This window comes from Nocardia elegans NBRC 108235, assembly GCF_001612845.1.
Classification (GTDB): domain Bacteria; phylum Actinomycetota; class Actinomycetes; order Mycobacteriales; family Mycobacteriaceae; genus Nocardia; species Nocardia nova.
In genome coordinates this window covers 1-53189 of record NZ_BDBF01000055.1, presented here as the reverse complement: position 1 = coordinate 53189, position 53189 = coordinate 1, and the positions used below count along the sequence as shown (strand labels likewise).

General features: G+C 68.0%; 64 protein-coding genes. 26 read left to right on the top strand and 38 right to left on the bottom strand.

Annotated elements, in window-relative coordinates; all coding sequences use genetic code 11:
• A partial coding sequence (locus NE2_RS29965; protein WP_167356796.1) for an ATP-binding domain-containing protein occupies positions 1-534 on the top strand: 534 nt, incomplete at its 5' end.
• Between the two features lie 19 nt (positions 535-553).
• Here the strand turns inward: NE2_RS29965 and NE2_RS29960 are convergent.
• A complete protein-coding gene (locus NE2_RS29960; RefSeq protein ID WP_063031522.1) occupies positions 554-1258 on the bottom strand; it encodes a TetR/AcrR family transcriptional regulator in 705 nt (234 codons plus the stop codon).
• Between the two features lie 132 nt (positions 1259-1390).
• Between NE2_RS29960 and NE2_RS29955 the strand changes: the two genes are divergently transcribed.
• Both NE2_RS29955 and NE2_RS29950 read left to right on the top strand, forming a co-directional pair.
• Positions 1391-2962, top strand: coding sequence for a succinic semialdehyde dehydrogenase (locus NE2_RS29955; protein WP_063031520.1), 1572 nt, complete (start codon positions 1391-1393; stop codon positions 2960-2962).
• 83 nt (positions 2963-3045) lie between these two features.
• Positions 3046-3873 (top strand): SDR family NAD(P)-dependent oxidoreductase, encoded by an 828-nt coding sequence (locus NE2_RS29950; protein ID WP_063031518.1) that lies wholly within the window; start codon positions 3046-3048, stop codon positions 3871-3873.
• Between the two features lie 12 nt (positions 3874-3885).
• Here the strand turns inward: NE2_RS29950 and NE2_RS29945 are convergent, their stop codons facing one another.
• A complete protein-coding gene (locus NE2_RS29945; protein ID WP_218018689.1) occupies positions 3886-4401 on the bottom strand; it encodes an NUDIX domain-containing protein in 516 nt (171 codons plus the stop codon).
• Between the two features lie 83 nt (positions 4402-4484).
• Here NE2_RS29945 and NE2_RS29940 point away from each other — a divergent pair, with 83 nt between their 5' ends.
• From NE2_RS29940 to NE2_RS29930, 3 genes are all read left to right on the top strand, one after another.
• Entirely contained in the window at positions 4485-5660 is a 1176-nt protein-coding gene (locus NE2_RS29940) for an SPFH domain-containing protein (protein ID WP_063031514.1), read from the top strand.
• A 522-nt stretch (positions 5661-6182) separates the two neighbouring features.
• Positions 6183-7367, top strand: a complete 1185-nt coding sequence (locus NE2_RS29935; RefSeq protein ID WP_063909521.1) for a TFIIB-type zinc ribbon-containing protein — start codon at positions 6183-6185, stop codon at positions 7365-7367.
• A gap of 1 nt (position 7368) precedes the next feature.
• Positions 7369-7875 carry a hypothetical protein gene (locus tag NE2_RS29930; RefSeq protein WP_063031513.1) on the top strand — a complete coding sequence of 169 codons (507 nt, stop codon included), beginning with the start codon at positions 7369-7371 and terminating at the stop codon, positions 7873-7875.
• Here the strand turns inward: NE2_RS29930 and NE2_RS29925 are convergent.
• Both NE2_RS29925 and NE2_RS29920 read right to left on the bottom strand, forming a co-directional pair.
• Positions 7872-8699 carry a putative protein N(5)-glutamine methyltransferase gene (locus NE2_RS29925; protein WP_084494422.1) on the bottom strand — a complete coding sequence of 276 codons (828 nt, stop codon included), beginning with the start codon at positions 8697-8699 and terminating at the stop codon, positions 7872-7874. The genes NE2_RS29930 and NE2_RS29925 overlap by 4 nt on opposite strands.
• 50 nt (positions 8700-8749) lie before the next feature.
• Complete coding sequence (locus tag NE2_RS29920; RefSeq protein WP_063031511.1) at positions 8750-9622, bottom strand: YdcF family protein; 873 nt, start codon at positions 9620-9622, stop codon at positions 8750-8752.
• A gap of 180 nt (positions 9623-9802) precedes the next feature.
• Between NE2_RS29920 and NE2_RS29915 the strand changes: the two genes are divergently transcribed.
• On the top strand, positions 9803-10651 hold the full coding sequence (locus NE2_RS29915) for a bifunctional 5,10-methylenetetrahydrofolate dehydrogenase/5,10-methenyltetrahydrofolate cyclohydrolase (protein WP_063031509.1): 849 nt from the start codon (positions 9803-9805) through the stop codon (positions 10649-10651).
• Here the strand turns inward: NE2_RS29915 and NE2_RS29910 are convergent, their stop codons facing one another.
• On the bottom strand, positions 10652-11392 hold the full coding sequence (locus NE2_RS29910) for a L,D-transpeptidase (RefSeq protein ID WP_063031507.1): 741 nt from the start codon (positions 11390-11392) through the stop codon (positions 10652-10654). It lies immediately after the preceding gene.
• A 141-nt stretch (positions 11393-11533) separates the two neighbouring features.
• On the bottom strand, positions 11534-12190 hold the full coding sequence (locus NE2_RS29905) for a cyclodeaminase/cyclohydrolase family protein (RefSeq protein ID WP_030517653.1): 657 nt from the start codon (positions 12188-12190) through the stop codon (positions 11534-11536).
• Positions 12191-12422: 232 nt separating this feature from the next.
• Between NE2_RS29905 and NE2_RS29900 the strand changes: the two genes are divergently transcribed.
• Complete coding sequence (locus NE2_RS29900) at positions 12423-13460, top strand: LLM class F420-dependent oxidoreductase (protein ID WP_063031505.1); 1038 nt, start codon at positions 12423-12425, stop codon at positions 13458-13460.
• A 72-nt stretch (positions 13461-13532) separates the two neighbouring features.
• Here the strand turns inward: NE2_RS29900 and NE2_RS29895 are convergent, their stop codons facing one another.
• Positions 13533-13871: an STAS domain-containing protein gene (locus NE2_RS29895; RefSeq protein ID WP_030517651.1), complete on the bottom strand. Its 339-nt coding sequence runs from the start codon at positions 13869-13871 to the stop codon at positions 13533-13535.
• A 266-nt stretch (positions 13872-14137) separates the two neighbouring features.
• On the opposite strand from NE2_RS29895, the gene NE2_RS29890 reads away from it, so the two are divergent.
• Both NE2_RS29890 and NE2_RS29885 read left to right on the top strand, forming a co-directional pair.
• Positions 14138-14551: a phage holin family protein gene (locus NE2_RS29890; protein ID WP_063031504.1), complete on the top strand. Its 414-nt coding sequence runs from the start codon at positions 14138-14140 to the stop codon at positions 14549-14551.
• The gene (locus NE2_RS29885; RefSeq protein ID WP_063031502.1) at positions 14548-14811 is read left to right on the top strand and encodes a DUF3618 domain-containing protein; all 264 of its coding nucleotides are present in this window, start codon (positions 14548-14550) and stop codon (positions 14809-14811) included. The genes NE2_RS29890 and NE2_RS29885 overlap by 4 nt, the downstream gene beginning before the upstream one ends.
• A 4-nt stretch (positions 14812-14815) precedes the next feature.
• Here the strand turns inward: NE2_RS29885 and NE2_RS29880 are convergent, their stop codons facing one another.
• The 4 genes from NE2_RS29880 to NE2_RS29865 all read right to left on the bottom strand — a co-directional run bounded on the left by NE2_RS29880 (position 14816) and on the right by NE2_RS29865 (position 18605).
• Positions 14816-15154 (bottom strand): hypothetical protein, encoded by a 339-nt coding sequence (locus NE2_RS29880; protein WP_063031500.1) that lies wholly within the window; start codon positions 15152-15154, stop codon positions 14816-14818.
• Between the two features lie 480 nt (positions 15155-15634).
• Entirely contained in the window at positions 15635-16381 is a 747-nt protein-coding gene (locus tag NE2_RS29875) for an SDR family NAD(P)-dependent oxidoreductase (RefSeq protein WP_030518322.1), read from the bottom strand.
• Positions 16378-17400, bottom strand: coding sequence for a phosphotransferase family protein (locus NE2_RS29870; RefSeq protein WP_063031498.1), 1023 nt, complete (start codon positions 17398-17400; stop codon positions 16378-16380). Before NE2_RS29870 ends, NE2_RS29875 begins: the two co-directional genes overlap by 4 nt.
• Positions 17397-18605, bottom strand: coding sequence for an acyl-CoA dehydrogenase family protein (locus tag NE2_RS29865; RefSeq protein ID WP_063031496.1), 1209 nt, complete (start codon positions 18603-18605; stop codon positions 17397-17399). Before NE2_RS29865 ends, NE2_RS29870 begins: the two co-directional genes overlap by 4 nt.
• A 131-nt stretch (positions 18606-18736) precedes the next feature.
• Between NE2_RS29865 and NE2_RS29860 the strand changes: the two genes are divergently transcribed.
• The gene (locus NE2_RS29860) at positions 18737-19630 is read left to right on the top strand and encodes a TetR-type transcription factor C-terminal domain-containing protein (protein WP_063031536.1); all 894 of its coding nucleotides are present in this window, start codon (positions 18737-18739) and stop codon (positions 19628-19630) included.
• A 63-nt stretch (positions 19631-19693) separates the two neighbouring features.
• Here the strand turns inward: NE2_RS29860 and NE2_RS29855 are convergent, their stop codons facing one another.
• The 6 genes from NE2_RS29855 to NE2_RS29830 all read right to left on the bottom strand — a co-directional run bounded on the left by NE2_RS29855 (position 19694) and on the right by NE2_RS29830 (position 24997).
• On the bottom strand, positions 19694-22006 hold the full coding sequence (locus NE2_RS29855; protein WP_373862291.1) for a SpoIIE family protein phosphatase: 2313 nt from the start codon (positions 22004-22006) through the stop codon (positions 19694-19696).
• Positions 21996-22628, bottom strand: a complete 633-nt coding sequence (locus tag NE2_RS29850) for a SpoIIE family protein phosphatase (protein ID WP_030518327.1) — start codon at positions 22626-22628, stop codon at positions 21996-21998. The genes NE2_RS29855 and NE2_RS29850 overlap by 11 nt, the downstream gene beginning before the upstream one ends.
• A complete protein-coding gene (locus NE2_RS29845; protein ID WP_372464269.1) occupies positions 22621-23037 on the bottom strand; it encodes an ATP-binding protein in 417 nt (138 codons plus the stop codon). The genes NE2_RS29850 and NE2_RS29845 overlap by 8 nt, the downstream gene beginning before the upstream one ends.
• Positions 23037-23411 carry an STAS domain-containing protein gene (locus NE2_RS29840; protein ID WP_030518329.1) on the bottom strand — a complete coding sequence of 125 codons (375 nt, stop codon included), beginning with the start codon at positions 23409-23411 and terminating at the stop codon, positions 23037-23039. Before NE2_RS29840 ends, NE2_RS29845 begins: the two co-directional genes overlap by 1 nt.
• A 12-nt stretch (positions 23412-23423) precedes the next feature.
• A complete protein-coding gene (locus NE2_RS29835) occupies positions 23424-24317 on the bottom strand; it encodes an STAS domain-containing protein (RefSeq protein ID WP_030518330.1) in 894 nt (297 codons plus the stop codon).
• Positions 24318-24469: 152 nt separating this feature from the next.
• Positions 24470-24997 carry a MarR family winged helix-turn-helix transcriptional regulator gene (locus NE2_RS29830; protein WP_063015808.1) on the bottom strand — a complete coding sequence of 176 codons (528 nt, stop codon included), beginning with the start codon at positions 24995-24997 and terminating at the stop codon, positions 24470-24472.
• A gap of 251 nt (positions 24998-25248) precedes the next feature.
• Here NE2_RS29830 and NE2_RS29825 point away from each other — a divergent pair, with 251 nt between their 5' ends.
• The gene (locus NE2_RS29825) at positions 25249-26925 is read left to right on the top strand and encodes a fumarate hydratase (RefSeq protein ID WP_030518332.1); all 1677 of its coding nucleotides are present in this window, start codon (positions 25249-25251) and stop codon (positions 26923-26925) included.
• A 145-nt stretch (positions 26926-27070) separates the two neighbouring features.
• Here NE2_RS29825 and NE2_RS29820 read toward each other — a convergent pair whose 3' ends face one another.
• Positions 27071-27340, bottom strand: a complete 270-nt coding sequence (locus tag NE2_RS29820; protein ID WP_233429918.1) for a tautomerase family protein — start codon at positions 27338-27340, stop codon at positions 27071-27073.
• A 180-nt stretch (positions 27341-27520) separates the two neighbouring features.
• Between NE2_RS29820 and NE2_RS29815 the strand changes: the two genes are divergently transcribed.
• A complete protein-coding gene (locus tag NE2_RS29815; protein WP_084494420.1) occupies positions 27521-28114 on the top strand; it encodes a TetR/AcrR family transcriptional regulator in 594 nt (197 codons plus the stop codon).
• Between the two features lie 51 nt (positions 28115-28165).
• Here the strand turns inward: NE2_RS29815 and NE2_RS29810 are convergent, their stop codons facing one another.
• Both NE2_RS29810 and NE2_RS29805 read right to left on the bottom strand, forming a co-directional pair.
• On the bottom strand, positions 28166-28471 hold the full coding sequence (locus NE2_RS29810; RefSeq protein ID WP_063031494.1) for a putative quinol monooxygenase: 306 nt from the start codon (positions 28469-28471) through the stop codon (positions 28166-28168).
• 57 nt (positions 28472-28528) lie between these two features.
• Positions 28529-29323, bottom strand: a complete 795-nt coding sequence (locus NE2_RS29805; protein ID WP_063031530.1) for a helix-turn-helix domain-containing protein — start codon at positions 29321-29323, stop codon at positions 28529-28531.
• An 87-nt stretch (positions 29324-29410) separates the two neighbouring features.
• Here NE2_RS29805 and NE2_RS29800 point away from each other — a divergent pair, with 87 nt between their 5' ends.
• Both NE2_RS29800 and NE2_RS29795 read left to right on the top strand, forming a co-directional pair.
• Entirely contained in the window at positions 29411-29776 is a 366-nt protein-coding gene (locus tag NE2_RS29800; protein ID WP_063031492.1) for a nuclear transport factor 2 family protein, read from the top strand.
• A gap of 69 nt (positions 29777-29845) precedes the next feature.
• Positions 29846-30373, top strand: coding sequence for an HIT family protein (locus NE2_RS29795; protein ID WP_063909520.1), 528 nt, complete (start codon positions 29846-29848; stop codon positions 30371-30373).
• Here NE2_RS29795 and NE2_RS29790 read toward each other — a convergent pair.
• Positions 30353-31579 carry an FAD-dependent monooxygenase gene (locus NE2_RS29790; protein ID WP_063031490.1) on the bottom strand — a complete coding sequence of 409 codons (1227 nt, stop codon included), beginning with the start codon at positions 31577-31579 and terminating at the stop codon, positions 30353-30355. The two genes, NE2_RS29795 and NE2_RS29790, sit on opposite strands and share 21 nt — an antisense overlap.
• A gap of 418 nt (positions 31580-31997) precedes the next feature.
• Here NE2_RS29790 and NE2_RS29785 point away from each other — a divergent pair, with 418 nt between their 5' ends.
• On the top strand, positions 31998-32396 hold the full coding sequence (locus tag NE2_RS29785) for a PPOX class F420-dependent oxidoreductase (protein WP_063031488.1): 399 nt from the start codon (positions 31998-32000) through the stop codon (positions 32394-32396).
• A 223-nt stretch (positions 32397-32619) separates the two neighbouring features.
• Positions 32620-32883, top strand: coding sequence for a hypothetical protein (locus tag NE2_RS29780; protein WP_063031486.1), 264 nt, complete (start codon positions 32620-32622; stop codon positions 32881-32883).
• A gap of 80 nt (positions 32884-32963) precedes the next feature.
• Here NE2_RS29780 and NE2_RS29775 read toward each other — a convergent pair whose 3' ends face one another.
• Positions 32964-34175: an FAD-dependent monooxygenase gene (locus NE2_RS29775; RefSeq protein WP_063031484.1), complete on the bottom strand. Its 1212-nt coding sequence runs from the start codon at positions 34173-34175 to the stop codon at positions 32964-32966.
• A 93-nt stretch (positions 34176-34268) separates the two neighbouring features.
• Between NE2_RS29775 and NE2_RS29770 the strand changes: the two genes are divergently transcribed.
• Positions 34269-35030 carry a TetR family transcriptional regulator gene (locus tag NE2_RS29770; protein WP_063031482.1) on the top strand — a complete coding sequence of 254 codons (762 nt, stop codon included), beginning with the start codon at positions 34269-34271 and terminating at the stop codon, positions 35028-35030.
• A gap of 111 nt (positions 35031-35141) precedes the next feature.
• On the opposite strand, the gene NE2_RS29765 is transcribed toward NE2_RS29770, so the two are convergent.
• From NE2_RS29765 to NE2_RS29755, 3 genes are all read right to left on the bottom strand, one after another.
• Positions 35142-35447 (bottom strand): winged helix-turn-helix transcriptional regulator, encoded by a 306-nt coding sequence (locus tag NE2_RS29765; protein ID WP_233429917.1) that lies wholly within the window; start codon positions 35445-35447, stop codon positions 35142-35144.
• Positions 35448-35482: 35 nt separating this feature from the next.
• Positions 35483-35866, bottom strand: coding sequence for a hypothetical protein (locus tag NE2_RS29760; RefSeq protein WP_063031480.1), 384 nt, complete (start codon positions 35864-35866; stop codon positions 35483-35485).
• Between the two features lie 118 nt (positions 35867-35984).
• Positions 35985-36740 carry a class I SAM-dependent methyltransferase gene (locus NE2_RS29755; protein ID WP_063031478.1) on the bottom strand — a complete coding sequence of 252 codons (756 nt, stop codon included), beginning with the start codon at positions 36738-36740 and terminating at the stop codon, positions 35985-35987.
• Positions 36741-36977: 237 nt separating this feature from the next.
• Here NE2_RS29755 and NE2_RS29750 point away from each other — a divergent pair, with 237 nt between their 5' ends.
• Positions 36978-37865 carry an LLM class flavin-dependent oxidoreductase gene (locus tag NE2_RS29750; RefSeq protein WP_063031476.1) on the top strand — a complete coding sequence of 296 codons (888 nt, stop codon included), beginning with the start codon at positions 36978-36980 and terminating at the stop codon, positions 37863-37865.
• Between the two features lie 138 nt (positions 37866-38003).
• Here NE2_RS29750 and sigJ read toward each other — a convergent pair whose 3' ends face one another.
• The 9 genes from sigJ to NE2_RS29705 all read right to left on the bottom strand — a co-directional run bounded on the left by sigJ (position 38004) and on the right by NE2_RS29705 (position 45768).
• Positions 38004-38927: an RNA polymerase sigma factor SigJ gene (gene sigJ, locus NE2_RS29745; protein WP_063031474.1), complete on the bottom strand. Its 924-nt coding sequence runs from the start codon at positions 38925-38927 to the stop codon at positions 38004-38006.
• Positions 38924-40105, bottom strand: a complete 1182-nt coding sequence (locus NE2_RS29740; protein WP_063031526.1) for an NAD(P)/FAD-dependent oxidoreductase — start codon at positions 40103-40105, stop codon at positions 38924-38926. The genes sigJ and NE2_RS29740 overlap by 4 nt, the downstream gene beginning before the upstream one ends.
• Before the next feature lie 95 nt (positions 40106-40200).
• Complete coding sequence (locus NE2_RS29735; RefSeq protein WP_084494419.1) at positions 40201-41136, bottom strand: alpha/beta fold hydrolase; 936 nt, start codon at positions 41134-41136, stop codon at positions 40201-40203.
• 48 nt (positions 41137-41184) lie between these two features.
• Complete coding sequence (locus tag NE2_RS29730) at positions 41185-41727, bottom strand: YceI family protein (RefSeq protein WP_063031470.1); 543 nt, start codon at positions 41725-41727, stop codon at positions 41185-41187.
• A gap of 611 nt (positions 41728-42338) precedes the next feature.
• Complete coding sequence (locus NE2_RS29725) at positions 42339-43070, bottom strand: dienelactone hydrolase family protein (protein WP_063031468.1); 732 nt, start codon at positions 43068-43070, stop codon at positions 42339-42341.
• Between the two features lie 203 nt (positions 43071-43273).
• Positions 43274-43987 (bottom strand): cation efflux transmembrane domain-containing protein, encoded by a 714-nt coding sequence (locus NE2_RS29720; protein WP_063031467.1) that lies wholly within the window; start codon positions 43985-43987, stop codon positions 43274-43276.
• Positions 43987-44322, bottom strand: a complete 336-nt coding sequence (locus tag NE2_RS29715; RefSeq protein WP_063031465.1) for an ArsR/SmtB family transcription factor — start codon at positions 44320-44322, stop codon at positions 43987-43989. Before NE2_RS29715 ends, NE2_RS29720 begins: the two co-directional genes overlap by 1 nt.
• Positions 44323-44689: 367 nt before the next feature.
• A complete protein-coding gene (locus NE2_RS29710) occupies positions 44690-44902 on the bottom strand; it encodes a DUF397 domain-containing protein (protein WP_063015787.1) in 213 nt (70 codons plus the stop codon).
• Positions 44899-45768, bottom strand: coding sequence for a helix-turn-helix domain-containing protein (locus NE2_RS29705; protein WP_063031462.1), 870 nt, complete (start codon positions 45766-45768; stop codon positions 44899-44901). The genes NE2_RS29710 and NE2_RS29705 overlap by 4 nt, the downstream gene beginning before the upstream one ends.
• Positions 45769-46099: 331 nt before the next feature.
• Here NE2_RS29705 and NE2_RS29700 point away from each other — a divergent pair, with 331 nt between their 5' ends.
• From NE2_RS29700 to NE2_RS29690, 4 genes are all read left to right on the top strand, one after another.
• Entirely contained in the window at positions 46100-46453 is a 354-nt protein-coding gene (locus NE2_RS29700; protein ID WP_030518355.1) for a hypothetical protein, read from the top strand.
• A 3-nt stretch (positions 46454-46456) separates the two neighbouring features.
• Positions 46457-46804, top strand: coding sequence for a hypothetical protein (locus tag NE2_RS29695; RefSeq protein ID WP_063031459.1), 348 nt, complete (start codon positions 46457-46459; stop codon positions 46802-46804).
• Positions 46797-47009: a hypothetical protein gene (locus NE2_RS36045; protein ID WP_146165162.1), complete on the top strand. Its 213-nt coding sequence runs from the start codon at positions 46797-46799 to the stop codon at positions 47007-47009. Before NE2_RS29695 ends, NE2_RS36045 begins: the two co-directional genes overlap by 8 nt.
• Positions 47010-47162: 153 nt before the next feature.
• The gene (locus NE2_RS29690; RefSeq protein WP_063031456.1) at positions 47163-48314 is read left to right on the top strand and encodes a serine hydrolase domain-containing protein; all 1152 of its coding nucleotides are present in this window, start codon (positions 47163-47165) and stop codon (positions 48312-48314) included.
• Positions 48315-48346: 32 nt separating this feature from the next.
• Here the strand turns inward: NE2_RS29690 and NE2_RS29685 are convergent, their stop codons facing one another.
• Positions 48347-48739 carry a hypothetical protein gene (locus NE2_RS29685; RefSeq protein ID WP_063031454.1) on the bottom strand — a complete coding sequence of 131 codons (393 nt, stop codon included), beginning with the start codon at positions 48737-48739 and terminating at the stop codon, positions 48347-48349.
• A 95-nt stretch (positions 48740-48834) separates the two neighbouring features.
• Here NE2_RS29685 and NE2_RS29680 point away from each other — a divergent pair, with 95 nt between their 5' ends.
• The gene (locus NE2_RS29680; protein WP_084494418.1) at positions 48835-49293 is read left to right on the top strand and encodes a MarR family transcriptional regulator; all 459 of its coding nucleotides are present in this window, start codon (positions 48835-48837) and stop codon (positions 49291-49293) included.
• Between the two features lie 15 nt (positions 49294-49308).
• Here NE2_RS29680 and NE2_RS29675 read toward each other — a convergent pair whose 3' ends face one another.
• Both NE2_RS29675 and NE2_RS29670 read right to left on the bottom strand, forming a co-directional pair.
• Positions 49309-49776 carry a YybH family protein gene (locus NE2_RS29675; protein WP_063031452.1) on the bottom strand — a complete coding sequence of 156 codons (468 nt, stop codon included), beginning with the start codon at positions 49774-49776 and terminating at the stop codon, positions 49309-49311.
• A 10-nt stretch (positions 49777-49786) separates the two neighbouring features.
• Positions 49787-50371: an NADPH-dependent FMN reductase gene (locus NE2_RS29670; RefSeq protein ID WP_063031450.1), complete on the bottom strand. Its 585-nt coding sequence runs from the start codon at positions 50369-50371 to the stop codon at positions 49787-49789.
• Positions 50372-50529: 158 nt separating this feature from the next.
• Between NE2_RS29670 and NE2_RS29665 the strand changes: the two genes are divergently transcribed.
• Together NE2_RS29665 and NE2_RS29660 are read left to right on the top strand one after the other, a co-directional pair.
• Positions 50530-51018 (top strand): M15 family metallopeptidase, encoded by a 489-nt coding sequence (locus NE2_RS29665; RefSeq protein ID WP_063031448.1) that lies wholly within the window; start codon positions 50530-50532, stop codon positions 51016-51018.
• Between the two features lie 219 nt (positions 51019-51237).
• The gene (locus NE2_RS29660; RefSeq protein WP_146165161.1) at positions 51238-51480 is read left to right on the top strand and encodes a hypothetical protein; all 243 of its coding nucleotides are present in this window, start codon (positions 51238-51240) and stop codon (positions 51478-51480) included.
• A gap of 43 nt (positions 51481-51523) precedes the next feature.
• Here NE2_RS29660 and NE2_RS29655 read toward each other — a convergent pair.
• A partial coding sequence (locus NE2_RS29655) for an SbcC/MukB-like Walker B domain-containing protein (RefSeq protein WP_267888199.1) occupies positions 51524-53189 on the bottom strand: 1666 nt, incomplete at its 5' end.

Genomic DNA, 53189 nt, shown 5'->3' with positions numbered 1-53189 from the left:
GGCGACGCCGCGGCCGCGCTGCAGGCGATGGAATCGCACCGCCTGCTGTGCGCGCACCGGCAGGGGCCGTTCGGTGTCGAACGATGGGACCGGATGGCCGGCGGCTGGGTCGCCGCGGCCGGAATCGGGACGGAATCCGCTGCCGGACAATGGTTTCCCGGCCAACCCCTGCTGGTGACCGCCAACGACCACGAGGCCCGCATCTACAACGGCGACACCGGTGTCATCGTGCGGTCCGCCGACGGTGGCCTGCGCGCCGCGCTGCAGCGCGGCAGCGAACCGTATCTGGTGCATCCCACCCAATTCCCGGGCGTGACCACGGTGTACGCGATGACCATCCACCGCAGCCAGGGCAGTCAGTACGGTGCGGTGACGATCGTGCTGCCGGGCCCGGAGTCGACGCTGCTGACCCGTGAACTGCTCTATACCGCGATCACTCGCGCCCGGCAGCGGGTGCGCATCATCGGTACGGCGGAGGCACTGGAGGCCGGGATCTCGCGGCGGGTGCTGCGGGCGAGCGGGTTGCGCGGCTGATCCGGGTCTCCTGCCGGTGTCAGCCCTGCACGGGGAGGAAGATCCCCGGAATCGTCAGGGCGAGTTCGACATCCTCGCGCCGCCCCAGGGTGACCAGAACCGTGCGAATCATCGTCAGCCGGGCCTCGGCGACCGCATCGGGATCCGGGTCCGCGCCCGGCGCGGTGGCCAGCGACACCTGATAGACCACGAATGCGCAGACCTGCAGCGCGGTGTCGAGGTCCAGCGGCGCCGGCAGTTGCCGGCCCAGCACCGCGAACTTCTCCCGCACCAGCGCGCGGATGTCGTCGAAGGCCTGCTCCCGGTACGCCGAGACCGGTGAGGCCGGATCGTGCAGTTCCGCGAACACCGGCCGCAGCATCGGCCCGTGCCCGCGGGCCCAGTCCAGGTACGCGTCGATGATGCCGATGCCGAGCGCCACCGGCTCGTCGGACTCTTCCAACGCCTTGCGGATGCCACCCACGAGGCCCTCGTTGGATTGCGTGAGTACCACATCGAGCGGGGCGGTGGCGTTGGCGAAATAGCGGTAGAAGGTGGGCCGCGAGATTCCGGCCTGGTCGATGATCCGCGCGACACTCAGTCCGCGCGAACCGAAGTCGGTGAACACCGCGGCGGTGGCGGTGACGATGCGGGAGCGGACCTCGTCGGCCTGCGCGCGCGTCTGTGGCGGCCGGCCCCGGCGAGCGGCGCCGTTGTGAGTGGTGACCACCCCGTCCTGCGGCATCCCGTGGTACCTCCCTGATCGGTCGTCCGGACTTGACATGGCCCGGCATCGCCCCATTAATCTAACATCGGTGTTAATATAACACTGGTGTTCAACAAATTGTTGGGCATCTGCCGACCGAGAGGGCCGACAATGACGACCGCCCCAGACCTCGCCGCCGCCCCGGCCCTGCCGCAGGACCTGGTGAACCGCCTGCTCGCGCACGCCACCGCGGGTGGCGCCCCCTCGGTGGCGGTCTTCGCCCCGGCCACCGGCGCGAAGATCGCCGATCTGCCGCAGTCGTCCACCGCCGATATCGACGCCGCCTTCGCGACCGCCCGCAGCGCCCAGCAGCAGTGGGCGCGGGTTCCGGTGCGCGAACGCGCCGCGGTGCTGCGCCGGTTCCACGACCTGGTCCTGGCCGAACAGGACACCATCCTCGACATCGTCCAGACCGAGGCCGGCAAGTCCCGCGTGCACGCCTTCGACGAGGTGGGTGACGTGGCGGTCAACGCCCGCTACTACGCCGCCGCGGCCGAACGGCTGCTGGCCTCGCGCACCCCGCGCGGTGTGCTGCCGGTGCTGACCAAGGTCGAGGTCCGCAACCGGCCCAAGGGCGTGGTCGCGGTGATCTCGCCGTGGAACTACCCGCTGGCCCTGGCCGCCTCCGACGCGCTGCCCGCGCTGATGGCCGGTAACGCGGTCGTCGCGCGACCGGACAACCAGACCGCGCTCACCGCCCTGTGGGCGATCGACGCCGCCGAACGCGCCGGACTGCCCGCGGGCCTGTGGCAGGCGGTGCTCGGCCGCGGCTCGGTGATCGGCGGCGAGGTGATCGCGCGCGCGGACTACGTCGACTACACCGGTTCCAGTGCCACCGGCCGCACCATCGCGCGGCAGGCGGGGGAGCGGCTGATCGGCTACTCGCTCGAACTGGGCGGCAAGAACCCGCTGCTGGTGCTCGCCGACGCCGATGTGAGCGCGGCCGCCAAGATCGCGGTGCGCGCCTGTTTCGCCTCGGCCGGGCAGCTGTGCGAATCCATCGAGCGCATCTATGTGCACGACCGTGTCTACGACCGGTTCGTCAGCGAATTCACCTCCGCCACAAAGTCTTTGCGGCTGGGCTCGGCGCTGGACTACTCCTACGAGATGGGGTCGCTGACCTTCGCGCGCCAGCTCGACACGGTCACCGAACACGTGCAGGACGCCGTCGCCAAGGGCGCGACCGTGCTGGCCGGCGGCCGCGCGCGCCCGGACCTCGGCCCGTACTTCTACGAGCCGACGGTGCTGGCCGGGGTGCGCCCGGGTATGACGGTCTACCGCGAGGAGACCTTCGGCCCGGTCGTCTCGATCTACCGCGTGCACAGCGACGACGAGGCCGTCGACCAGGCCAATGACACCGCTTACGGCCTCAATGCCAGTGTGTGGAGCCGCGATACCGGACGCGCGCGCGAGATCGCGGCCCGCATTCACGCCGGATCGGTCAACGTGAACGAGGGCTTCATCGCCGCGTGGGGCAGTGTCGCGGCCCCCTCCGGCGGGCTCGGCATCTCGGGCAGCGGCCGCCGCCACGGTCCCGAGGGGCTGCTCAAATACGTCGACACCCAGACCATCGCGGTCCAGCGCGCGCTGCCGCTCGCGCCGCTGCCGGGCATGTCGGAAGCACTGTGGGCGAAGACCATGACGCTCTACTTCGGCGTGATGAAGGCGTTGCGGCAGAAATGATCTCGCCCGCTCGGGCGCAGAGGACGTCGGGCACAGGGGACTTCGGGCACGAGGGACTCGGGTACGCAGGAAGAGGAACGGATATGGATACGGTCGCGGGCAAGCGGGTACTGATCACCGGCGCGGCGATGGGCCTGGGCAAATCCTTCGCCCAGCGCGCGGTGCGCGAACAGGCCGCCGACGTGGTGCTGTGGGATGTCAACGAGACCGCGCTGAAGCAAACCGCGGCCGAACTGTCCTCCGGATCGGTGAGCCGGGTGCACCACTACGTGGTCGACGTCTCCGACCAGCAGTCGATCATCGACGCCGCGGCGGCGGTGCGCTCGGAAGTCGGCGATATCGACGTGCTGGTCAACAACGCCGGCATCGTGCGCGGCAACGGCTACTTCTGGGAAACCGAGAACCGCGCCGACATCGACAAGACGATGGCGATCAATTCGCTGGCGCCGATGTACATCGCGCTGGAATTCCTGCCCGCGATGGTGCAGCGCAAAACCCCGGCGCGGGTGTTGAACATCGCCTCCTCGGCGGCGCTGGTGTCCAATCCGCGCATGAGTGTCTACGCCGCGTCCAAGTGGGCGGCGCTGGGCTGGTCGGATTCGGTGCGCCTGGAACTCGAGCAGTCCGGCAACGAGCACGTGAAGGTCACCACGGTGTGCCCGACCTACATCAACACCGGAATGTTCGACGGCGCCAAGGGTTTCTGGTTCACGCCGATCCTGGAGCAGGAAGAGGTCGTCGACACCGCGTGGCGGGAGATGAAGAACGGTGCGGCGCTGGTGGTGCTGCCGTGGACCTCGCGGCTCAACCGTGCCATCTCCGGTCTGCTGCCGCTGAAGGTGCGCGACTTCTACCTGAACAAGGTGGGCGTCTACCACTCGATGGACGAATTCACCGGTCGCAAGCCCTGAGACGCGGCCGATTCACGAGGCTTCGTCGCGCCGGTCACGCCACGGCAGCGTGACCGGCTCCGGCGGAATCCGCCCCGCCAGCAGCTCGCCGAGGAGCCCGGCGAGACCCAGCGGATACACCTGCTGGTCGGTGCTCGCGAGCTCGCCGACACTCCACCAGCGGAATTCGTCGATGGCGGTGCTTTCGTAGCTCAGCAGCCCGCTCGTGTCCGGATCCGTGCCGCTGGTGGGCAGCCGGTAGAAGAAATAGTCCTCACGGAACAAACCCGACAGCCATCCCGGGATGTCCAGATGCCCGGCGGCCACCGCCACCTGCGGCCCGAGATCGGCTGCGCTGATTCGCAATCCGGTCTCCTCACCCAGTTCCCGCGCCGCCGCCTCGGCCGGCGATTCCGCCGCGTCGATGCCGCCGCCAGGCGTGATCCAGTACAGCGGATCCAGCGTGCCGCGATAGGCGATGAGCAGAATCCGGTCGTCGGCGTCCGCGAGGATCACCCGTCCCGACCTGCGCGCGTATCGCTGCTCCACAACGCCCATGCTAGCGGCCGAAGCGAATCCGTTTGTGCCATACTCTGCGCGGCGGAATGCGCCGAGGGAGGACGGAAGTACGCATGGGCCTGATGGACAAGATCCGTGGCGAATTCGTCGACATCATCGAATGGCTCGACGATACGAATTCCACGCTGGCGTGGCGGTTCCCGCGTTACGACAACGAGATCAAGAACGGCGCCGAACTGATCGTGCGGGAGGGCCAGCAGGCCGTCTTCGTCTACCGGGGGCAGCTCGCCGACCGCTACGAGCCCGGCCATTACGCGCTGACCACGGAGAACATGCCGATCATGTCCACCTTGCAGGGGTGGAAGCACGGGTTCAACAGCCCGTTCCGGTCGGAGGTGTACTTCGTCAACACCAGGCCCGTCACCGATTTCCGCTGGGGCACACCGCAACCGGTCACCGTCCGTGATCCCGACTTCCGCATGGTGCAGGTCCGCGCCAACGGCACCACCATCGTGAAGGTGGTCGACCCGGCCGTCTTCCTGCGCCAGGTGATCGGCACCGAGAGCGTGGTCGACATGGAGCAGATCACCGATCTGCTGCGGCGGACCGTCGCGCTCGCCTTCTCCGACATGGTGCTCGCCACCGGACTCGGCGCGATCGATCTGCAGGGGCGTCAGGTCGAATTGTCCGACAAGCTGCGCGAATTCGTGGCCCAGCGGGTGGCGTCGTTCGGACTGGGTGTCGACGCGGTCACCATGACGATCTCGCTGCCGGAGGAGATCCAGCGGGCGATGACCCGCGGTGTGGCCCGCGGTGTCGAGGCCAGCGGTTTCGCCGACAACGTGCGCGATCCGAACCGGTATCAGCAGGTCCAGGCGGCCGACGCGATGCTCGCCGCCGCGCAGAATCCCGGCGGCGGGGCGATGGGCGCGGCGATGCAGGCCGGAATGGGCGTGGCCCTGGGCGGGCAGATGGCGGGCGCGATGCAGGGCGCCTTCGCCCAGCCCGCCGCCAACGGCTCCGCCCAGCCAGGCTATGGACAGCAGCCGCCGCCGCTTCCGGTGCAGCAGCAGTTCCACATCGACCTGGACGGGCAGGCGGCGGGTCCGTTCCCGGTGGATCAGCTGCGCCAGTTCGTCGCCGCCGGGCGCCTCACACCGCAGACGAACGTCTGGACCACCGGCATGTCCGCGTGGGCCGCGGCCTCGACCGTCCCCGCGCTGCAGTCGTTGTTCGGTGGTCCGCCGCCGCTGCCCGGCACCCCGCCCCCGCCGCCTCCCGCCGGCTAGCCCCACCTCAGCTGAACGGGGGGATCGATGAACGACTCACACCCACAACCGAACTCGTCGCCGATACCGCCACCGCTCCGCGACGGCTACGGCGAATCCGACGGCATGACCCCGCCTCCGCTGCGGCCGCCCGCGCCGGGTGGTTATCGCGAGGCGGAAGGGATGACCCCGTCACCGATGCCGCCGCCCATGCCAGGCGGTGGCTACCGCATGCAGGACGGCACGACACCGCCACCTGTGGGCGTCGGCGCGGAATATCCTGCCCCGGTCGCCGGTCGTTCCGGGCCGCCGGTTGTGAATCGCGGGCCGGGAGTTGGCGGCGGCCCGGCGCTCTATCCGCCCGCGAACTACCCGCCGGCGGCCACGACGCCGTTCGGTGCGCCGCCTGCTATGCCACCGCTCGGCTCGACACCTGGTGCAACGGCCCTCGGTCCGCCGTCTGCCACGCCGCTATCCGGCCCGACGCCGCTCGTTCGCGGGAACGACGTACCCGGCGGTTTCGAGGATGGGTCGCCACCTCCTATGGCCCCGCAGGGTTCCGCAGATCCGGCCACGCTGCACCGGACCGAACTGACGCGTACCTACCCCTGTACGGCGTGCGGTGGCCAGCTGGTGTTCGACATCGCCTCGCAGCAGTTGCGGTGTCCCAGTTGCGGTAACTACTCGCCGCTGTCGGCACCGCGGGCACCGGTCGTCGCGCGTGATCTGCGGCAGGCGATGGGGGAGTTGCGCGCGCTGCAGGCCGTGACCGCCGGCCCGCAGGTCACCGGCGATCGCGAGGTGAAGTGTCAGAATTGCGGTGGCACAACCACATTCGTCGGCAGTCTGACCGCGACGCGCTGTCCCTACTGCACCACGCCGATCCAGCGCGACGACGTGCACAACGCTCCGGCCCGGCTGCCGGTGGACGGTGTGGTCCCGTTCCGCATCGACGAGAAGGCGGCGCGCGAACGCGTCGAGAAGTGGGTCGCGGGACGGTGGTTCGCGCCGACCGCGTTCAAGAAGTACAAGCGGCTCGGTTCGCTGGCGAGCGTCTACCACGCCTACTTCACCTACGACGCCGACGTGCACACGTGGTATCGCGGCGAACGCGGCGAGGAGTACACGGAACGGTACTGGGACGACGGGGAACTGAAGAGCCGCACCGAAATTCGCTGGTATCCGGCGATGGGCGAGGTCGGCAACCGCTTCGACGATCTGCCGATCCTCGCCAACGACATCGACGACAGCGCCCGCGTCGCCGAACTCGAACCGTGGCCGGTCGCGGAGGCCACCGGTTATTCGCCCGAGTACGTCGCCGGCCATCTGGCCCGCACCTACGATCGCGACGCCGAGGAGATGTTCCCGGTCGCCCGGACGCGGATGGAACAGGTCATCGAGCAGACGGTGCGCGAGGATATCGGCGGCGACCGCCAGCATATCCACGACCTGCGCTCGACCTGGAACTCGCTGGCGTACAAGCACATTCTGCTGCCGATCTGGCTGTTGACCGTGGTCTACGCGAACACCCCGTTCCGGGTCTACATCAACGGCCTGACCGGTGAGGTCGTCGGGCAGCGGCCGTGGAGCAAGGTCAAACTCGCCGCCTTCGTCACGGTCGTCACCCTGCTGATCATCGGCGCGGTGGTCGCGCTGTCGATGTGGCACGGCGGCGGAACCCACCATCACAGCACCGGCCACACCACCGTCGTCCACCACGGGAGATGACATGTTCGTGCTGCTACTGCTCGTGCTCGCCCTCGTGGTGACCGTGGGCGGGATCGTCGCGATCGGGGCGGTGGCCCTGGCCCATCAGCGCCGCCGCATCGCCGCCGAGAACCAGGTGGTCCCGGGTACGGCCACCCGCGCGCCGACCGCCTGGGCGCGTTCCCACGACCCCGAGGCTCGCCTGCACCGCCGCCTGCGCGATGCGATGACGGCGTTGCGCGCGGTGACGGCCTACGACACGGCGGCAACGGTGACTCTGCGCGCGGATCTGGAACAGTCGGCACTGGCTCTCGACGACCACCTGGTCGCGATCTCGATGCTGCGTCCCGACGCGCGGACGGCACAGCTGGCACAGGCCGAGCGCGCGGTCGCGGCGGTCGAGGCGGGAGTCGCCGACTATGCCACGGCGGCAACACAACCGGATCTTCGCGCACTCGAGGCCGACCTGGCGGGGGTGCGGGAGCGGTTGCGCACGGCCGACGACTTTCGCCGCGGCATCGGCAGCTAGCTCCCGGCGCTCGTCCTGGTTCCGCACACCACCGTCGCGCCGTAGTCGGACGATTCCGCGATCGCGGGGCGCAGTCCGGTGGCCGCGACGATCGCTGTGGCGGTGTCGATCTGGGCGGTGCCGATCTCGACCAGTACCCAGCCGCCGACCGTCAGCCACCGCCCGGCGGCATCGGCCACGCGGCGCAGCACGTCGAGTCCGTCGGCGCCGCCGTCGAGGGCGGTGCGGGGTTCGTGGTCGCGGGCTTCCGGCGGCATCTGTGCGATCATCGCGGTCGGCACATACGGGGTGTTGGCCAGGAGCAGATCCACACGTCCGATCAGTTCGCCGGGCAGGGCGGCGAACAGGTCGCCCTGAAAGACTTGCGCGCCCAGCGGTTCCAGATTGCGTCGCGCGCACGCCACCGCGGCGGTGTCGATGTCGGCTGCGACCAGTTCGACGTCCACTCCGCCGTCGCGCAACGCGGTCGTCGCCGCCAGGCCCAACGCGCCGGAGCCGCAACACATGTCGACCACGGTGCGCCGATCGCCCGGCCGGGCGGCGGTGCGCTCGAGAGCCTCGTCGATCAGGAACGCGGTGCGTTGCCGCGGCACGAAGACGCCGGGGTCGAGCGCCACCCGCACGCCGCGGAAGTCGGCCCAGCCCACCAGGTATTCGAGCGGTATGCCGTCGACGCGCCGTGCGACGAGCGCGGAGAGCTCGCCGGGGGAGGCGGCGGCCTGCCGGAGCAGGGCCGCTTCCTCCTCGGCGAAGACGCATCCGGCGCGGCGCAGGGCCGCCACGACCGCGTCGGTGTCGGGATCGTCGGCTTCGAGGTCGATCACCTCACCATTGTCGGCACGGCGTCAACCGTATTTTTCCGCGCCCGCGCCGGCTAGCGGGCCGACGGCAGCAGGAAGGTGCGGGTCGCGTCGAGATAGATGCCGCGCTGGGCGGCCTTGCTCGGCGGCGGCAGTTGCGACACCAGCTGATCCAGCGAGGTCATCGCCCCGACCACGCGGGTGCCGGCGACGATGAAATCGGCCACCGCGCGGCGGATGTGATTCGGTGAGGTCACCACGACCGCGCTGGTCGCACCGGCGTCCTGAAGCATCCGGGTGCTGAACAGCGCGTTCTGCACGGTCGAATTGGCGCGGTCCTCGACCAGCACCCGCGAGGCCGGAATGCCGTGGCCGATCAGCCAGCCCGCCATCGCTGCGGCTTCGGGTACTCCGTTCTGCGGGTTGCCGCCGGTCACCACGATCGGCGACATCGGCGCCGCGATCGCCTGCAACCACGCGGCGGTGAGCCGGTTGACCAGTTCCGGGCGCAGGCTGCCGTCGGGCAGCAGCCCGTAGCCGAGCACCACGATGCCGGTCTGCGGGCCTACCAGCGCGGGCAGCGGATTGGGCAGGGTGCCGACGGCCGCGCCGATGGCACCGATGAGATTGCGGGCCCCCTGGGCCATGCCGGGGTCGATGGCCGCAAGCCGGTTGAACGCAGCTTCGCGAGTGAGCAGATCGCCGGTGTAGTCCGACCAGATACCCTGCAGGGCCAGCGCCTGCGCGTCGTCGGGTGTGTCGTCCAGCAGCGAGCGCAGGTCTGCCAGACCCGCGGCGTCGTTGCCGTTGACGAAGTTCTCCTGAGCCGAGTTGTACAGCGGCGCCGGTCCGTCGGCGGCCGTGGCCGTCGTGATGAGTGGTCCGGCCAGCAGCGCGGCCGCCGAGGCCGCGACGAGAAGATGTTTGACATGTCTGGCGATGTTCACTGCAGTCGACACCTTTCCGGGCGAGCGGGATCCCGCGTGGGTGGGGTGGGGCATTGGCACAGCCGTGCCCACCATACGGGCCGAATCGGTGAGGGCCGCGGATTTACCCCCGCTCGAGTCCGCATTCGCTGAGGTAGCCGCGGGCGTCGGCGCTGGTGCGCGGACCGATAAGGTGGCCGGGTGGACACCATTTCGCTGACCGGCAAACAACTCGCCGCCGACCTCAACGCCGAGACGAAGAACCGCGCTGCCGCACTGGCCGAATCCGGGGCCGCCCCGCGCCTGGTGCTGGTGGTGGCCAACGACGATCCGGCCAGCGGGTGGTATGTCAATTCGTTGCAGCGCGCGGCCGGTCGCCTCGGAATCGATTGCGAGACAACTGATCTCGGCGCGCAGGCGAGTGCCGCGGAGATTCGCGAGGCGCTGGCGAAGCTCAGCGAGGACCCGGCGGTGCACGCGGTGATGCTGCAGACGCCGCTGCCCGCGGGCGTGGAACTCAACGACGTCAGCGCGGCCATCGCCGCGGCCAAGGATGTCGACGGCGTCAGCCCGCTGTCGCTGGGACTGCTCGCCGCCGGACTGCCCGGATTCCCGCCCGCCACCTCACAGGCGGTGGTGGAGCTGGCCAAACATCACGAGATCGCGCTGGCGGGTCGGCACGTCGCGGTCGTCGGCCGGTCGAACGTGGTGGGCAAACCTCTGGCACAGCTGCTGCTGGCCGAGAATGCGACGGTGACGGTGTGCCATTCGCGCACCACGGACCTGCCGGCGGTCACCTCGGCCGCCGACATCGTGGTCGCGGCGGCCGGGCGGGCCGGGCTGATCGGTGGCGACCATGTGCGCGAGGGCGCGGTGGTCATCGACGTGGGTACCAACGAGGGTCCCGACGGTGGCATCGTCGGCGATGTGGACGCCGCTTCGGTCGAGGGCCGGGCGGCCGCACTGAGTCCGGTTCCCGGCGGTGTCGGACCCGTCACCACCGCGCTGCTGATGCGGCACGTGGTGGAGGCGGCCGAAGCGGCACGCTGATCACCAGTGGGTGGTCACCGGATCGCCCACACTCACGTTGTCGTAGTACCACTCGGCATCGGCGGGGGCCAGGTTGATGCAGCCGTGGCTGACATTCGAATTACCCTGCTGCCCGACCGACCAGGGCGCCGAATGCACGAAGACGCCGCCCGAGGTGAGCCGTTCGGCGAACTCGCCGGTCAGGTAGTAGCCCTCCGGATCGTCGAGCGGAATACCGATGGTGCGCGAGTCGAAGATGATGGTGCGGTCCTTCTCCATCACGGGGAAGGTGCCCACCGGAGTCTCACGTCCGGGCTTACCCATCGAGGCGGGCATGACCCGTGGCGCCTGCCCGGGAATGAATACGGTGAACGTATGCGCCGACATGTCGGCATCGGCACTGGTCCCGCCGTCGGTCCGGAATTCGGATCGAGCATCGCCAGCGGTCACGGTGAATCGCGCATCGGCCGGCAGGTATCCGGTGGAGTTCCAGACCAGTTCCTTGTCGTTGGCCCAGGCGAACGTCCCGGCCTGGGCGCCGACGTGCACGGATCGTTCGGCGCGGGCGCGATCGGTGACGGGTGCGGTGAACCGGACGGTGACCGGATGAGCGATTCCGACGACGGCGCCGTTGCTCGGTGAAATCGAGGCCACGGATGTGGTCTGCGGTGTCACCAGCACCGCTGCCGCTGTGCCCGTGGTGACTGCGGCCAGTACTGCTATGACTGTCGCCAGGAATACATGACGCATCATATTCCTCATGGCTCCACCCCCTCAGGTGGTGTGTGGATCAGGACCTCGATCCTAGTTCCGGATGATCATGGTCGCCGGAATAGTTTTCGCTTCGTAACGACAGTTACGGTGTGGCAAACCGAGGTTTAGCCGAGGGGTGTGGTAATGCGATCAGCCGACGACGGCAGCGAGAACGTCCGTGTGCAGTGCATCCGCACGAGCGAAGATCTCCTCGATGCGCTGCAGCGCGGGCGCGAACTCCTCGGCCTCGTGGTCGCCGAGCGAGCCGACGTTGATGGCGATATTCAACTGTGAACTGGCGGCCGCGGCCCGTGCGGCGTCGGCGGCGGCGCCGATGTCGGTGACCACGTTCGGATTGCCGATCGGCAGCAGATCCGCGGCCAGCGAGAGCACCTCGTCGGCTTCGGTGACCACCGCGGCGGGCACCCGCGCGGCCTGCAGCAGTGCCGAGGCGATCGCCTCCTTGCGGGCCGCGACCTGCTCGTCGGTGTCCTTGGGCAGCTTGTAGGCGGCGCCGACCGCGGTGAAGGCGGTGGCGTCGGCGTCGGCCAGGGCCAGCGCGCGCTCACGAGCGGCGTCGGCCGCCGCGATGATCCGATCGATCGCCGGGCGGTTGTCGGCGTCCTTGGCGCGGGTGGTGTAGCGGGCCACCATCGCCACCAGGGCGGCTCCCTGGGCGGCGTGCAGCGCCGCGACCGCACCGCCGCCGGGCGCGGGGATCTTGGCGGCGAGATCGTCCAGGTAGCGGCCGATCGTCGACTCTCCGAACGTCGTGGTGTCCGGCGACGATGCGGTGTCCTGAGACATGCTGCGGGGCCTCCCGTTTCGAGGAATCGGCGTGCGGTACGCCGATAACCGTACCGGGCCGCGCGCCCGATCATCGATCGGGCCGCACCGCCCTGTCGCGGACGGCGCGCGGGCGGTGTGCAGGATGGGACCCGAGGCCACCCCGGCCGCGATGGCGGATCGCGGTTTGTGACGGGTGGTGCAGTGCGTTAATCTCACTGCAACTGGTTGCATATGAACGGAGTTGCATACGATGCGAATCGGGTTGGGCATCAACTATGCGGGGGGCTTCAAAGAGGTCGCGGCCGAGGTCGCCGATCTGGAACGGGCCGGCCTGGACATCGTCTTCGTGCCCGAGGCCTACTCCTACGACGCGGTGAGTGGATTGGGATATCTGGCGGCCAAGACCGAGCGGGTGCAGCTGGCCTCGGGCATTCTGCAGCTCTACACCCGCACGCCCACGCTCACCGCGATGACCGCGGCGGGTCTGGACTACGTCTCCGACGGCCGCTATGTCCTCGGTCTGGGCGCCTCGGGACCGCAGGTCATCGAGGGGTTCCACGGTGTGCCCTACGACGCGCCGATCGGCCGCACCCGCGAGGTCGTGGAGATCTGCCGCAAGGTGTGGCGGCGCGAACGCCTGGAATACCAGGGCAGGTACTACACGATCCCGCTGCCCGCCGAACGCGGCACCGGACTGGGCAAGCCGCTGAAGCTGATCAACCACCCGGTGCGCGATCGCATCCCGGTGCTGCTGGCCGCGCTCGGCCCGAAGAACGTGCAGTTGGCCGCCGAACTGGCCGAGGGCTGGCAGCCGATTTTCTTCCTGCCGGAGAAGGCCGGCGACGTGTGGGGTGAGGCGCTGGCCGCCGGAAAGGCGAGACGCGATCCGGAACTCGGCGACCTCGACGTCTATGCCGGACCGGCGCTGGCGATCGGCGACAACGTGGAGCCGCTGCGGGAGTTCGTCAAACCGCATCTGGCGCTCTACATCGGCGGTATGGGCGCCAAGAGCAAGAACTTCTACCACTCGCTGGCCACTCAGTACGGTTACGGCGCCGAGGCCGACCGCATCCAGGAGCTGTATCTGGCCGGTAAGAAGGACGAGGCCGCCAAGGTCGTGCCCGACGATCTGGTGCGCGACATCTCGCTGATCGGTTCGGCGGGCTTCGTCAAGGAGCGGGTGGCGGCGTTCCGGGAGGCCGGGGTCACGGTGCTGAACGTGGTTCCGCTCGCCGCGACCGCGCCGGAACGGGTGAAGCTGATCGAACAGCTGCGCGAGCTGGTCTGACCGGCATGGTCGGCAGTCCGCTTCCGGGCTGCCGGCCCTGGCCGCTCAGTCCCTGTGCACTCGGTCTTCGTCTCAGCCCTGGTGGAGCGCCGCGAGCGCGGCGTCGAGGGTGGGGTGCAGGGCGAATACCTGATCGAGATTGGTCAGTTTGAGCTGTCTGCTGGTGGCCGGTCCCTCGGCGACCAGGACGATGCTCGTCGCGGAGCCGGCCCGCTGATGAGCGGCCACCAGCGCGGCCATACCGGCCGAGGCCAGGAAACTCACCTGCAACAGGTCGATGATCAGCGCCGCGGGTTTACCGCCGAGGGTCGCCTCGATCGCACTCTCCAGTGCGGGAGCGGTCGCCAGGTCGACCTCGCCGGCCACCGTGAGCACGGTCGCATCGTCGTGCACGCTGACCGAGGTGGTCATCGCGTCGGCGAGGGGATACGCGTCTCCGGAAGTGTTGGTCACGGTTGTCAATCTACCTGCTGGGTACCCGAGGCTCTCTCCAGCCGGGCAATTGCTTTCCGGCGCAAGGAGTTAACAGCGCGACGCGCGCGGAATCCCGCGCCTGTGCGCCGGCGGAGGTGTCGTCGCCGATTTCCCGGGTATCGCGAGCACAACCGGAGAGGCGGTTCGCTCGCGGGCGGGGCGAGGTCGCCCGATTCGATCGGCGCCCGGAGGAGTGGTTGGTCATGGCGCATATCGAGAACGGCCGAGCGCCGGAGACGGCGTCGGTGGCCGAATTGGTCGGCACCACCACGGAGCAACTGAGCCGGCTGGTCCGTGAGGAGGCGAAACTCGCCGTTGTCGAGGCCCAGGGCAAGGCCAAACGGCTGGGAGCCGGCGCCGGACTCGTCGGTGCCGCCGCCGTGCTGGGGCTGGCGGTAATCGGCGTGCTGGTCGCGGCGGCGATCATGGGTCTGGCGCTGGTGTTGCCCGCGTGGGCGGCCGCGTTGATCGTGGCCGGCGCGCTGGCCGTGGTCGCCGGCGTCCTCGGTCTCCTCGGGCGGACGAGCATCCGCAAGGGGAGTCCGCCGATACCGGAGGATGCCGCCGCGAATGTCCGGGAAGATGTTGCCGTCATCAAGGAGAGGACTCGGCGATGAACATCCCTTCCGATCCGGAAGCGTTGCGTTACGACCGGGATCTGACGCGCGAGGAACTGGGCCGAACGGTGCAGGCGCTGAGCGACAAGCTCGACGTACCCGGTCGCACCCGCGAGCGGCTGCACCGCGGTGCCCGGTCCGCTCAGGACAATGCGGACCGGGCCGCGCAGGTCGTCAAGCAGATCCCGCTACCGGCGATCGGCGTTACGGCGGCGGGTGCGGTGGCCGCGATCTGGCTGGTGCGGCGCAAGCGGTCGTGAGGAGTCAGTTCGCATCGCCGGCGCCGCGCGGCTCACCGAGAGGCCGGCGCGCGTAGGTGCGCTCGGGCCTGACGGTGATCACATCGGTGACCTGGACGAGTTCGGCGGGCACGATGCCGTCGGGAAAGTGCTCGAGACTGGGCACGATCACCGCTTCGGCATCGTGGGTGATCGCCGCGCCGATCAGGAACTGCACCGGATTGTCGGTGCGATCGCCGAAGGCAGCCGTTTCCGACAGTGTGTAACCCAGACGTCTTGCCAGACAACGGATCTGCGCCGCATCCCACTCCTGGTGCAGATGTGACATCTCCGTGCGCAGAAAGCCGAGGGCTCGAAAACTCATGGCAGTCCTCCTCGCGTCGTCCGCAATCGGAATACCGGCGACCTGGTGCCCGCACGCCGGTTCGTTCCGCCGCTGTACCTCTCGCGGACAGACCCGCGAATAACTAGCAAACTCAGAAGGTATTTCCCGATCGCTGAGGCGGGCAAACCCGTGTCCAGGGGTTGACAGGCGCGCTCGTCCGGTGTTGTTTGCTGGGTGCGACGGGGGATTCGACGACGTCGTCGCGGGTTTTCGGATGATCTTGATGTCTGTCGTGTTCCCGCGGGAGGGGCGATGAGGTCATTTACATCGCCGCATCATGTCCGGCTCCGAGCCGAAGTGAGTACCCGCTTCCGAGGGCGATCGTCGGCGCGTTGCTCGCCGGAATGTCGGGATGCGCGAAGGCGGCCATAGCTAATTCTCGGCGAACTAGCGAGGTGAATCCGGAACGATCCAGCTCGGATTCTGCCGCCGGACCGGAATCCGGCGGCAGCGAGGTCGCTATGCGCGGTAGGCGTCGGTGCCCGCGCGGGACAGAACGATGTTCGGGACCACCGCTCGCGACGACAACCGCAGCAGGGCATCGACCATTTCGACGATGTCGCTGACGGCGAGCATCTGCTCGGGCGGGATGCGGTCGTGGATCCACGCGCTCATATCGGTGTCGACATAGCCGGGGGCGAGGGTGGTCGCGCTGATGCCGTTACCCGACTCCTCGGCGTTGAGGGTGGCGATCAGCGAGATGAGTGCCGCCTTGGCCGCGCCGTAGACGGCGAGTCCGGCTTCGGCGTAGACACCCGTGATCGACGACAGCGCAATCACTTTCGCGCCGCGGTCGGGCGCGGCCGCGGCGGCGGCGCGCAGCATCGGCAACGCGCCCTGGATGAGTTGCAGCGGCGCACGCAGATTGACCGCGAGAGTTTTGTCGAAGCGCCGCATGGACGTGTCGGCGACCGGACCGGCGGTGCCGACCCCCGCGTTGAGAATCAGCGCCGACAGGGTGCCGAATCGGTTCGCATGCTCGGCCAGCACCCGCTCGACGCCGTCGGTGTCGGACATATCGGCGGCCACGGCGACGACGTCGGTGGCGCCGGCCGCCCGCAGCTGCGCGGCGACCTCGTCGAGGCGGGCGGCGTCACGGGCGGTGACGGTGAGCGAATAGCCCTGTTCGGCAAGCCTGTTCGCGATGCCGAGCCCGATTCCGCGGGACGCCCCGCTGATCAGGGCGGACTTCCGATTTCCGGTCACTTCCGGACTCCTTTCAGTGCGCGCAGGCCGGCGGCCATGAATTCCGGTGTCGCCTCGGCCGCGCGTTCGGCGGCGGAGCCGGCGTCCGAGCCCCGCAGCGCGCGGTGGGTGATGCCTTCGCCGATGACGCCGAGCTTGAAATTGGCCAGGGCGAGATAGAAGCCCCAGTCCCCGAGATCTCGGCCCGACGCGAGAGCATAGGCCTGGGCGAGATCGTCGGCGCTGGGCATACGGTCGCTGGTCCACGCGGCCGGCGAACCGAGCACCAGATCGAAGATCGGCGCCCGGTACACGCACATCAACGCCACATCGGTCAGTGGATCGCCGAGGGTGGACAGCTCCCAGTCGACGACGGCGCGGACCCGCCCGGGATCGCGCGCATCGAGAATGGTGTTGTCGATGCGGAAGTCGCCGTGCACGATCGACGCCGCCGACCGGTCGGGCACCGCCTCGGCCAGCGCGGTGTGCAGGGCCGCGACGTCGGGAAGTTCGCGGGTCTTCACCCGTTCCCACTGCGACGCCCACAGATTCACCTGCCGGGTGACGAATCCGTCCGGGCGACCGAACTTCTCGAGTCCGACCGCGTTCGGATCCACGGCGTGCAGTTCGGCCAGTACTCGCACCAGCTCATCGACGGCGGTATCGATCTGGGTGTCGGTGAGGGCGGCGAGATCGTCCTGATCGCGGATGACGGTGCCGTCGACGAATTCCACGACGGTCATGGGCGCGCCGAGTGCAGTGCCGTCGGCGTCGAAGGCGACCGTCTTCGCCACGGGCACAGCCGATTCGCGCAGGGCGTGGGTCACCGTGAACTCGCGGGCCATATCGTGCGCGGACGGGGTGAGGCCCGCGACCGGCGGGCGGCGCACCACCCACCGCGAAGCCTCGTCGGCGGCGGCGAAGGTCAGATTCGAACGGCCGCCACTGATCAGCTCCACACGCAGCTCACCGCGCACGTCGACGCCCTGCTCGCGCAGGAACCGCTCGAGCGCGGCGACATCCATTCCGGGCAGGCTCATTCGGCTGCTCGCAATGCCCGCTTCGCGGCGCCGACCGCACGTTTGGCGATCGCCCACCGGTGGACCTCGGACGGTCCATCGTAGATGCGGAAAGGGCGCACCTCACGCGAGAGCCGCGCCAGCGGGAGATCACCGGACACACCGAGACCGCCGCACATCTGCATACTGCGGTCGACGATCCGGAAAATGGCCTCCGCCGCAAAGGTTTTCGCGATCGAGGTGGCGTTGGCGGCCGGTTCGCCGCGGTCGAGTTCCCAGCACGCGCGGGTGAGCAGTGCGCGGGTGGCGGCGATATCGATCTCGTTGTCGGCGATCATCTTCTGCACCATGCCGAGATCGCCCAGTCGCGAGCCGAAGCCCTCGCGCCGCGCCACGTGCGCTACCGCGACGTCGTGTCCGCGGCGGGCGGCGCCGAGCCAGCGCATCACATGCGTCATGCGGGCCGGGCCGAGGCGAACCTGGGCGTATTCGAAGCCGCGGTCGACCTCGCCGAGGACGGCCTCATCGGGAACCAGAAGATCCTCGAAGAACACCTCGCAGTGCCCGCCGACCATCGAGCGATCCAGTGTGTCGAGATGGCGTCCGACCCGGATGCCGGGAGTCTCGGCCGGCGCCAGGAACATGGTCGCGCCGCCGCGCCGGCCCGGCTCTCCCGAGGTGCGGGCCATGATGATGAAGAAGCCCGCGCCGTCGGCGCCGGTGATGAACCATTTGCGGCCGTTGATCCGCCATCCGCCGTCGGCGCGCACCGCGCGGGTGGCCAGCGCGGACGGATCGGAGCCCGCGCCCGGCGCCGGTTCGGTCATCGCGAAGGCGGAGCGCACGTCGCCGTGCGCGAGGGGCGCGAGGTACTGCTGCTTCTGCTCGGGGTTCGCGATATGCGCGAGCATGTGCACATTGCCCTCGTCGGGCGCGGCGATATTCAGCGCCGTGGGGCCGAACAGCGAATAGCCGGCCTCCTCGAAGACGGGTGCGCGGTTCGACATCCCGAGGCCGTGGCCGCCGTATTCGATCGGCGCGTGCGGCGCGAATACACCCGCCTCGCGGGCGGCTTTCTGTAGTTCGACGCGGAAGGTGTCGCCACCGGCGGCGGTGATGTCGCCGTCGTGCGCATCCTCGAGTGGCAGCACCCGGTCGCGGATGAAGGCACGGGTACGTTCGGCCAGCTCGTGTACCTCGGGCGGCAGGGACAGCTCGATCGCCACGGTCCACTCCTCGATCTCAGTTGCCGAACGATCGCTCGGCAATCACCTGTCATGCAGGCTCGCATGACACAATAAAGCCTGTCAATTCGGTGTTCTACGCCAGCTCGCTGTGTTCAGGTATCCTGAACATCATGGATAGTGCCGAGCAGGATCGACAGGGTGTGGGCAGCCGGGTGCGGCAGGCGAGAACCGCTGCCGGGCTCTCGTTGCGCGCGACAGCGGAACGGATCGGCGTCAGTCCGGCCACGCTCAGCGCCATCGAGAACGACAAGACGGGCGTCTCGATCGCCCGGCTGCGCGCCTTGGCCGCGGCGCTCGACACCACCGTCGCGTGGCTGATCGGCGAATCTCCCGCGCCGCCGCCTCGCCCGCGCGCACGCACGGCCGGCGTTTCCGAAACGGATGCGGCCCGCGCCTGGCGCGAGTTCCCGCCGCTGGACATCGATCCCGTCTTGGCCGCCGCGATCGATTCCTTCGTCGAGACCGGATATCACGGCGCGACCATGCGGTCGATCGCCCACCGCGCCGGGATGAGTGTTCCCGGCGTCTATCACCACTACCGGGACAAGCAAGAACTTCTCGTCCGCGCCCTCGACCTCACCATGGACGAATTGCATTGGCGCACACGGGCGGCGCGCGGCGAGGCGATCGGTGGCCGCGAGCGGCTGATCCGCGTGGTCGAGGCTCTCGCCCTGTTCCACACCCATCGCCGCGAGCTGGCCTTCATCGGCGCCAGCGAGATGCGCAGTCTCACACCGGACAATCGCCGTCGAATCGCCGCCTCCCGCAACGAGATTCAGTATCGCCTCGACGAGGACATCGATACCGCGCTGGCGGAGGCGAACCTGACCGCCGCCCACGCGCGTGTGGCCGGGCGCGCCATCGCCACGATGTGTACGTCACTGCCGCAATGGTTCCGGCTCGAAGGGCCCGCCACTCCCGAGCAGATCGCCACCGAGTACGCGGATTTCGCCCTCGGCCTGCTCGGTATCGAGACGCGGAACGCGATGCGGGCCATAGGGTGATCGGCCACCGAAGGGACGACGCGGGGCGGCTCGGCCACGGTCGGTGCCCGCGGACCGCCCTGCTCAGACCCTGCTCGCCGCCGAGAACGTCACCAGGGGCAATTTCGCGGTCAACCGCACTCGCGTGCCCGACTCGGTCTGCTCGATCTCCACGTCGTCGGCGAGAGCGCGCATCATCGACAGGCCGCGTCCGCGGGTGCCCGGATCCTCGGGCTGCGGCCGCCACGCCCCGGAATCGACGATCTCGAGGCAAACCGCGCCGCGCACATGGGCGGCGGTGAGTATCACGTGGCCGGAGGTGCCCGGGGGATAGGCGTGCTCGATGCTGTTCGTGCAGGCCTCGTTGGCGGCGGCGACCAGATCGGCCGCGAGGTCGTGACCGACGGCGGCCGCGGACAGCCACGACGTCAGCGCGCGGCGCACACCCGAGAGCCGTGCGGGTTCGGCGGGTATGTCCAGGTGCAGTGGCCGCGGCGGCTGGCGGTAGACCACCATCGCGATATCGTCGTCGTAGCCCGCGTCGGGGCGCAGCCGCGACAGCACCGCGTCGGCCACCTCGCGCGGCAGTTGCGATGCGACGCCGGACAATTCGTCGGCGATCTGGTCGAACCGGATGTCGATGTCGATGCCGCGCTGCTCGACCAAGCCGTCGGTGAACAACACCAGCGTCGAGCCGGGTTCGAGCGCGGTCGTCGCCTCGGGCCGGTTCGGGATGTCGAAGGTGGCCAGCGGTACCGCGCGGCCGCCTTCGAGCAGCCGGCCGGTGTGCCCGGGCGCCGCCAGCACGGGCGGCATATGCCCGGCGCTGGAGTACCGAACCAGCCCGCGCACCGGGTCGAGGATGGCGGCGCAGACCGTCGTGCACATGGCGCCGGGGATGCGGGCCGCCACCGCGTCCAGTTCGGCCAGCAACTGAGCGGGCCCGGCGCCGCGCAGCAGCAAAGTCTGTGCGGCGGTGCGCAATTGGCCCATCACCACCGCCGCGGACAGGCCGCGGCCGACGCAGTCGCCGACCACGATTCCCAAAGTACCGTCGCGCAACTGCACCACGTCGTACCAGTCGCCGCCGATCTCGAGCGGGGGCAGCGCCGGTTCGTAGTGCACCGCGAAACCGGGTGGCAGTTCGATCGGACCCAGCATGGCGCGCTGCAGCGTCAGCGAGGTCGAGCGCGCTTGATCGAAGTTGCGAGCGCGCTGCACCGCCAGGCTGAGATGGCCGACGAGCAGTGAGAACAGCGCCCAGTCACCGGAACTGATCGCCCGCGGCGCGGCGAAGCGCACCCACAGTGCGGCGTCGCCGGTTTCGCCCAGCGGCGCCACGATGCCCTCGGAACTCGCCGCGCCCTCGGGGATGGCGAACATGGCGCGATGCGGCCGCATCCGGGTCCGGTCCAGCAGCGCCCGCGCCCGCGCGTCGATCACCTGCCGGGAGACGGCGTCGCCGCCGGCCACCGGGCCCGAGACATACAACTCCGGCGCGGTCTGGCGATTCGCCCACATCGACACCACGGCGGTCTCCGCGCCGATGGCCCGGCGCAGTTCCTCGAGACCCACCGACAGCACCTCGGCGACCGTGGTGGCGGCGCCGACGGCGGTGGCCAGCCGCGAGACCGCCTGGTCGCGGGCCTGTGCGTCGTGCTCGGCGGTCACATCGCGGATGGTGCCCACGAAGAGTCGCTCGTCGTCTTCCGGATTGCGCAACGAGTTGGTGCTGACCGCCAGCCACACTCGCCGCCCGTCGCGGTGGCGTGCCGGCATCACGAAGCGCGCGGCCGCGGTGCCCAGCGCGGGAGGGTCCGCCGCGGAATCGTCGTCGGTCCACGGATGCGGCAGCGGATAGGGGGCGGAGTCGGGACCGTATCCGGTCAGCGCGCCGAAGGCCGAATTGACCTCGGTGATGGTTCCGTCGTCGGCGGCGACGAAGAAGCCGTCCTGCAGCGACTCCACCAGTGCGGTGCGGAAGGCGTCGCGGCCCTCGAGGTCCTCGGCCCGCAACCGCTGCAATTCGTAGCTGCGGGTGCTGTCGAGAAAGCCGCGGGTGGCGACGTCGAGGGCGGCGAGAGTTTGCAGCAGGAATTCCAGCGCCGCCTGCGCGCGCTGGGCGGCATCACCGTCGAGGTGCTGCGCCGCGGGACCGGCGATCAGACCTTGTTCGTCGAGCAACCGGAAGTGGTGCTCGGTCAGATCCAGAATGCTCACGCCCTCGACGAGCGCGCGCCGGCCGAGTTCGTACCCTTCGGCGAGGGTGTTCTGGGTGGGTGAATCCATGTGCAGCCGAAGCGCATTCGCATACGCCTCGCGGAATGCGGCCAGCACCGCGCTCATGGCCACACCCGTGGTGCGCTCGTCGGCCGGCTCGGCCGGCTCACGACGCACCCGCGATCGGACCGCGGTGGCGCGCGGCCAGGACCAGCGCGTCGTCGGTGTCCTTGACGTGATGGCGCAGGATGTCGTCGGCGATATCTGTGGTCGGCCGCGCCAGATCCAGGGTGTCGACGAAATCGCTGACGATGCCGTCGGTCGACATCACCAGCACATCGCCGGGCCGGATCGCCACGGTCTGGGTTTGCAGATTCGGCGGCAGCAGATAGCCGACGATGCCCCCGGTCAGCAGCGCCGTCGCCCGCACCGCGGGTTTGCCGGGCCCGATGGCGACCACCCGGGATTCGACGTTGCCGACCCCGAGCCACTGCAGTTCGTCGTCGCCGGTGAACAGCACCAGCGAGACCGCCGCACCCCGGGTGTCGGCCATCGCGCGATGACACAGCACCATCAGCACGTCGAGCGGTTCGGCGCGATTGTCGGCGAGGACCTGCGCGGCCCGGTCGGCGGCGTCGGCGGCCGCGGCCCCGTGCCCCAGCCCGTCGAGCACAGCGAACAGCACCGAACCGTCGCCGGCGTCGAGTACCACCGACCGATCACCGGAGACGCGCTGTCCCGGCAGTGCGCGGCCCGCCACCGCCCATTCGACAGTGCCGACGGATCCGTCCTCATGCACCGGTGGGTACCCACTTCCACATCTCCACCAGCGTTCCCTGTCCGGGCGCCGACTCCACGATCAATCCGTCCATCAGCCGTCGCGCGCCGGGTAATCCCAGCCCGAGTCCGCGGCCGGTGGAGTAGCCGTCCTCCAGCGCCCGGGGGATGTCCCGGATACCCGGCCCCTGGTCCTGGGCCTGCACGACCAGTGCCCGGCGGCCGTCGCGCTCCTGCACCGCGACCCGGATCTCACCGGTTCCGGCGTAACTCGTGATATTGCGGGCGATTTCGGAGATGGCCGTGGAAATCATGGTGATGTCGGTCAACGTGAAACCCAGCTCGGCAGCCAGCTCCCGCCCTGCCTGTCGCGCGGTCACGATGTCGCCCGACACCTTCACCGCTATCACCACGTTGTCGGAGGCCACGATCACCGACCGCTTCGCCGGCCGTTGGGCAGCTGTCTGTTGAGCCAGGCCAGCCCCTCCTCGAGGTCCAGAGCCGTGTGCATACCTTCGAAGGTCAGACCCAGCTGGACCATCGCGAACGCCACTTCGGGCTGCAGACCGACGATCACCGTCTCCGCACCCCGCAGCTTGGTCATGTGCGCGATGGTACGCAGGGAGCGCGCGGCGAAGGAGTCCATGACGTCGATGGCCGTGACGTCGACGATGATTCCCTGGGCACGGTACTTGCTGACGTAGGTCATCAAGTCGTCCTGCAGGCGTTCGGTATCGGCGTCGGTGAGCGCCGATTGCACGGACGCGATCAGGTAGGTGCCCTGTTTCAGAATGGGTACCGGCATGAGGCGCCTTGACTACCGTCCGTCGCGGTCGGTGAGTCTCGAGATTTCGTAGCCGAGCAGTCGCTCGGCCTCCTCGATACCACCCTGTAGGTCACCGACCGCGTTCATCTTCGTCAGATCGAGGCCGATGGTGACCAGCGCGAGCGCGATCTCCGACGAGAGGCCGGTGATGATGACGTTGGCACCCATCAGATTCGACGCGTCGACGGTCTGTACCAGGTGGTTGGCGACCGTGGAGTCGATCATCGGGACACCGGTGATGTCGATGACGACCACCTTGGCGCGGTTGGCGCGGATCGCGCGCAGGAGCTGTTCGGTGAGCTGCCGGGCGCGCTGGCTGTCCAGTACGCCGATGATCGGCAGAATCAGCAGCTGCTCACGCACCTGCAGCACCGGCGTCGACAGCTCGCGGATGGCTTCCTGCTGCTGGCGGATGACGCGCTCGCGCTCCTGCACGAACGAGATGGCCACGGTGTTGGCGATCCGGTTGGCCGCGGGCTCGTAGGCGTCGAGCACCCGCTTGAGCAGTTCGAAGTCGGACTGGTACTTCTCGAACAGGCTGCGCGCGAGCACATCTCGCAGCAGCAGCACGATGCCGACGACCTCGTCGGTTTCGACGCCTCGCGGGATGATGCGTTCGGACAGGTCGCGGGCGTAGGCCTGCAGCGCCTCGACGCTACCGGTCTGCAGCGCCTCGACGTAGTTGTCGTAGATGGAGGTGGCCTCGGAGAAGATCTCCTCCGGGGTCATCGCGGTCAGCAGTGCGGCATCCCCGATACGGCGTGCCCATTCCTCACGTAGCTCAGTGCGATTCTGGCGCAGATGTTCGACCAGTTGCGGCAGCAGATTCTCGACCGGACCCGCCGGTATCGAATCCGGAGAGAGGCCGATGGACACGTCGGACATGAAAACTCGTGCCCCTTTCCTAAGGGAGGTCGGTTCGTCGGGGTCGCTCGCGCGTGGCTGCCGTCGAGAAGCCGCAGTCGAGCCTAGTCTCACTCGATACCCGCTGGCGAACAATCGAAACATGTCGCGGAGGTGTGTGCTCGGCCACCCCATCAGCCCGGCTGCGGGCTGGGTTCGCGCGGCAGGGCACCGCTGTGGTCGATGCAGGCCTCGACGCCCGGGTCCGGCGCGCGATGATGGGTGAGCAACGTGTCGTAGATGTCGGCGAGTGCGGCCAGCTGGTCGCGGTCGAGGACGTCGATCATATGCCGCCGCACGCTCTCGACATGGGCGGGAGCGGCGGTGGCCAGCACTTCCGCGCCCTTCGGGGTGAGTACGGCGGCGGTGCGGCGGGCATCGTCGGGGATGGCCTCGCGGGCTACCAGCCCGCGCTTCTCCATGCGGGTGATCTGGTGGGAGAGCCGACTCTGCGACCATTCCAGCACCGAGGCCAGTTCGGCGAAGCTGCGCCGGTGGTCGGTGGCGTCGGCCAGCCGGGCGAGCACCGTGTACTCGACGTAGGTGAGATTCGAGGCGCGCAGCGAGTCGCGGCCGACGGCGGCGGCGATGAGATCACGGGTGAAGACGAAGCCGAGCCACGCACGCGTTTCGAGATCGTCGAGCCAACGGGGTTCGGTCACGATTCCTCTCCAGGGTTCTGCGTCGGTCATGGTATTGCCTTCCCGCTGTCGGCGATACCCGAGATCGCGGTATCGGATCGACACCTACACCCACCGCATTGAAGGTGCAACCTTTGTGCTCGGCAACGAAGATTAGGCTGGCCTGACCTCGGTGTGACGCGGTGTGCTGATTAGAGTCGGAGCGTTGTTTCGGCCGCGAGCGGTTCTCCCGCCGGCCGAGTGCACCCGCAGACACACAAGGAGTGCGATTCGTGACCGCGCCTGAGTTCCGCTATTCGGATCTGCTTCCCACCGGAGCCGACGAGACCCCCTACCGGTTGCTGACCACCGAGGGCGTCAGCACATTCGAAGCGGGCGGACGCACGTTCCTGCAGGTCGACCCGGACGTGCTGCGGATGCTGACCGCCGAGGCGATGCACGACATCAGTCACTACCTGCGCCCGGCGCACCTGGCCCAGCTGCGCAAGATCATCGACGACCCGGAATCCTCCGGTAACGACCGCTTCGTCGCGCTGGACCTGCTCAAGAACGTCAACATCTCCGCGGGCGGCATCCTGCCGATGTGCCAGGACACCGGCACCGCCATCGTGATGGGCAAGAAGTCCGAGGGCGTGCTCACCGGCGCGGACGACGCGGAATGGATCTCGCGCGGCGTGTTCGACGCCTACACCAAGCTGAACCTGCGGTATTCGCAGCTGGCGCCGATCACCATGTGGGACGAGAAGAACACCGGTTCGAACCTCCCGGCGCAGGTCGAGTTGTATTCCACCGCAGGCGATCCCGCGCATCCGGCCTACAAGTTCCTGTTCATGGCCAAGGGTGGCGGCTCGGCGAACAAGTCGTTCCTCTACCAGGAAACCAAGGCCATCCTGAACCCCACCCGGATGCTGGAATTCCTCGACGAGAAGATCCGCTCGCTGGGCACCGCCGCCTGCCCGCCGTACCACCTGGCCGTGGTCATCGGCGGCACCAGCGCCGAATTCGCTTTGAAGACAGCGAAATACGCCTCCGCGCACTATCTGGACACCATGCCGACCGAGGGTTCGATGGCCGCGCACGGCTTCCGGGATCTGGAGCTGGAGGAGGAGGTCTTCAAGCTGACCCAGTCCTTCGGTATCGGCGCGCAATTCGGCGGTAAGTACTTCTGCCACGACGTGCGGGTGATCCGCTTGCCGCGCCACGGCGCGAGCTGCCCGGTCGCGATCGCGGTGTCGTGTTCGGCCGACCGCCAGGCGCTGGCCAAGATCACCCCCGAGGGTGTGTTCCTCGAGCAGCTGGAACGCGAACCGGCGCAATATCTTCCGGAACAGACCGACGAGATTCTCGGCGGCGACGTGGTGAAGGTCGACCTCAACCGGCCGATGTCGGAGATCCGCGCCGAGCTGTCGAAGTACCCGGTGAAGACCCGGCTCTCGCTCACCGGTCCGCTGGTGGTGGCCCGCGACATCGCGCACGCCAAGATCAAGGAGCGCCTCGACGCCGGCGAGCCGATGCCGCAGTACCTGCGCGATATGGCCGTCTACTACGCCGGCCCCGCCAAGACTCCCGAGGGTTACGCGTCGGGCTCGTTCGGCCCGACCACCGCGGGCCGCATGGACTCCTACGTCGACCAGTTTCAGGCCGCGGGCGGCTCGTTCGTCATGCTCGCCAAGGGCAACCGCTCAGCGCAGGTGACCAAGGCGTGCAAGGAGCACGGCGGCTTCTACCTCGGCTCCATCGGCGGCCCGGCCGCCCGCCTCGCTCTGGACTGCATCAAGAACGTCGAGGTCCTCGAATATCCGGAACTCGGCATGGAAGCGGTCTGGAAGATCGACGTCGAAGACTTCCCGGCCTTCATCGTGGTCGACGACAAGGGCAACGACTTCTTCGCCGAGACCCAGAAGCCGATCGCGCTGCGCGTGCGGACGCGGTCCAAGGAACGGGTCTGAGGTTCGGCCCGGGCCGCTGCCGATAGCGGCCCGGGACCGAGGTCCGGTTACGCTGCCGGACCACCGTGCGCGGCTCCGTCCGCCGCGGCGTGGAGCGGTGCGCGGTGCATCCGAACACCGCCGGCGTGCTCGGATGAACTGCAGCTCACGCATTGTCGCGCTGTCCCTGTGCGAGCGCGGCCAGCTCCTTGAATTTCACGACGCTTCCGCCGGCGCCCCAGGTGCCCTCCGGTTGTTCGTGGATCAGCACCCACACCCGCCAGGCGTCGCCGTCGGCGAGACCGGCCGCGGCGAGTACCTGCTCGGTGACGTCGGTGACGAGTCCGGCTTTGCGGCGAATCCGCTGGCGGCCACGTCCTCGACACGGCACCACGCCTGCGCCCGGAAGAACGCGCTGTCCGGCGCGCCTTCCCACTTCAGCAGCGTCGTCGGAAGTGATCGCAACAGCTCGTCGCGCGCCGGGCCGGGCAGGCCGGCGGGCACGGTCAGGTGAATCATCGGCATCGATGTCCTCCTTCGCTTCGGAAACGGCTATAACGATCGTTATAATCGGCGCACGCTACTATATGACGGGCGTTATAGACAAGGAGGTAGGGTGGCGGAATCTCAGGATGCACGCCGGAAGTTGGTGGCCGGCGCGGCCGATATGATCCGGCGGCGCGGCCTCAACGCCACCAGTGTGCGCGAACTGGCCAAATACGCCCACGCGCCGCTGGGGTCGACGTATCACTACTTTCCCGGCGGCAAGACGCAGCTGGCCACCGAGGCCGTCACCTTCGCCGGTGACCTGACCGCCATGCTATTGGTCCGCGAGCTCGACAACGGACCGGTCGACGGGCTGCGTGCGTTCCTCGCCACGTGGCGAAAGACTCTGGTGGACAACGACTTCCGGGCCGGATGTCCCGTATTGGCGGTCTCGGTCGAAGAGCTCGCCGACGTCGAGGAAGGCCCTCGCGAAGCAGCGGCCGCCGCCTTCGCTCGATGGACCGAACTGCTGAGCGCGTCGCTGCGCGACCATGGAGCCGACGTTGCCGACGCCGAGCGTATCGCCACGCTGACCGTCGCCGCCGTCGAGGGAAGTGTGGCGATGTGCCGCGCCGAGCGCAGCACCAGAGCGCTCGACCGCGTCGGCGCCGAGCTCGAAACGATCGTCGCGGCTGCGATAGCAGGGCCTCGCAGCGAGGCGTGAGCGCACGACAAACGCCGCGCGGTCCGGTCACCGCGCGGCGCGAGGGAATGGTTAGAGGGCGCCCTTGTCCGGGTCGCCCGCGGGGACTGCTTCGAGGACCTGGACGTCCAGCGAGCCGGTGACCAGGCCTTCGAGTCCTTCGTTCAACGCTTTGAGGTTCGGCCCAGCGCCGTGCGCGCCCAGGGCCGCCATGTCGCGCCACTTCTCGATGAACACGAAGCGGTCCTTGCCCCGGTGCAGGGCGTAGAACTCACACCCGTCCTCGTTGTGGACTTCCGGGATGAGGCGGGTGAGGAGTTCCGCGACTTCGTCGAATTTGTCGGGCTTCGGGGTGATGGTGGCAACGATCACAGGCATGAAGCGGAGAGTATCAGCCGGCCTCGGCAGACGGGCCCGAGTCTCGGGCGGGTTCGGCTATCGCGGATCGTCGGTCGTTGCGCTCGTCTGGAAGAACCGGCGGGTCGCGAGATCGGCGGGGAAATAAGCTTCGACGGCGATCTCCTCCAGCGTGATGTCGAACGCCGCGCCGAAGGTTGTGACCGTGTTGATCAAGCACAGCTCTGCCCCGCGATGTGCGAGCCGGATGTGCAAGGCGATCTCGGTGGGGTCCGGAGGCTGGGGCTCGTGCGCGGGGCCGAACTCCGCCAGTTCCGCGTACAACGCGTGCAGCTGCGGATCTCCCGTGCGTGCGGCCTGGTGGGCGAGCCGGGGCAACAGATACCCGCGCACCTGGTCCAGATTGCGGATCCTCGGCGCCAGCCCGTCCGGATGCAGTCCCAATCGCATCATGTTGATCGGCGGGCCCAGCAGCGCCGGGCCGGCTCCGTGCAGGAATACGTCGACGGCACTGTTGGCCAGCAACAGATTCCATCGACGGTCCACCGCGAGTGCCGGATAGGGTTCGTGCCCCAGCAGCACCTGTTGGACGGTCTCCCGAGCTCGGGCCAGATCGGGGTCGTGCAGGGGCTGCTCCCGGAAGACCGGTGCGTGCCCGGCGGCGACCAGCAGTCGATTGCGTTCCCGCAACGGCACCCGCAACTGCTCGGCCAGGTGCAGGACCATCGCGCTGCTGGGAATCGTCCGTCCCGTTTCGACAAAACTGATGTGCCGAGGCGACACCTCCGCCTGAATGGCCAGATCCAGCTGGCTCAACCGGCTGCGGTGCCGCCATTCGCGCAGCAGTTCCCCGATCGGCCGGTCGCTCGTCATGCTCCGAGTCTGCTCGGTCACCGAGCGTCGCCGCCATTACACCGCATGTAATCGACGCGCCCCGCGCACCTGAGCAACAGTCGTCGCATGGACAAGACCGACAAACAACTCGTCGTCGACGGCTTCCGCGAGTTCGCGGCAGGAAACATCGACGTGCTCCGCACCCTGCTGCACGAGAAGTTCATCGAGCACAGCCCCGGAAACCCCAGCGGTCGAGACGATTTCATCGAGTTCATCACCACCGCCCCGGTCGCCGGCGCACACCTCGAACTCGCGCGGGTCATCGCCGAGGACGACTACGTGGTGCTGCACTACCGCATGTCCCCCGGAGGCGATGAGCCCGATGTCGCCGTCGTGGATATCTGGCGGCTCGAGAACGGGCAGATCATCGAACACTGGGATGTCGTCCAGCCCGTCCCCGAACCCGATCAGATACCGAACGGGATGTTCTGAACAGCGCATCATCGCCGGTCCGGCCGACATGCTCCAGCGTCGCCTCGGCTTTTCGGCTAGTGTCGCCGAGTGGGGAGCGAATGCCTGATCTGCGATAAGCATCGTGGCGTCGGACGTCTGGTCGGTCCGGTGATCTACGCCGATGATCTGGTGGTGGTGACGCACCGTCCGCTGTCCGAGGGTTCACCGATTCCCGGCTACCTGTTCGTCGAAACTGTCCGTCACGCACCGACTTTGGCCGATCTGAACGACGCCGAAGGCGCCGCGATCGGGTGGGCGGTTCGCCGGGCCGCCGTCGCCCTGCGGGCCGAGCTTGCCCCCGAATTCGTGTTCTCTGCGGTTACCGGCCGCAGCGTTGCGCACTTTCATCAGCATGTCTTCGTGCGCCCGCAAGGCACCCCCGATTCTGTGAACTGGTTCGGCATCGACTCCTGGGACAGCGGTCCGCGGATCGAGGAGTCCGCCCTGATTCCGTTGTGCGAGCGCCTCTCCGCCCACTTCGGGCCGGCGGCAGAGCCGGCCCAGTCCTCCGATGCGGGGGAGCGGGCACGAGGGCACACTCGACTCGGCGGTGGCCTACCGGCGTCCGGTCACTGAGGTGGTCGGTGGTGTGGCCGTGATCCCCGAGTCGGGGACTCCTGCGTAGTCGGGCAGTTCGACGCCGTTGAGCGCGCGTTCGATCAACTCGGCGAACCATTCGCCGGTGAAATCGGGGCTCGGCTCCGAGTCGGGCGTGGGGACCTCACGGCTGCGCGCGTGCAATCGGCCGATTTCCTGGTTGGCCTCGACGTACGGGCGCATCTGTTCCTCGTAGCGGGCGAATCCGATTTTCGGGTCCCAGTCGGCGGTGGCCAGTTCTCCGGCCAGCAGGTAGGCGCCGACCAGGGCCAGCCCGGTGCCCTGTCCGGACAGCGGTGAGGAGCTGAACGCCGCGTCCCCGAGCAACCCCACCCGGCCGCTGGACCATCGGTCCATCACCACCTGGGCGACCTGGTCGAGATAGAAGTCCGGAGTGTCGTCCAGATGCGCGAGGATGCGCGGAGTCAACCAGCCCATGCCGGCCATCCGCTCTCGGAGCAGGCGCTTCTGGGCCTCGACGTCGCGGTAGTCGACGTCGAGGTCGGCGGCGGTGAAGGAGAACATGGCCATGGCCTTGGTAGAGTCGGGGATGGGCCGCAGACCGGCGGACCGCCCGGACTCCTGATAATCGATCAGCCAGCGCTCGAGCCCGAACTCGTTGGGCACGGTGTAGAAGGCCAGTGCCTGCCCGAGATGACGGATGAACTGCTCGCGCGGGCCGAAAACCATGGCGCGCAACGCCGAGTGCAGCCCGTCCGCCCCGATCACCAGGTCGAAGCGCCGCCGATCGCCGCCCGCGAAGACGACGTCGACCCCGTCCGCGTCCTGGGTCAGTTCGGCGATCCGATCGCCGAAGAGGTACTCGGCATCGTCGCGGGTGTCGTCGTAGAGCACCCGGGACAGGTCCCCGCGCAGGATTTCGATCTCGGAGATGTATCCGTCGCCGCCGTCGTCGTCCGCCCGAAAGGTCTCCAGCACTGTGCCGTTCGCGTCCACGGTGTACGCGCCGGCGGTCTCGGTGCGCGCGGCGCGCACCGCCGCGTCGAGTCCCATCCGCCGGATGACCTCTTTGGTCACTCCGCGCGCGTCCACGGCCTGACCGCCGGGTCGCAGTCCGGGCGCCCGCTCCACCACGGTCACCTCGGCGCCCCTCCGGACAAGCCAGTGGGCCAGTGCGGGCCCGGCGATGCTCGCCCCCGTCACCAACACTCGGGTCCCGCTCACAGCGCCCCCTGCTCACCCGTACCGATCACTGAACGGTTCCTCTGCCCCCGCTCGGGTCCGTGAGTGCCCATCGTTGCCTCCCTGTGCTTGTTCCCGCGCTGGGACGGGCCCAGTGCTGTCGGTATCCAGTGGTGTCGACGGCGGGGCCGCGGAGAATTCATCGGTGTTGCCGAGGTCGTTTGTGTTTGCTCGGGCGGAACGGCCTGTGGAGCTTGTTGATTCGAGCAAAAACCTCTGCCCACGGACTGAAATCTAGCAGCACTAGACAATCTATCGCACGTGATGCTACCGTCGCTCTAGTCGCTAGCGTTGATAGATTTCGGTGGGGAGCCGGATCGCTCACGCTCGGCGCCATCGACAACTTCCGGCTGATCGCTGGGAGCGCAACGCGATTCGAGTTCACCGAGGAGTAACCGACATGACCTTCACCATCAACGAGCAGAAGTTCCTCGCCGAGGCCGGAATCGGCCGCCTCGCCACGGTGTCACCCGACGGCGTCGTGCAGAACAATCCGACCAGCTATCGGGTGAACGCCGACGGCACCATCGACATCGGGGGTATGCGCATGCGCGCCAGCCGAAAGTATCGCAATGTCGAGGCGGGCAGCCGCGTGTCGTTCGTCGTCGACCAGCAGGTGTCGGTGGAGCCCTACGAAATTCGCGGCATCGAGGTGCGCGGCACCGCCGTTGCGCTCGACGACGAGGAGCCCCCGTTCCCGCCCCAGGAACGCGCGATCATCCGCATCATCCCCGAACGGATCATCTCCTGGGGCATCGACAGCGGATCCTTCGACTTCACCAGTCGCAAGCCCGAGTAGTCGCTACGGTGCGTCGCGCTACGCGGCGTGAGCAGAGGTCGTGCCGGCGCGCACGCGGCGCCGCGATGCCGGCACAGGCCGCGGGTAGTCCGATGGGGCACCTCGCCGGTGGATGTCGTGGATCGGGCCGGTCGCGAGGTTCTCCCACCGCACCGATGTCGAACGCCGACCTCGATGATCGCAGAGCCTGTGTAAGAGCGGGACGGGCGGGAATCACGCCACTATGACGGAGAACACATCGGATGCCTCGGAGTCGACCGCCAAGCCCGCCGAGACGGCCGCGCCGGAACCGGATCGGGAAACCCGCGAGCGGGCCAAGAAGGAAGCCGACAGGCTGGACAAGATCTACGAGCCCGGCGCCCGGGCCAGCGTCGTCGTACCCGGTACCGACGGCATGGTCGCCGGTACCGCCTTCGCCGACTCGGTCGGCGAGCAGATCACCGAGAACAAACCACCGGACGAACTTCGCAAGGACAAAGATTCCTGATTCCGGCTGAACCCGGCCGGCGTCGACGAGGGACCAGCGGGCGCGAGGCGAACCGCGGTGGCACTGTGCGCCGAATCGGTTCATTCCGCGGTGGTCGCTGCCGGCGGCCTGTAGTCGGGGAGTTGTTCGGTGGACTTGGGGGCCATGATGCGTTCCATTCCGGCCATCGATTCCAGGAGCGGCAGGCGGGTGATGAGGTTGCGCACGGCGATGCCGACCCGTGTTTTCGGGGCCATCAGTCGCAGGTTGGGGCCGATCTTTTGTTTGCGGTCGACCAACGGCCGGTGGGCCCGCTCGTACCGGTGGAAGGCGATGCGATGGTCGCCGCCGGCGGCTGCGAGCTCACCCGCGAGTCGATAGGCCCCGATCAACGCCAGTTCGGCCCCGGCGCCCGAGGCCGGAGACGCGCAGTAGGCGGCGTCGCCGACCAGCGCGACCCTGTCGATCGACCAGGAATTCATGCGAACTTGGCCGAGCGTGTCGATGTAGGCGTCGGGATCGGCGAGTACGCTTTGCAGCAATTCCGGCACGTGCCAGGCGTTTTCGCCACGGAACTCGGTGGCGAGCAGCGCTCGCGCTGCCTCCTGGTCGCGCGGGTCGATATCGCGCCGCGGACTGCGGAACATGAGATACGCCTTGGCCTGTGTGTGGCGGCCCGAGCGGTAGATCCCGGCGAAGTGTCCCGGCGTATTGAAGACCGTCATCCACCGATCGGGCCCCCATGCCGAGTCGGTGTTACCGAAGGCGAAGTAGTGGTCCATGTGCCGCACGTGGTCGGACTCCGGGCCGAAGGCCAGTCGCCGGACCGTCGAGTGCAGGCCGTCGGCTCCGATCACCAGGTCGAAGCGTCGCGTCGGCGCATGCTCGAAGGTGACGGTGACACCGTCGTCCTCCTGCTCGAGCCCGCGGATGGAGTCGCCGAAGATGTACTCGACGTTGTCGGCGGTGATGTCGTGCAGGATCCGGACGAGATCGCCACGCATGATCTCCGCCTCGGTGCTGCCGTACTTCTCCTTGATTCCCTGCATGTCGATCCGGGCGAGGTCGCGTCCGTCGGCGCGGACGAATCTCATCCCCGCGACGTCGGCCGCGGAATCCCGCACACGCGCCATGATCCCCATCTTCTCGGCCACGTCGATCGCCTGATCGCGGATATCGACCCCTTGGCCGCCGGTCCGCAACCGGGGTGCTCGTTCGACCACGGTGGGCCGAAATCCATGCCGTGCCAGCCAGTACCCCAACACCTGTCCGGCGATACCGGCGCCGGAAATCAGAATCCGCTCGTTCTTCATCGCGTTCCCCTTGTCGCAAAAATACTGACCATTGGTCAGGCTTCAACGATAAGGCGCTGACCGTCGGTCAGTCAAGGGGTAGGATCGGGGACCGTGAGTGACGATTCGCGTGCTCGAATCCTGCGCACCGCGCTGGTGATGTTCGCCGAGCGCGGCTACCATGCCGTCTCCGTGCGGGAGATCTCGGAGCAGGTCGGCCTGACCAAAACTGCTGTGCTCTACCACTTTCCGAGTAAGAGCGACATCGTTGTCGCCTTGGTCGAACCATTGCTCGCAGACACCGAGGCCATGCTCGAATCGGTCCGATCCATCCGGGATCCGGACGCGCGACGGTGGGCAGTGGCCGAAGGGCTCATCGATACCTGGCTCCAGCATCGGCCATTGCTGCGGATACATATGCAGGACCAGGCGCTGTCGGCCGATGCCGCCACCTACCGGCGGCTGCGTGACATCGCCCTGACCGCGCAGGCATTGCTCGCCGGCCCCGACGCGGATCTCACCGCGCGGGTGCGGGCCGCGCAGATCTACGCGGCGCTCAGCGATCCGGTGGTGTTCTTTGCCGACCAGAGCGAAAAACGTTTGCGCGTAGCCATTCTCGACGGGGTGCAGCGACTGCTGGGTGGGGCGCCGTCCCGTGTCACTGCTCGCGCGTCCGGGCAGCCCGCCGACACCTCACGACGCCGGACCGGTCGCGGTCGACCGGGTGCGATGACCCCCGCGATGGTCGAAACCGCTCGGCGAATGCGCGATTCCGGCGAATGTACCGTCGACGAGATCGCCGCGAGCCTGGGTGTGTCCCGTGCGACCGTCTATCGGAATCTCACAACTTCCGACGACGGCCCGACCGTCTCATAAATCTATTTTTGATACGTCGAGGGCCGGTTCGGTGATCCAGCGCGATGTCGACCCCGGCGGCCCGGTGCGGTATCCGAATGAGCGTTACCGCTGCCCTCTGGCCCGGAGTGGTTACTCGTCCATCGTCATGCGCCACTCCGTCGCCCACTGCGTCAGCGGTGTGAGCCGCTCGACGAGCGTGCGCCCGGCGCGGGTCAGCCGATAACCCTCCTGGTGTTCGACCAGGCGCGCCTCGGTGAGTTCGGACAGCCGGCGGGTCAGCACGCTCGAGGAGAGGTCGCCGCATGCGGTGCGCAGTTCGCGGAAGGTGAGCGGCCCCGAGGCCTGATCGAGTTCCCAGATTACCCGCAGCACCCAGCGCCGCCCGAGCAGATTGAACAGCGCCATGATCGGGCGCCCGCTGGTCGATCCGCGCACCGGGTGCCCCGGACGTGGCGTTTCGGCCGCCACGGTCACGCCGCCTGCGGCGGGGGCGAATCTTCCAGTCGCCGTGCCATTTCCGCGATGGCCGCGCGCAGAACCCGATACGGCCGCAGGAACAGTGTCACGTGGGTCAAGCTTCCGGTCTCGGAGAGCTCTTCCCGCAGCACACCCTGAAGTTCCTGGTCGGCGAATCGGGCGGTGAAGGCGAACATCCGTTGCTGCCCGTCGGTCCACTGCCGCGTCTGCTGCACCGAGTCGAGCACCGTCGCGATCGTGGCCAGCAGATGACCCGCGCGGGCCCGCCCGTGGTAGTCGGCGACCGGGCTCGAGAAGGTCACGCCTTCGGCGAGCAAGGCCGGCAGTTGCGTGGTGTCTTTCGATCGCCACACCGGCAGGATGAGACTTTCGGTCATGCCTCTATTTTAGAGGCACGCTGGAGTGGATGCCAGTTCTTGCGGCCTGGGGGATCCTGTCGGGAATCCGGGGCATTGTCCGGACATCCAGGACTGGCCGCGCCCGAGGCTGTGGTTGTCAGGCGGCGTGCAGGACGAAGAACAGGAAGCACAGGAATCTGTTGTCGGTGCTCTCGCCGAGCACCTCGGGGATCAGGTCGCGGGCGGCGGGCAGGGCCGGGGGTTCGCTGATGACGCCGATGCGGAATCCCGCTGCGGTGAAGGCGTCGGTCATCGCGTGTAATGGCCGGTCCCAGAAGCTCAGCCGGGCGGTCCGGCCGCCCATGGTCCATTCCTCGATCCGGTTGCGGACCTCGAAGTAGTTGGTCGGGTCACCGGCCAGGCGCTGCCCGAGGAAGTTGGCGAAAGGATGCTCGACCGAGACTAGGAGTCTGCCGCCGGGGACCAGCACTCGTCGCAACTCGGCGAGAGTCGGTCCCCAATCTCGCAGATAGTGCAAGACCATAGACGCGACGACATCATCGAACGCGTCGTCGGGAAAGGGCAGCGGATCGGCCAGGTCGGCGACTCGCACATCCGCGTCGGCGCCGAGGTGCTGCCGGGCCTGCTCCAGCATCCGGGCACTCGCGTCGATGCCGGTCACGCCGGCGCCACGGGCGCGCAGCGCGGCGAACAGGAGACCCGAGCCGCAGCTGGCATCGAGGATCCGGCGCCCGGACATATTCCCGGCGAGCTCCAGGATCGCGGGCCGGTTGTAGTACGCGTGCAGGAGGCCGGTCTCGTTTTCGGCCGCGTAGTCCTCGGCGATGCTGTCGTAGCCGCTCACCGCGGCCGGATCAGCGGTGAATGCATGGCCTTCCGGAACCGAAGTCATGCGCCCCATCCTGACATGTCAGGAGTCTGCGCTGTAAAGCCTTGTGAGCCAATCACTTCGGATGGCCTATTATCCCGCGCGACGCCGTGGAAGAGCGCCTTCTGCCGGGATCGGTCTTGTGAGTCGTGTAGCGAACGCCATGGCGCCGGTCGCGGTCGAGGACGAACCGCATGTGAAGCTCCGAGCGATATCGGGGATCGCGTGACCGGGGCCAGGTGAGTTTGAGAGGGTCGCCCCATGAAGATCGGTGTCGCACTTCCGCAGATGGCTCCCGGCTACGGACCGGGTACGACGCTCGACTGGGCGCGGAGAATCGACGCGGGCCCCTTCTCGAGCGTTTCCGTCGGTGAGCGGGTGACGTTTTCGAATCCGGAGATGGTCGCGACGCTGGGCGCCTGCGCCGCGGTCACCGAGCGAGTGCAGGTCCTGGCGAACCTCTGGGTGCTCCCACAGCATCCGATGGCGATGGTCGCCCAGCAGATCGGCACCCTCGACCAGCTCGCGAACGGCCGTCTCGAGGTTGCCGTCGGAGTCGGCGCTCGCGAGCACGACTACCGCGCTCTCGGCGCCGATTTCGAGCGACGGCACCAGCGGCTCGACGACAAGGTCGCCGAGCTGAAGTCACTGCTGGCCGGCGAACCCCCGTTCGAGGGCGCGGACCCGGTGGGGCCGGTGTGCGTGCAGCCGGGTGGGCCGATCATCCTCGCCGGTGCGATGGGGCCCAAGGCGATGCGTCGGGCGGCGCGGTGGGCCGACGGCATCTCCGGCTTCAGCATCTCCGGCGACGCCGAGGAGATCGCCAAGGTAGGCGAGCTCGCCGACCGATGCTGGGCCGAGGCCGGTCGTACGACGCCGCCGCGCAAGGTCAGCGGCTGCTTCACCGCCTTGGGCGTCACCGACGCGTCCGAGGCGCTGCGTTCTTTCACCGCTCGCTACCTCGGGTTCCTCGGATCCGACCTGGCCGACCTGGTCGCCGCGTCGGCGCGGGCGTCGAGTCCCGAGGCGCTCGCCGGCATTCTCGACGGCGCGGAGCGGGCCGGATGCGACGAGTTCATCCTGGTTCCGGCCGTCACCGACCTGAACTTCCTCGAGGTCGCGTCCGAGGTGGTGGTCACACGACCCTGACGCGCGAAAGGTGCGCAAATCGCAAGAGCGCCAACCGGAACCGAGTGAACAAACGCCACTTGGCAGAGTGGCAACTGACCGAGTGGACGAACCTGGCCGGCGTGCCGTCCGCCCAGGATGGGCGCCGGCCGGGGCGCGTTATGGCCTGTGCACGGTCGGGTCGCTGCGCGTGATGGCGCGCGGGACCGCGAGGGGCGCGAGTTTGTCCGGATTTCGGATGATGTAGAGGTTGGTGATCCGGCCGTCGGCGCTCTCGAGTAGGCAGGCGGCCTCCTGCCGATCGCCGTCGTAGATCGCGATCGCAGGGGTGTGGTTGTAGGTCGCCGACTCGAGCCGCAGGCCGGGCACCCGTCCGACCATGTGGAATACGTCGATCACAATGGTGGCCACATCCTGCGCTCCCCGTGCCCGCGGGCCGGCCGCGCTGACCTTGCCTCCGCTGTCGGTGGTGAAGGCGACATCGGGTGCGAGCAGCGCCAGCAGTCCGGACAGGTCGCCGGTGGTCGCCGCCGCCAGGAATCGTTCGGTGAGATCGGCGGTGCGGGCGGAGTCGACGGGCCCGAATCGGTTGCGTCGCGCTCGGACGTGAGCACGGGCACGGTAAGCCATCTGGCGTACCGCGTTCGCGGATTTGCCTATCGCCGAACCTATTTCGTCGTAGGCGAAGCCGAATACCTCGTGCAGCACGAAGATCGCGCGCTCATCGGGAGTGAGTGTTTCGAGCAGCACCAGCATCCCCATCGATACCGATTCGGCGAGCACCACATCGGTGACCGCATCCTGTTCGCTGATCAGCAGCGGCTCGGGCAGCCACGGGCCGACGTAGTCTTCGCGTCGGCGGGAACCGGCCCGTACCGCGTTGATAGCCTGCCGGGTCACCAGTTGTGCCAGATACGATTTGGTATCCCGCACGATCGCGAGATCCACCCGGGACCAGTGCAAGTAGCTGTCCTGGAGGACATCATCGGATTCCGTCGCGGAGCCCAGGATTTCGTAGGCGATCGTGAACAACAGCGGTCGCAGCAAGGTGAACCGCTCGGAGTGTTCGGTAGTGGCGGTCATCGCGTGACGTTCTCCGCCGTCGGCAGCGGGTGCCGGTGTCCGGCACCCTTGTAGATCGAGAGCGAGCCGGGTTTGCGGGCTTCCTTCCGAATTCCCGTCACCGCACCATTACTCGCCGCCTCCTTGATCGGGACACCCCAGCGACCGCCGAGGTGAAGTTTTCCGGCCGTGTCGTCACGGTGGCTGAACTGCACCGCCGCGGCGCGGCGGCCCAGGCTGATACCGGTGCCGATGAACCCGATGTTCAGCATGCCGGGACAGGTGCCGGCGATGCGGGCCAGGACGGTATCGGCGGCGTGCAGACCCAGCGGCGCGGCGGCCTGGCAGCTCATACGCAGCGGCCGGCCCGAAGGTGCGGCGGCGTCACCGGCCGCGATGATGCGATCGTCGCCCACGCTGGTCAGTGTCTCATCGGTGAGTAGCCGGCCGAGCGCATCGACAGGCAGGCCGCTGTCGGCAGCGAGATCCGGCACACCGAATCCGGCGGTCCAGATCGTGAGGGCGCCGGCCAGCACGGTGCCATCCGCCAACATCACCGCGTCCGGCCACACCTTCGCCACCCGCGCATCCTCGCGCACCTCGACCCGGTTCGAGGACAGCCATTTCAGCACCGAGCGCCGGGCCGGTTCCCGGAACGTCGGCGCCAACCGGCCGCCACCGACCAGCGTGACGGCGCGGCCCTGATCGGCCAGTTCGGCGGCGGTTTCGATGCCGGTGGGGCCGCCACCGACAACGGTGATACGGGCATCCCGGGCCAATTCGTCGATCGCGGTCTGCAATCGTTCGGCGTGTTCCCACTCGCCGATGGGGTGGGCGAATTCGGCCGCGCCAGGTACGGAGGTGGGCGAGTGGGCGGTACTGCCGACTGCGTAGATCACGTAGTCGTAGTCGAGAACACGCCCCGATTCGAGCAGTACAGTGCGGGCGCCCGTGTCGATTCGGGTGGCGCGGTCGACCAGCAGCCGCACGCCGTTGCCGAGCAGCGTGTGGTAGTCGAGCGTGGCGCTGCGGGTTCGGGCGACGAACTGGTGGAGCCGAATACGCTCGACGAATCGCGGACGGGGATTGACGAGCGTGACGGTCACGTCCTGGCGTTTGCGCAGCCGGTTGGCCGCCATGACGCCTGCGTATCCGCCGCCGATGACGACGATTTCGGTAGTGTCGTTGTGATCAGTCATGCCCATCAGACACCGGACAGCCCCCCGACGTAACACGGCGTGACACGCGTCACCTAGCAACAGCCGGAATGCATCCTCACCCCGGTGCCGGCAGGCTAGTGCGGGCCGAAGAATTCGGTGAGGGCGGAGGTGACCGTGGCCGGATCGTCCTCGTGGACATTGTGTCCGGCGCCGGGGACGATCCGCAGCTTCGCCGTGGGGATCAACCGCGCGAGCGGCTGGGCCTGCGACGGATCGACGACACGGTCGTTCTCACCCCACAGGATCAGCGTGTCCGCGCGGACCTCGCTTGCCTCCCGCTGTACGGTCGCCAGATCGAGGTGACGAGGCTGCTTCCACATGGCGGTCCGATTCTCCGGACGGCTGAGCGGGGTCCAATACGTGTTGGTCAGGTCCTCGGTGAGTATGTCGGGATGCGCGTAGGCGTCCCGCAGGCTCGCTCGATAAATATCCCTGGTCATCGCCGACGTGGCCAGTTCACCGAGGACCGGCTGCCGCATCAGTTGCATGTTCGCGTTGAGCCGGGTGTCGAGGACCAGCGGCGCGAGCAGTGCCAGACGATCTACCTGTTCCGGATACCGTGCGGCGAAATCCACTGCGACGGAACCGTTCAGGGAGTGCGCGAGGACGGACGTATGCGTGAGTCCGATCGCGGAGACGAACTGGCGCAACGCATCCGCCATGGCATGCACGTCGTATCCGAAGTCGGGATCGCGCAGTGTCGTGTACCCGGTGCCGGGCGGATCGACGGCATAGACGGTGTGGTCTGTGGCGAGCGCCGGGATGATGTCGCGGTAGGTGTACGACCATAGTGTCCCGCCGGGCAGCAGGATGAGCGGCGGTCCTTCGCCCGCTTTCCGATAGTGGAACCGCGCCGCCGGGGTGTCGGCATACAGCCATTCACCGGGCGCCGGGTCCGCGCCCGGATCGGCCCGGGCCGGCGCCACCATACCGATCACCAGCAGGACCGGCGCCGCCACGAGTACCCACCACCGCCGGCGTCTCCGCTGTGGTGTCCCATCGGCCGTCATCTACTTCCTCCTTCTTTTGCTGTGGCGGACAAGCGTTTCCGCTGTCGCTCAGGACCGGCGCACCGCGACGACGTCGAATTCCAGCGTGACCTTCGGGCTGACCATGCCGACGGCCGCCTTCCAATGCACGCCCCAGTCCTTACGGTTGACGGTGGTGCTGCCGGTCAGGCCGAGCCGGACGATCCCGCGCGTATCTCGTTCCCTGACAGTCGATTCGAAGTCGACGGTGACAGGTGCGGCGACGCCGCGGATAGTCAGATCGCCGATGGCTCTGAGGGTGGTTGCGCCGGTCTGTTCCACCTCGGTCAGAGTGAAGATGATCGTCGGGTGGTCGTCGGCGCCGAGGAACTTCTTTGCCACCAGATCGTCGCGCTGCTTGTTGCGGGTGTCGAGGCTCTGCGCCCGAATCGTGAGCTCAGCGTTCGACTTCCACGGGTGGTCACCGTCCAGGTGCGCGCTGCCCGCGAACTCGCCGAAGCGACCGCGCACCCTCGTGGACATCGTGTGCCGGGCGATGAACCCGATTCGGGTGTGCTCGGTATCGATGACGTAGTCCCCGGTCAGTTCACTCGACTCGATGTTGCTCGTCATGGTTTGTCCTGTTCATTGATTGAGTGCGGCTGGCCGTCGACGTCGCCAAGCCGGCGACGTAGCCGCTGCCGATCGCCACGACTGTGGGCGAATGCCGTTGTGTTCGGGCACGCCCACGCGACACCGCCCACGACTGCGGGATAACGACATGTGATGCAAGTCATAGCCTCGCAGGCCCGGAGTGAATGCCCCCAGCTCCGGCAACCATCAGCAGCATCGAAGGATGCGAGCGATCCTCGAACGGTCGGCTCACGACAGCGACCAGGCGGCGCCGCGTTCGGCGCGCACGATCAACGACATCACCCGGACCCTCCGGTACCTGACCGACGGACTCGCATGATTCGCGGGATGCTGACCCGACCGGCCGGCGCCGGCCGGTCGGGTCAGCTGCGATCTGCCGTCATCGTGGCGACAACTGGTGACACCGCAGCGACAGTCGACTCGATGCTGGTGCGGTAGCGCCGGGTGCGTCTCGGCCGAACATATCCTGCACACCTCGACGAAAATCACGGAAAACCGCATAGGGCGGCGTGGTGTGCACGGTTATGCGCGGCGACATGCCGACGGGACCGTATGGGGTGGCGGTGCAGGTCGAGAGTCGCCGCACGGAATCACTTCATATGCCGTGCGAAGAACTGGTCTCCGTAGTCTCCCTCGAAGTGCGGGACGCCGGTGTGCCCGCCCGTGTTGGCGTGCAGCGTCTTCTCCTTCGAGCCGAAGGCGTCGAACAGGTCGAGGGCCTGCTGCCGGTCGTTTCCTTCGTCGTCCCACTGCAGTAGGACCAGCAGCGGGATGGTGACCTGCCGGGCCTCGTCGAACATGCTGCGGGGCACGAAACTTCCGGCGAAGAACACGGCAGCCACGATGCGTGGCTCGACGACCGCCAGCCGGATCGCGATGGCGATCACCCCTCCCGAGAACCCGACCGGCCCGCCGATCTCGGGCAGCGACAGGAGGGCGTCCAGGGTGGCCCGCCATTCCGGTACCGCCTTGTCGACCAGCGGTAGGACGAGCCGGTCCACGATTTCGTCGTCGACCGGCTCGCCGGCCTGAACCGCCCGGCGCAGATCGGCGCGGGCCTGCTCGGCGTCGGGGGAACGGGGCCGGTCACCGCTGCCGGGGAGTTCGATCGTGGCCGCGGCGTAGCCTTGCGCCACGGCGCGCCGGGCCCGGCCCGCCAGACGGGGATACATCTTGTCCAGTCCGCCGGGATGGCCGAGCAGCATCAGCGGTGTGGGTGCGGAGGCGGATGTCGGCGTCCACAGGATGCCGGGGATCTCGCCGAGGGTGAACCGGCGTTCGAGGACGTCGTCGTCGAGACGCTGTTCCGAGGTGAAGTGCATGGTCGTGCCTTTCGGGAGTGCTTTCGCGGCGCTCCCGGACGACCTATCGCCCGACCGTGACCCCTGAGGGGAGCACCCATGTCGTTGCTGCGTTCACGGGTACCACCTCCTCGTTCTCTGGCACGGCTGCCGGAAAGGTAGCAGTGGTCCCGGTTGTCCGGCAACAGGTTTTCGCGCCGATGTGCGGCTACCTACACACGCGATCACGGGTGCTCGCAGTCGCAGGTGTGGTCGTCGGTCTGGTGCGGGCCGAGGGGTGCCGGGGTGGGGCAGCAGGTGTCGCCGCGCCAGGCGTTCGCCCCCTCCTTCGCCGCGATCAGGGCGATGACCAGTGCGGCGATCGGATCGGCCCACGACCATCCGAACAGGGCGTTGAGTAGTAGACCGACGAGCAGGACCGCGGACAGATAGGTGCAGAGCAAGGTTTGTTTGGAGTCGGCGACCGCGCTGGCGGAGCCCAGTTCGCGGCCGGCGCGTCGCTGCGCGGCCGACAGGATGGGCATGACAACCAAACTGACTGCGGCCAAACCGATTCCGATGGGGGAGTGGCGAGCTTCACCGATTCCGAGCAGGCCGCGGATCGAGTCGACGGTGACGTAGAGCGCGAGAGCGAAGAACGAGAACGCGATGATGCGCAGCGCGATCTTCTCCCGGGCCTCCGGGTTCGGTCCGGCGAATTGCCACCCCACCGCGGCCGCGGAGGACACCTCGATCACCGAATCCAGTCCGAACCCGATCAGCGCGGTCGACGACGCCCGGCTGCCCTCGGTGAGCGCGATGATCGCCTCGATGACGTTGTAGGAGATGGTCGCGGCCACGAACCAGCGGATCCGCCGCGCCAGCACGGCACGCCGCTGCGTCGACGGACCGACCGCCACGGCCGACGGTCGACCCGGCATACCCAGCGACTGCGACATCAGCAGCAGCCCTCGGTATCGGCGGCGGGGCAGCAGGCCGGATCGACCGCGAGCACCAGCCCGAGCAGGTCTTCGAGGGCGGCGGCGATGCGGTGGTCGGCGAGTTCGTAACGGTTGCGCCTACCCTCGGGGACCGCTACGACCAGCCCGCATCCGCGCAGGCACGCAAGATGATTGGAGAGTATTTGACGGGAGACCCCGATCTGCTCAGCCATCTCCGCCGGATAGGCCGGGCCGGTGCGCAGGCTCAGCAGGATCCGGGTGCGGGTCGCATCCGACAGGGCGTGCCCGAAGCGGGCCAGCGCGTCGGTGTGGGCCACAGGCAAGGTCTGCATAACGCAAACGGTACATCGAAATCTGTATACAGAAAAGAGTGGATTATTGCTGGGTGCTCTTCGGGTGAATCTCGAGCTTGCATCCGGTACCGGGGTACAGGCTTACCGTCGAGATATGACGATTTCTCCGGTTCAGGACGACTGGGTGCGCTGGGGCAGTGTTACGTGTAGACCGTCCGAGCGCTCCCGCGGTGGTACTGGGCGCCGGATCGGCCTGGAGCTCGCCGAGAACCGGTGCCGGTGGCAGGCCCGCCCTGCTGTGCCCAGGACTGTGGCGCGACACTTTTCAGACTCGCCGATTCTTGAAGCAGGAATCGCGCGGAATCACCGACTGCGAGCCGCCCGGCCGACTCGCTGCGCCGGTCGACTACGCCTGTGATCCGTCGAGCCCGCCGTTGCCCACGATGCTGGTGAAGGCGTCCCACTCAGCGGGGGTGAACACGAGGGCTGGGCCACCTGGGTTCTTGGAGTCGCGGACGCCGACCGCGCCACCGTCGAGGAATGCGACCTCGACGCACTCCTTCGTGCCCCCGCTTCGACTGCTCTTGAACCACTTCGCCCCGGATAGATCAGCGCTCACCCTAGATGCTCCTTCGCTATCTGCCGTAACGTGATCCTGCTGCGTGCCGCATCCAGTGCGGCAGACTGCATGACCTCGTATGCTCCAGCGTACCGACGGAGGCTAGCGGGTTTCTCCAAATACAGGTCACCCGTGTAGGTTTCCGCGTATACGACGTTGTGGTTGGCGTGACCGAAGCGCAGCATCACGAATGGACCGATCGCCTCGCCTACCGGCACGCCGGCGGTGAATGGAAGAATCCGAATGTCGATATTCGCGCGTGTACTTATATCTGCCAGGTAGCGCACCTGGGAACTCATCACTTTGCCGCTTCCGACGACGCGACGAAGAGCCGCCTCATGAACGATGAGTTGCAATCCAACCGGCCGGACCTTGCGAGTGACGAGTAGTTGCCGTCGCATTTTGAGGTGGACATGCCGTTCGATCGCGTCATCCGTGCCGTTCGGCAATGCGTTTCGCGAGAGTACCCGGGCATAGTCGGGGGTTTGAAGTAGACCGGGGATCAGTTCGGGCTGGTATGTCGCAATCTCCTGTGCGGCGGTCTCCAACCCCACATAGATGTCGAAGTCGGCCGGAATCAGATCGTCGTACTCGTGCCACCAGTTCTGTGTATCGGCCTGCTGGGCAAGACCTTTCATCGCCTCGACCTTCTCCGGATCGAACTCGTACAGCCGGCAGTACGCCTCGATCTCGGGAACCGACAGTTTCTGGGTGAGCCCCTTCTCGATCCGCATCAGGGTCGGCGCCGAGCGTCCGATATGTGCCGCGGCCTCGGCCAGGCTCATGCCGGTTTCCTCCCGGGCCTGCCTGAGGTAGTAGCCGAGCTGGCGTTTCGGCAGGGACAGCGGTTCCCCGCGTTCGGCCATCGAATGCCCCTTTCTATGCGTTGCGAAGTGAAATGGTGCCTCTGGGTTCCTGTAATCCGTCCTGGCGCTTTGCGGCACTTCCGGCGGGATTTCATGTCGCGCACGCGGACCAGGCCGGTCGATGGTGTTCTGGTGCTGCGACCGACGCGAAACCATGACCGCTCCTGCGGTCGGCACAAACAGAGGAACCTGACGAATCGCTAGTGCGGCTACAGGTGGAGTGCGCCCCCTGTGCCACGGCTACCGCACATGATAGCCGAGTCGTACCCGCCCGGCGAGCGCCGGTCCTGAATTGCATTCCAGCCCAACGTCTTCGAAGGAGGGACAACCAGTGCCGTACCCGCCGATCGACGAGGATGCTCTCCTCGCGCTACCGGATATCTGCGATCTCTCGCAGATCGAACTGGCCCACGATCTGATGCAGCATCACCGGAACTGCCGTATCGAACTGTGCGCGTGGAAACAGGTTGCCTATCGAACCCTCGTGCATGTCCGGCGGATCGAGCCGCCGCGGTTGAGCCCGCGCGAGCGTGCGCATCGGCGCGGCATCGAATTCCCGGTCGGCAGTGACGTTTCCGGTCTACCACGACAGCGCGACGTGCCGATCGAAACCTTCCAGCAGGTGCTCGCCGGGCTGAACGAACTCGCGAACGATCTGTACCCCAACACTATTCGTGACCGGTGAGCGATGGGAACGTGGAACGCCCTGTCGAGCGTCGTCACGGTGCTGGCGGGGTGCGGCGTCGTGCTGCTCGCCGTCGGATGCTTCTGGCCGAGCGATGATCCTCCGCGTACGGGGCGCGTCGAGCGATGGAACGGCGCGAACACCGGGCCGCCGATCACGCGGCTCACGGACTGGAGCTGTGCCCCGCCCGCCCGGTCCTTCACTACGGCCGAGGCTCATCACTGGATGCAGATCCATCGCGACCACGACTGCCCGCGCAAGCGTGAGGCCTTCGCCGCGCTGGTCGCGGCCGGTCGCATTCGTCCCGATTCCACCCGCCCGAACACCCTCAGGAGCGACGACGATGAGTGATCGCGAGACCAATACATCGGCAGCGCAAGCAGATCCGATGCCGGAACGCGTTCCCGAGCTCACCGCGCGCGCCGAAACCGCCGGCTACGTTCTCCTCCGTAGCGTCCGCCCGCAACCGGAATGGAAACTGCTGGACAGGGAAAGTGGGGAAGAGGTCTTCTGCGCCGCTGAACTCGACGCGATCGAACAATGGCTCGAGTCGTGATCCGTCCTATCGCGACGTCGATGTGGTCGCACGCCGCCGGGTTCGTCCCGCGCGGTGCCGGCCGAGCGACACGCCGCCGCGCATGTCGCCCGGTGCGCCGGGTTCGGCGGCGAACACCCGGTCACAGTCTCTGTAACGTGTTCTAATTCTGTGATGACAGGCGTACAGGGATGGGCGGATCCGGCCTTCGAGGCGGTCCGCGAGGTGTTCGCCGCCAACCTGGGCGAGGGGCGTGATCTGGGCGCCTCCGTGGCGGTGTGTGTGGACGGGCGCCCCGTGGTGGATCTGTGGGGCGGTGTCGCCGACGAACGCACCGGGCGGGCATGGGGGCAGGACACGGCCTGCGTCGTCTTCTCCTGCACGAAAGCGGTCACCGCGACGGCGGCTCTCGCCGTCGCGCACGACGTCGGCATCGACCCGGACGAGCCGGTCGCGGGGTGGTGGCCCGAGTACGCGGTCGCCGGCAAGGAATCCACGACGCTCGCCGACATGCTGACCCATCGCGCCGGGCTGCCCGTCTTCGAGCAGCCGATCACGGTGGCCGAGGCCGCCGACGCGGAACTGATGGCGCGCACCCTCGCGGCGCAGCGCCCGATGTGGCGGCCGGGTAGCGAACACGGTTATCACGCATTGACTTTCGGCTGGCTGGTGGGCGAATTCGTACGCCGCCATACCCAGTCGACGGTCGGTGAGTATGTGCGCGGCCACTTCGGTGCGGAGCTGCGTATCGGTGTTTCCGCCGACGAGGCCGCCCGAGCGGCGCGCCTGGCCCGCCCGCCCGCCGCCGAGATGGTGTGGACCGACGACAGCGGGCCGATCGATGCGGACGCGGCGGCCCGCGTGGCAGAGGCGTATCGCGATCCGGATTCGCTGCTGATGCGCTCCTCGTCCAATCCCGCTGCGGCATACAATAATTCGGATGTGCTGGCGGGTGGGTGGCCGGCCTCGGGTCTGGTCGTCACAGCTCGGGCTCTCGCCGGCTTCTATCGCGACCTCGTCGCGGGAAAGCTGTTGCCGCAGGCGGTACTCGCGGCGGCCAAGAGGGAGCGGGTGCGCGGGGTGGACGCGGTGCTGCAACTCGAGACGGCGTTCGGCTGGGGATACATGCTGCCGTCGCAGAATTTCGTGCTGCCGGACATCGCGGCACCCACCGCGTTCGGGCATCCCGGCGCGGGCGGCTCGATCGGCATTGGTGATGTCGACAACCGGGTGGCGATCGCGTTCGTTCCGAATCTGCGCCGCGACTGGCTCGCCGGTGACCGCCGAGCCTACGACCTGGTCGCCGCCGTCTACGACTGCCTGTGATCGTTGCCGGCAGGCTTGGCCGCCGGCGGGATTCAGGCGAATGCGGCCGCTCTGCGGAGGGCGTCGAGGGTGGTCTCCGGTGATGTGTTGAAGCAGAACCGGATTCCCGGCGCCGCCTCGGCGAGGAGATTGACCACGCGCTCGAAGAGCAGGGTGTGCTCGGGTATGGCTCGCACCGCCCCGCCCACCATGACGAGGTCGAACGACCGGGTTGCCAGCACTGCGCGGATGTCGTTCTCGGCCTCCTCGGGCGACGCGGAGACAAGGCACGGTGTGATGTCGAATTCGGTGTCGCGCAGCGCGGCGTTGGCGGCGTCGACCCTGGCGGTGAGTTGCTCCTCGTCCAGATCGGGAAGACGACTGTAGTCCAGCGCTCGTGGATGCAATCCGATGGTCAGCGCGCGGAGCCGGGCGGGATCGGTCATCGTTCTCCTCCGAGAAGGGGGCAGTTGTCCACATGGGACGATGGGCCTGTTCGGCAATTTAGCTTTGAAAGCAAAGGTATTTGAGGGAGAAGGGTATGTCAACGGAGCACGACGGGCTGTCCCTGGACGAGAGCGTCCGGGCGATGGTGCTGCTCATGCCGCGACTGGTCGGCCGGGCGAAACGCCTGCCGGTGCCCCACGCCCTGCGATCGTTCGATCTGGCGCCGCGCCATCTGTCGTTATTGACGTACGTGCTGTTCGACGGGCCGCTCACGGTCAACGAGCTGGCGAGGCGACTGGAGGTGGCGCCGACCACCGTGAGCCTGATGATCGGCGACCTCAGCCGCCAGGGCGTCCTGGAACGCCGCACCGACGACAACGACCGGCGGCGCACCCTCGTCGCGATCGCCGACGCGCACCGAAAGGCGGTGGCGGACTGGCTCGGTGGCGCGGATCGGGGGTGGCGCGCCGCGCTGGGCCCGCTGACCGCAGAGCAGCGGGCCCTGGTCATCGCGACACTGCGCGCCTACGAGGAAGCGGTCTCCGCCGGCTGACGTCGAAAGTGCCTGTCAGGGCTCGAGATCGACGACCCCTGTGCCGCTCGCGATGTCGAACGGTACCGACACCTGGTCGTGCGCGATCAGCCAGGTGCCGTCGATCTTGCGCATTCCGTAGGTCACCCGGACCCACATACCGCTGTTGGCCACCCCGTTCTTCATCGTGCCGTGCAGCCGGGCGAAGGCGTGCCCGAACGCCACGTCCTCGCCCACGGTGAAGGTCAGATCGCGAATCTCGTAGTCCACGTTCTCGAAGAACAGGAAAACCTTGGCCCAGTTGTCGAGTTTCGCGGTGATCCCGACGTGCTGCAGTGGCGGTTCGACATCGAAGGACACGACGTCGGTCGCGTACGCCTGCCGCACGGCGTCGAGATCCTTGGCGCGCAATCCGTCGACCACCCGGTCGATCTGCCGGCGGATCTCGGCTTCGTCGGCCGCCAGCCGATCGGCGCGGGACTGAAAATCGTTGGATACGGTCATGTTCGGCTCCTCAGGAATTGGCGAGAGTGGTTTCGGCGCCGGCCCGCAGCGGGGCCAGCGCGGTGCTCCACGCGACGACTTGGTCCAGTGTTTTGTCCAGCGCGGCGGCGTGATGGTCTCGCGGGATGAACGTGGTGTGGTTCTCGAAATCGGTGAGCACCGAGATCGAGACCTGATAGCCCACATCGGCCATCCCCAGCGAGCTGCAGACCGCCCGCAGCTGCACGACCGCGCGGGCGCCACCGTTCGCGCCGTAGGAGACGAATCCGACCGCCTTGTCGACCCACTCGGCGAAGACGTGATCGAGGGCGTTCTTCAGCACCCCCGGCATCCCGCCGTTGTATTCGGGCGTCACCAGCACGAAACCGTCGAACGGTGCGATCCGCTCGGCCCAGGCCCGGGTGTGCGCGTGCACCGAGGGGCCGAACATCGGCGGCACCGGCTCGTCCAGATGCGGCAGCGGGTGATCGCGCAGATCGATCAGTTCGAACTCGGCATCGCCGCGACGCGATGCCGAGTCCAGAACCCACTGCGCGATCTGGGCACCGTTGCGGTTGGGGCGGGTACTGCCGAGGATGATGCCGATTCTGGTCATGTCCGGAGCTCCTGGATGGCTGAAAACTGGTACGTCCTTTCGACGACGCAGCCGCCCGGAATGTCAGGCGATGGTCGTGCCCGGCGGCTCGCGGGCGTGACGGTGGGCCGGGACCCGGTTGCGCGCTGTGGGGATCGGCGCTGGTTACGATCGGTTTCATGCTGCGAGGACTTGCTGGTACGGCCGTGGTGGTCGGTGTGGCGCTGGCCGGTGCCGCCGGACCGGGTCTGGCCGAACCCGCCCATACCGCATTCGCCGCAGGCACCGAGGGACTGGATCCGCTGCTGGCCGCCGCCTACACGATGGCCGAACGCCAGGCCCACCAGCAGGGTGTTCCGCTCGAGATCGTGTCCGGGCACCGCACCCGCGACGAACAGGAACAGCTGTGGGAGCAGGGCATCGCCACCTACGGCGGTCCCGACGCCGCGCGGCGGTGGGTGCTGCCGCCGGACGAATCCACGCACGTGACCGGTAAGGCCATCGACGTCGGCCCGCAGCAGGGCGCACAGTGGTTGCAGGACAACGGAAATCGGTGGGGGCTGTGCCGGACGTTCGACAACGAGTGGTGGCACTTCGAGTTGCAGACCTTCCCCGGCGGCGCCTGCCCGCCCCGGTGGCCCGACGCCAGTGTCCGTCCACACCGGTAGCGCGAAACTCGCGAATCGGATAGCTACCAATCGGTATTCAGCAAACTTTCGGAGACACGCCGATTGTCCTGTCCAATACCGGTGTGGCGCACTCGCGGATGGGGCACTGTAAATGTCTGGCGGTTTCCCGGCAGACGGGTCGGGACGCTCGAAGCGATGGAGGTTCGGGTGCAAGGGCGGGTTCCGGTACGGCGGAGCGGTGCGATACGTGGCAATGCGGTGCACAGCGAGACCGGACCGGACATACCCACGGTCCAGCTGATCCCCGAGACCGGTCTGTCCTCGATACCGTGCGGATGGCTGCTGCCGGAACTGCCCACCGCCCTACTGATCGCGGTCTTCGTCGGCACCGGCTGGGTAGGCTACGCCGCCTCCGACCGGCCGATTCCCGATCCGCCGCTGACCGTCGTGGTCGCACCCGGCGGCCGGGATACGCTGTCGGTCACCTTCGGCGACCGGTGAGCCGTGCCGGGTGCGAATGTGCCCGGCGCGCAACGAATTCCGTTCAGCTGGTCGGTTCCAGCGCCTCGTCGAAGGTGATGCCGCCCTCGACGGTGTGCGGGGTGCGGCGCCGGTTGGGCGAGCCCAGGGCGGTGGTCAGATCGGAGCCGTCGTGTTCGGCCAGCAGCGCCGAGGAATCCCATACCAGCAGCGTCGCGCTGACGGTGTTCTCGGCGGCCGAATGCGCGAGATCGTAATGCGCGCACGCGGGCACGTGGTCGTAGGTGATCCACAAGTCGTAGCCGGTCATGAACAGGTCGAGATCGAAATCGACCGACAGGCCGAGCAATTCGCTGCGACCGTTGTCGTCGACGCCGGCGAACGCCTCGTCCAGTGCGAGCAGTCGCGGCGCCTGCGGATCGGCCGAATCCAGCATCACGTGCGCGGCGGCGAACAGCGGAAGATGCAGCGACACCGACTGTTCGCCACCCGAGAGCGCGCTGTGCCGCGCGACGGTGAGCCGATCCTCGGAGCCGTCGGCGGTCACCAGGGTGAACGAGAACACCCGCCACGTCCGATAGTCCAGCGTGGTGGCCAGAATCTCCGGATAGGACCGTTCCGGATGCGCCGCGCGCGCCGCCCGGATCTCGGCGGCGAAATGCGCACGCACAGTGGCCAATTCGTCGGGACCCAGATCGGTAGCGGCGCGGTCCAGCAGTTTGCACACCGCGCGCGCCGACTCCGACAGATTGTCCGCCAGCACCCAGTGCACCCCGATGGTGTTGCCCGAGGACATGCGCCGCTGCTTCATCTCCGCGCCCATCCGGGCGATGAGATCGCGGGCGTCGCAGGTGCGTTCGTGGATCTGCTGCGCCAGCCCGGTCAGTAGCGCGTCCTCGAGAATGCGCCGCTCGGCATCGGTCAGCAGCAGTTCCTGATCGGCGCGGGCGGCGGCGATGCGGTCGGCGAAATCGGCGAGCGCCGCCATCCCGTTGTCGTCGTGCACCTGGACCACGGTCAGGCCGTCGGCGGCGTCCCATTGCAGGCGGTAATCCTGGCGGGCGGAGGCCAGGGCGGCGTCGAATTCCTGTAGCGCCGCGGTCACCGCGCTGCGGGTCGACTTGCGGGCGGACTCCCCGGCGCGCACGGAAGTGGTGGCGGCGCAGAGGTTGTCGAACAACTCGTGCACCTCGAGGGGCAGGACGGCGGTCTCGTTCTCCGGCCCGCCGGATTCGATCCGATACAGCAGCTGATCGGCCGTCGACCAGGCCGCCGGCGAACCAGGCCACCGGCTCTCGGTGGGCGCGCCCAGCAGCGAGAGCAGATCGGGCCGCGCGTAGGGCGCGAGTTGCCGGACGTCGGTGAGCAATTCGGTCAGCGCGGTGCCGAGCGACTCGTGGGCGGCACGATAGGCGCCCTCGGCCGAACCGACCGCTTCGATCGCCTCGGCGGCGGCCTTGCGAGCGGCCCGCTGTTCGGCGCGGGCGGCGTCGATGCGCTCACGGGCCTGCTCGAGTTCGCGGTCGATATCGGCGGCGTCCGCGCCCAGCGCCTCACGCAGCGTCTCGAGTTTGCGCAACTGCTCCTCGTAACCGGCCCGCGCGGCTTCGGCCTCCTCGGCGAAAGCCTCGGCCAGATCCCGGGATTCGGCGAGCCGGTCGTTGGCCTCGCGGGCGCGTTCGGCCTCGCGCTGCTGGTCGCCGCGCAGCCGCAGCAGGGCGGTGCCGGTG

Bases quoted from the DNA above. Each gene is read 5' to 3' on its own strand.
- NE2_RS29900 (WP_063031505.1), top strand. From the start codon at position 12,423: ATGCGAATCGGGTTGGGCATCAACTATGCGGGGGGCTTCAAAGAGGTC.
- NE2_RS29685 (WP_063031454.1), bottom strand. From the start codon at position 48,739: ATGACCGATCCCGCCCGGCTCCGCGCGCTGACCATCGGATTGCATCCA.
- NE2_RS29670 (WP_063031450.1), bottom strand. From the start codon at position 50,371: ATGACCAGAATCGGCATCATCCTCGGCAGTACCCGCCCCAACCGCAAC.
- NE2_RS29740 (WP_063031526.1), bottom strand. From the start codon at position 40,105: ATGACTGATCACAACGACACTACCGAAATCGTCGTCATCGGCGGCGGA.
- NE2_RS29775 (WP_063031484.1), bottom strand. From the start codon at position 34,175: ATGAAGAACGAGCGGATTCTGATTTCCGGCGCCGGTATCGCCGGACAG.
- NE2_RS29930 (WP_063031513.1), top strand. From the start codon at position 7,369: ATGTTCGTGCTGCTACTGCTCGTGCTCGCCCTCGTGGTGACCGTGGGC.
- NE2_RS29750 (WP_063031476.1), top strand. From the start codon at position 36,978: ATGAAGATCGGTGTCGCACTTCCGCAGATGGCTCCCGGCTACGGACCG.
- NE2_RS29880 (WP_063031500.1), bottom strand. From the start codon at position 15,154: ATGAGTTTTCGAGCCCTCGGCTTTCTGCGCACGGAGATGTCACATCTG.
- NE2_RS29860 (WP_063031536.1), top strand. From the start codon at position 18,737: ATGGATAGTGCCGAGCAGGATCGACAGGGTGTGGGCAGCCGGGTGCGG.
- NE2_RS29760 (WP_063031480.1), bottom strand. From the start codon at position 35,866: ATGACCGAAAGTCTCATCCTGCCGGTGTGGCGATCGAAAGACACCACG.
- NE2_RS29800 (WP_063031492.1), top strand. From the start codon at position 29,411: ATGGACAAGACCGACAAACAACTCGTCGTCGACGGCTTCCGCGAGTTC.
- NE2_RS29705 (WP_063031462.1), bottom strand. From the start codon at position 45,768: ATGGCCGAACGCGGGGAACCGCTGTCCCTGCCGAAACGCCAGCTCGGC.
- NE2_RS29805 (WP_063031530.1), bottom strand. From the start codon at position 29,323: ATGACGAGCGACCGGCCGATCGGGGAACTGCTGCGCGAATGGCGGCAC.
- NE2_RS29665 (WP_063031448.1), top strand. From the start codon at position 50,530: ATGCTGCGAGGACTTGCTGGTACGGCCGTGGTGGTCGGTGTGGCGCTG.
- NE2_RS29950 (WP_063031518.1), top strand. From the start codon at position 3,046: ATGGATACGGTCGCGGGCAAGCGGGTACTGATCACCGGCGCGGCGATG.
- NE2_RS29895 (WP_030517651.1), bottom strand. From the start codon at position 13,871: ATGACCACCTCGGTCAGCGTGCACGACGATGCGACCGTGCTCACGGTG.
- NE2_RS29680 (WP_084494418.1), top strand. From the start codon at position 48,835: ATGTCAACGGAGCACGACGGGCTGTCCCTGGACGAGAGCGTCCGGGCG.
- NE2_RS29785 (WP_063031488.1), top strand. From the start codon at position 31,998: ATGACCTTCACCATCAACGAGCAGAAGTTCCTCGCCGAGGCCGGAATC.
- NE2_RS29675 (WP_063031452.1), bottom strand. From the start codon at position 49,776: ATGACCGTATCCAACGATTTTCAGTCCCGCGCCGATCGGCTGGCGGCC.
- NE2_RS29870 (WP_063031498.1), bottom strand. From the start codon at position 17,400: ATGAGCCTGCCCGGAATGGATGTCGCCGCGCTCGAGCGGTTCCTGCGC.
- NE2_RS29885 (WP_063031502.1), top strand. From the start codon at position 14,548: ATGAACATCCCTTCCGATCCGGAAGCGTTGCGTTACGACCGGGATCTG.
- NE2_RS29720 (WP_063031467.1), bottom strand. From the start codon at position 43,987: ATGTCGCAGTCGCTGGGTATGCCGGGTCGACCGTCGGCCGTGGCGGTC.
- NE2_RS29725 (WP_063031468.1), bottom strand. From the start codon at position 43,070: ATGCACTTCACCTCGGAACAGCGTCTCGACGACGACGTCCTCGAACGC.
- NE2_RS29955 (WP_063031520.1), top strand. From the start codon at position 1,391: ATGACGACCGCCCCAGACCTCGCCGCCGCCCCGGCCCTGCCGCAGGAC.
- NE2_RS29890 (WP_063031504.1), top strand. From the start codon at position 14,138: ATGGCGCATATCGAGAACGGCCGAGCGCCGGAGACGGCGTCGGTGGCC.
- NE2_RS29730 (WP_063031470.1), bottom strand. From the start codon at position 41,727: ATGACGAGCAACATCGAGTCGAGTGAACTGACCGGGGACTACGTCATC.
- NE2_RS29810 (WP_063031494.1), bottom strand. From the start codon at position 28,471: ATGCCTGTGATCGTTGCCACCATCACCCCGAAGCCCGACAAATTCGAC.
- NE2_RS29780 (WP_063031486.1), top strand. From the start codon at position 32,620: ATGACGGAGAACACATCGGATGCCTCGGAGTCGACCGCCAAGCCCGCC.
- NE2_RS29960 (WP_063031522.1), bottom strand. From the start codon at position 1,258: ATGCCGCAGGACGGGGTGGTCACCACTCACAACGGCGCCGCTCGCCGG.
- NE2_RS29835 (WP_030518330.1), bottom strand. From the start codon at position 24,317: ATGTCCGACGTGTCCATCGGCCTCTCTCCGGATTCGATACCGGCGGGT.
- sigJ (WP_063031474.1), bottom strand. From the start codon at position 38,927: ATGACCGCCACTACCGAACACTCCGAGCGGTTCACCTTGCTGCGACCG.
- NE2_RS29840 (WP_030518329.1), bottom strand. From the start codon at position 23,411: ATGCCGGTACCCATTCTGAAACAGGGCACCTACCTGATCGCGTCCGTG.
- NE2_RS29690 (WP_063031456.1), top strand. From the start codon at position 47,163: ATGACAGGCGTACAGGGATGGGCGGATCCGGCCTTCGAGGCGGTCCGC.
- NE2_RS29755 (WP_063031478.1), bottom strand. From the start codon at position 36,740: ATGACTTCGGTTCCGGAAGGCCATGCATTCACCGCTGATCCGGCCGCG.
- NE2_RS29905 (WP_030517653.1), bottom strand. From the start codon at position 12,190: ATGTCTCAGGACACCGCATCGTCGCCGGACACCACGACGTTCGGAGAG.
- NE2_RS29935 (WP_063909521.1), top strand. From the start codon at position 6,183: ATGGCCCCGCAGGGTTCCGCAGATCCGGCCACGCTGCACCGGACCGAA.
- NE2_RS29715 (WP_063031465.1), bottom strand. From the start codon at position 44,322: ATGCAGACCTTGCCTGTGGCCCACACCGACGCGCTGGCCCGCTTCGGG.
- NE2_RS29695 (WP_063031459.1), top strand. From the start codon at position 46,457: ATGGGAACGTGGAACGCCCTGTCGAGCGTCGTCACGGTGCTGGCGGGG.
- NE2_RS36045 (WP_146165162.1), top strand. From the start codon at position 46,797: ATGAGTGATCGCGAGACCAATACATCGGCAGCGCAAGCAGATCCGATG.
- NE2_RS29910 (WP_063031507.1), bottom strand. From the start codon at position 11,392: ATGAGGAATATGATGCGTCATGTATTCCTGGCGACAGTCATAGCAGTA.
- NE2_RS29735 (WP_084494419.1), bottom strand. From the start codon at position 41,136: ATGACGGCCGATGGGACACCACAGCGGAGACGCCGGCGGTGGTGGGTA.
- NE2_RS29940 (WP_063031514.1), top strand. From the start codon at position 4,485: ATGGGCCTGATGGACAAGATCCGTGGCGAATTCGTCGACATCATCGAA.